The organism is Candidatus Zixiibacteriota bacterium, assembly GCA_040756055.1.
Classification (GTDB): domain Bacteria; phylum Zixibacteria; class MSB-5A5; order GN15; family FEB-12.
Genome location: JBFLZR010000006.1, coordinates 57672 through 115342, shown reverse-complemented (window position 1 = coordinate 115342; position 57671 = coordinate 57672). Strand labels below are relative to the sequence as shown.

Here is a 57671-nt window from a genome sequence, read left to right as displayed (position 1 = left end):
GTCGATTTCGTCTTTGATATTCCCCATGCACCTTTCGCGATTGCCCACATAGTTCCAGCAGCGGTACAGGTCACCGAGCGGGTCAACGACAAATGAATTGACAATTTGGGCCATGCAGCAGACGGGTGTGGGCGACGGTATTTTTTGAATCATAAAGCCATTCGCCAGAAGCAGACGATAATAATCAGTCTCGACCGCCGAGAAATTCGTATTGTCGTAGCAGGCTTCGGCGATATTGGCGCAGACTTCGGTTGACGCTTCCAGGTGTCCGAAATTGATCGGCACTCGCTCATGTAATCCGGCCTGCTTGAGTTCCGTCAAGAGCTGTTGAATGGTTTGAGCTGAAAAGCTCTTGTCAATATTGACCCGGATAGAAATTCCCAGACGGGTCATGGCGTATTTCAAATTTTCGATAATCGTGGAAAAACTGTCTTTGCCGTTTTTCAGGGGCCGTTTCGTGTTGTGTTGTTCGGCGGGGCCATCGAGAGTTACCTGTCCGCCGACCACTTTCAACTCGCGAAGACGATCGACTGTCTGCGGGGTCAACAGATAACCGTTTGTCACAATTGAGGCAGTGTAGTGGAACTGGTACTCCTTGCTGAATTCGATAAATCGCGACGACAGGTCTTCTATGATATCCATGGCCAGAAGCGGTTCTCCGCCGTACCAGGTCACACTGAGACTCCCAAGTGCCTTGGCCCGTTTCTTAACAAACTCCACCAGGCTTTCCACTATTTCCGGCTGCATGCGGCCACTCTTGTTCTGCTCATAGCAATATTCACAGGCCATGTTACACGCCATCGTGGGGGCTATGACAAGACCGAGCTCAGAGATATTGTAGCGACCTATATTGTGTTCAAATTTTATCGCGGCCAGTTCGTCATAATCATCCGGGCAAACGAACTTGCCGTATTCCAGTTGCTTGAGTAATTTCCGCTCCTCATCACTGAGGTCTTCGAGACCATTCTCGAACTTATCGAGCAAGCTTTCGTAGACCTCGTAATTTTCGGGGGTCATTAGCGCCACGGCTCCGGAACGGGCGTTGTAGGCTATGTAATACTCTTCGCTGAATCGCTGAAAGTGGTTATAAAGGGATTTCTTAGGCATTTTTAGTTTCTATTAGTTTGGCTGAAAATTATGGGGCGCGTATGGCGCGCCCCATAAACGGAGGCCGGCATTCGCCGACATCCGACATCGTTATCCGGGGCAACCGTCCGCTTCAAAACCAAGCAAGACAGGTTACCTGTAGTTTAATCATCACTCCGGCGGAAGAATCGGATCGATACCGTAGAGCGGAATATATTTCGGGCTGCAAACCGGCGGTTCATAGCTCGGGCACTTCTTGCCAACCATGGTCGGGTCGATTAAAAAGATCATCAAATCACCTCCTTAAGATCGTTTGGGATTCCCATTCATCTCTCTGCGAACAAACAGAAAAATATGTAAAAACAGCCATTACCTATGTGGTATGTACTCTGATGATACGGGTTAGTTTGACGCTTACTATCTGCTGCTCATCCAAGCTCTTAGCCTGGCGAAGTGAGGCGCCAGAAACGGCTAAGTTCTTTTCCCTCTTGTGCTAATGTCCTCCCTGGCGGTACCGGGAGGACTTAACAATAAGATAACTTTTTTGTCCTTTTTGTCAAGGATAATAATGTCCGCCATTCGCGCCGGATTACATCTCCGGCTGCATTTCCATTGGGTCTACTTTTTCGTAGTCCGCCGGAATGTCATATGTCCCCGCCGGAGCATCTTTCTGCTCCCACTCAAGGACTTCCAGCGTACTGCGAATAACGGCCCCCATCATATTCGCTTCGGTCACGCTCTCCACGGTCACCCCGTGAATCTTGAGCATTTCCTGCCGCATTTTTTCGAACCCCGGCATCAAAGCCATAGCGCCGTTGGCTGCGTTCTGGAACATCTCGAAATCCAGGTCTATGTCGTCAGTGGCCCAAACGTCGGTGGTGGTCGTCCCCATAGGCATTTTCATCACAACAACATACTTCTTCGCATCCCAGTCTTTGATTTTCTTTGTTTCATCGGTTGGGGTAACCGTAACTTCCATCGAAGCCATCATCGCTTGAGCCATCCCCTTCATCATTTCGGCCTCTTCGTCGGCCCCTTCACCTTCTTCGGAAGGCATCATCTCTTCCATAGCCTTACCGATATCGGCCGACATCTCGGAATAGGCCTTTTTGTTGTGATCTACAAAGTAGAGCATGTTATCGGTGGCATCATAAATGACCCACTGTTTGCCGGGCGATTGCATGGATGAGCGGGTATCACCGATCCAGACAACGGTAGTGTCAGACCGACCCGGTTGGTTCTGCCCCATAATCGAGACAGGGTCTGTGATGGTAACCTGTTTGATATACTGATCAGCCACAACCGGCGCAGCTGCAGTGAATACGACGATTGTCAGCACAACGGTGCCGAGCCATTGAATCCGTCTGCTAAGCATAGCACTCCTCCTTGTGTGATTAGAACTGCTGGAATTATCATTGATGTCTGTCCAGTTGTCAACGAAAAGCCTGAGGACGGCTAACTGCTTGAAATATATCGAGAAGAATGGAATTGACTGTAAACCTTCAAGGCCGTATCATCGTATACGACAATTGATACCGAAGCAAATGCCTCCATTGGCTCCAACTATATGAGGAAAATCATGAAAAGACTGTTCGCCGTTTGTTACACAATAGCGCTATTAATTAGCGGTCTGGTTTCCGTGTCCGCTAAAGAGTTCGAGAGCGCCGCCCAAACTCGCGTCGGATATTACCGTCAGCCGGCCATTCACAACGAGACTATCGTCTTCGTGGCCGAAGGCGATCTGTGGAAGGTCGGTGCCGAGGGCGGAGTGGCACAGCGCCTGACCACGCATCCGGGGCTGGAAACCCAACCGTCGATATCGCCGGACGGTCGGATGGTGGCATTCGCGGGGAGGTACGAAGGCGTGAATGATGTGTTCGTGATGCCTCTGGCAGGGGGACTTCCTGCCCGTCTGACCTATTTCGGCCGACGGGCCGAGGTCGCCGGCTGGTCACCATCGGGAAAGGTCCTGTGCGTGACCCTCAACTACTCGACCCTGCCCAACCGACAGTTGATAGAAGTAGACATCGCGACTCGGCAGCATGAGCTTATTCCCCTGAGTCAAGCGGCTCAGGGTTGTTACGATGACAGCGAGCAGACACTTTATTTTACGCGGTTACCGTTTCAGGGAAGTTATGTTAAGCGCTACAAAGGCGGCACGGCTCAGAATCTCTGGAAGTTTTCCGCGGACCAGCCGGAAGCTATTGCGCTGACAGCCGATTACCCGGGAACGAGCGCCAATCCCATGTGGTATGAGGGAAGGTTATATTTTCTCAGTGACCGCGACGGCACCATGAACATCTGGTCCATGGATAGCAGCGGCGGTGGCCTCAAACAGCACACGCAACACGTCGGCTGGGACATACAATCGGCCTCCTTGTCCAATGGCAGAGTAGTCTATCAATTGGGAGCGGACATTCACCGGTATACGATTGCCGATGGTATTGACCGCAAGCTGGACATAACGCTGGCATCCGACTTTGACCAGATGCGCGAAAGGTGGATTGATGAACCTCTGGATTATCTGACAGCGGCTCACCTTTCCCCTGACGGCGAGCACGTTGTAATGACCGCCAGAGGTGCCGTCTTCGTGGTACCCCGCAAGGCAGGAAGACTGGTCGAGGCCACTCACGAGAGCAGCATCCGCTATCGCAGCGCCAGATTTATGCCGGATGGCAAAACTGTTGTGGCGTTAAATGACGCCTCGGGCGAGCTCGAGTTCTGGAGTATGGCCGCCAACGGGTTGGGGGCGCCGAAGCAAATAACAAGCGACGGCACGGTGTTCAGATTCGACGGTATCCCGTCGCCTGACGGAAAACTCCTCGCCTTCGACGATAAGGCTCAGAAACTGTGGATTCATGATATCGAGCGCGGGGCAACAATTCTTGTGGACAGCTCCATCACCGCGGAATATTCAGGTATCGTGTGGTCGCCCGACAGCCGCTATCTCGCTTTTGTCAAAGGCGCGCATAATTTCCTCGGACAGATTTTTGTTTACGATATAGAAGGAAAAAAAACGATCCCCGTGACCACGGATCGTTTCCTCGACCACGACCCGGCCTGGAGTCCCGACGGCAAGTGGCTTTACTTCCTGTCGGATCGAGACTTCAACACGATTGTCGCCAATGTCTGGGACCTCAACCAGCCCTTCCCGCTGATCGATCAGATGACGAAGATCTATATGCTGCCTCTAACAAAAGGACTTCGCTCACCGTTTGAGGCGGATAACGAGCTAACGCCGAAACAAACCGAACCGGAAGCCGACAAAGGCAGGTCAGATTCGGCGGGGGGAGTCACGATAGACTTCGATGGGATTCTCGAGCGTGTGATGGAGACGCCCGTACCCGCCGGGAATTACTCGAGCCTGCAGGTAAACGACGAGCAACTCTACTGGCTTTCATGGGATAATACATCGCGCGGCAAACGCCGCCTGAATACTATCGAGATGAAAAACGATAATGCCGAAGTCAAAACGCTGGCGGAAGATGTCGGCGCGTTCGAGCTATCCGCAGACGGCAAGCGGATGTTGATCCGCAAAGACAAAAATCTCTACGTAACCTCCTCACAGGGGACATCCAATCTCGACCTGGGCAAATCGAAGCTGGACTTGTCGGATTGGGCATTTTCGATTAATCCGGCCCACGAATGGCGACAGATGTTCACGGATGCCTGGCGCATGGAACGTGATTACTTCTATGACCCCGGCATGCACGGTGTGGACTGGGCTAAGATGCATGACAAATACCTTCCGCTGGTCAGCCGCATTACCGATCGCTGGGAACTCAGTGACCTTCTGGGGCAAATGGTCGGCGAAATATCGGCCCTACACACTTATGTCTGGGACGGCGATGTGAGAACGGGACCCGATGATATCGCTGCGTCATTTCTGGGAGCAGTAACGACTCGCAGCGAGGCGGCCGGCGGTTTCAAGGTGGATTACATTTATCGTAGCGACCCGCAGCAGCCGGAGTTTCTATCGCCACTTGCCCACCCCAACGTCGGTGTTTCCATTGGCGATGTCATAACGAAGGTCAACGGTGTGCCGACCATGTCGTTTACGTGTCTGGAGGAACCTCTTCGCAGGATGGCCGGCAAACAGGTATTGTTGACGGTCGTGACGCCTCAATCGCGACAGGAACGTAATGTTATCGTGGAGCCAATATCCGTTGACGAGGCCCGTGGCCTGCGCTACCGCGACTGGGAATACACGAGGCGGCTTGAAGTAGAAGACATGAGCTACAATGAAATTGGCTATGTCCACCTGCGCGAGACGGCGACGAGCGACTATGGTCAGTGGGTTCGCGATTTCTACCCGGTTTTCAATCGCAAGGGGCTAATTATAGACATGAGGCACAATTACGGCGGTCAGATCGACAGCTGGATTATCACCACCTTACTCAGAAAATCATGGGCCTACTGGCAGTCGAGGATTGGGGTCCCTTACTCAAATATGCAGCTTGCGTTCAACGGCCACATTGCGGTGCTATGTAACGAGTGGACATCGTCGGATGGAGAGTTGTTTTTGGAAGGTATCCGGCGATTTGGGCTGGGCAAAATTATCGGCACGCGTACGTGGGGGGGCGAGATATGGCTGTCATATAATAACCTGCTGGTCGACAAAGGAATCGCTTCGGCTGCCGAGTCCGGCGTTTACGGACCGGAAGGTGAGTGGCTCATCGAGGGATACGGGGTTGAACCGGATATCGTGGTAGACAACCTGCCGCACGCCACTTTTGAGGGCGAGGATGCTCAACTGAAAGCGGCAATTGAGTACTTAACCGAGCAGATTCGGTTGAATCCGGTAGAGGTCCCTCAGGCGCCGCCGTATCCCGATAAATCCTTTGATGCGGGCCAATAGATGAGATGATTTAGACTGCCTTGATCAGGGCTCCAACGCCGGCGACTATCAGAACCACGATAAGCAATGGGACCGCCAGAACGGTAAGGGCGGTCACCAGACCGACGATTACACCGAAAAAACCCATTATGAGCCCAAAGACCGCTCCGATGACACCGACTACGAGTCCGACAAGACCGCCAACGAGCCCCACCAGCACTCCGATGCCCTCAAGGCCGGCGCACAAAAGCACCACGAACACGATTCCTGACAAGAGAATGATTTTTCCCACAGTGATTTCACCCTTTAAATTCAGGCCGGTTAATGGTAAAAGTGCCATTTCCTTTTACGGTAACACAGGGCAATTGTTGCCTTTCAATCACCCAAATATATACCCGCGTTTAACCGCGATATTCGTCGGAAAAATACTTTGTCAAAGTGCGTCGAAAACGCTCGTTCGAGGTGTGGCGAACGGTGACTATGGGAAATTCGGGCCGGGGACATAAAGTCCGCCCCCCTGCTGGCGCTTCGCGAGCAAAAAGGCTTACCAGGATCGCCCTCGCCCCGGGTCAAAAACGCATGAACCATCTACATGGTGAAATACCTGTCGCCTCTGAGTATCGACTGGATAATCCGGAGGGATTTTTCTGTCGGCGATCGCATTATATCGGACGCGTTAAATGTTTCCCTGATTTCCTGACGACGCCCGCCCCTGGCTCCACCGACCATGCGCGCTTTCTTTTTGTGCATCAGGTTATAGCGGCGCTGGTACTCTCTGGCCCTGTCCTTGTTGGCCTCATAGTATCTTCTCAAGTAAGCTCGGCGAGCTTCGCTGGTCTTGTGGACCGGCTGCACGTCCCCTATGGGACCTCTTGGTTGCGGTGGAGGATCGGCGTGAACGCCGATAGTCAAGTGAAGCTGATTCATGGTATCCTCTCTTCTCTTGGGTGCCCTGGTCGTGCGCGACACCAGGTCGATCACGACAAGCAAGCCACATTTGGTAACCGATGCTCTCTGCTGACCGTCCCGATTGCGGACGGACCAGTTTTTCTTTAGCTTACAGTATTAGCGAACTCCTATCGATGTTCGACGACAGGTATCCATCTCTGCCTTCATCCATAACACTGCCTGAGTCGCAGGGCTTTGTTTGGTCGCCCATTTTAATTCCTAAGGGCGCGGTCGTGATGTCTTCAGTTACTGCGCCGTCTTTGCCTGACACTCCGCTGGAACCGTAATCGTGAGCGCTCTGGTAAAGCTGGGTTTTGAGGATTTCACCCAGAATTTCCACTGACCTCATTTTGGCGGTCATTTTGTCACGTTGCAGGGTCAGGTCTTCATCGAGACAACTGATCTTTTCGGCAAGCTGCATCACTTGAGGCAGGACGTTGTCGAGCTTGGAAATGTACGCGCTCATCACAGCCATCCGCTCAAGCACTACTTTGATCTCGTGAAAACTTATCACGGTTGTTCTCCTACCCTTGCGTTTTGCTGTCTGTTCCTCCACAGCAGTTCTCATGACAACCTGCCCCCGAATGTCATCAGTGAGGTACTACCGAGTTGCGTTGTTCCATCCCCTGAAGGACCTGCGACCGGGTGACCTCCTTTCCGTAATTGTCGCGCAGGCGAATTTAGGGTGAAGTTTTATCCGCCCGCTTCGTGGCGGACAGACAAAAGAATTGACAACCCGCCCGCCATTTTGGAGCGCGAAACGGGATTGACGACGAGATCGGGCGGACCTGGTCCTCCTACCATGTGGACGCAGCCTCCCGACCGCGGTAGTTTGCGGTGTAAGATATTTGGGCGTCGTTGGGTTGACAGCCATCCGAGTGCTCTTCCTTTCGCCCGGCAAGGCGCCATGTGTGGCGCCAAGGTTGATCTAATCTCTCTGTCGAAGGTTCTTCCGCACTCAGACGACGGAACTGAAAAGTCCGCGCTCCGTCGCGATTCAGTGGAAGAAAGATGAGGCCAAGGAGAAAATGGAAGCAACCATCTATAGTATTGTGTGGAGGTGACCGACTGTGGAAGTAGTCCGGTAATTGCTGATGACATCCGGCGCCTTAACCGGCAACCGGTGACAGCCATTAATAATCACTATGTACTGTGACGTCAATTTGACCGGCCGGTATATTTGCGTCTATTTGGAATCGATTGTTTATGTGCGGGTTGCGCAGGGAAAAAACCGCGACTATTTCGCCCAAAAGATTTGACCAAACGCTTTTTTGACAACTCGAATCTCATAATATTTCACCGCGCAACGCGTTACGGCCAATATGGGGCTACATGGACTTGATTTGTCATCTATAGTCTCGTAAATATCGGCTTGAAACGTTCGAGGGTGTTGTCCTGCAGAAAAAGAAGCGGCGCAGGTGGTGATTGTTACACCTGCGCCGCATAGAGGGGAGGCATGTGTAGCCGGGAGTAGAAAAATTTTTGGGCACCGGACAGGATCTGACAGAGACTTGCTTTAAGGGCTGCGATGATGATGCGCGGTGTCCATCCAGAAGCAGACTCACTTTCGTTCCGCACATCCTACCGGTGCATCATTTTGTGTGGTGCCCGGTAATATCCACACAAAGCAGGCTGAATTTCTTCGTTGTGCTCCCGAGTACCCCCTGTGTGTTATCGCGACCGGATAACGGCCGGTCAGATTTTTAAGCGAGGCACAGATCCGAGGCTGAGCCTCGCTGCTTACCAGACTACTTCCATGTCGTCAGCCAGCCTGTCATCCTGAGCAGTGACTCAGCACCTTGGCAACGGTTGACATCATAACTTCCACAACCCCAACATACAGGATAAATCTTATCCGTCAATGCGGGGAAACTACGTATTTATTGCGTATGAGGCGGAGATTAGTGCGACTGCAGATAAGTACTCAGGTTAATCCCTTTACTGGTTATGCCCAGCTTACGACGAATCTGCTCACGGTGCTTGTGCACTGTCAGAAGCGAGAGATTCAGTCTTTCGGATATTTCCTTCGATGAGTGATTCGACCTGATCATGTCGCAGATTTCAAACTCGCGGGGGGTGAGGGTGGAATAGCGGTTACGGAAATCATCGATATCTTTGGCCAGGATGGCTGTCAACTGGCTTTCGAGGGCCTCGATGTCAGCCGCCCTCTCGATTCCCAGCAGTATTTTTGCTCTGGTCAAGATCGGGCTGATGGCTCTTTCGACATCGCTACAGATGGTTTGCTTGTAGTCCTTTCGCTCGGTTTCCAGATGATCGAGAATCTCCTTAAGAGCGATATTTTTCTGGGTGAGGGCTTCGCGTTCTGTCCTGAGCAGATCCGTGGCCTGTCTTAGTTTTTCCTCGGTGCGCTTATGTTCCGTAATATTGGTGATGACGGCAAACGAACCGACAATGTTTCCAACGGCGTCTTTTACCAGTTCGGGTGAAACAATAGTCGTGACCTTTCTCCCATCGCGCCTTGTGAATTCGAGCTCATATGGTTGACGACCGCCCAACTGCCGCTGTTGAAGCTGCTCTTCCATAATGAGCCTGTTCTCCCGGTCAAGAAAGACGGATAGCCCTCGCCCGATAATCTCATCGCGCGAATAACCGAGCATCTCGCACATCTTGTTGTTGGCAAATGTGATATTATTGTCATTATCGCGTATCATCAGACCCTCGTTCATCGTTTCCAGCAGACTGCGGTGGTGTTCCTCGCTCTCGCGCAAAGCCTCTTCAGAAAGCTTGCGTTCAATGGCGATAGTGATGTGCCTGGAAACGAAGGTCATCAGATCCATATCGCTCTCTTTGTAGAGAGTGGGATCGGCATAGCTCTGGACCGCTACCACACCGATAGTGCCTCGCTGCGTTACCAGAGGCACGCCGAGCCATATCTGCGAAGGCTGACCGACCACGTCAACCTCCCCCCTCGCTCGCAACTCTCGGTCGGTATTCTCGTCCGCCAGAAGGGGGCGCCCCGTGCGGCGGACATAATCGGTAAGTGTCTTCTTGAGTTGCTCCGGATGGAGATCGGCCCGAGAGTGATACTGGTCCACCAGGTAAGGGAAAGTGTACTGGTCATGTTCGCCATCATATAGAGCCACATAAAAGTTGGTCGTGTCTATCAGTCCTCCGAGAATCTGATGAATAATGCTGAGAAGCTCCTCCAGACTTTGCGAGTTGAGGGTGGCTTCGGAAATTGCGAAGAGGGCCGCCTGCACCTGCTCCATGTGGCGACGGTCGGTAATATCCGAACCGGAACTGAGAGTGCCTCTGGGGTTACCCGACTCGTCATACAGAACGGTGTCATGCCAGGCTATAATGCGCTCATCGCCATTCCGCACGAGCACAGGTGTTTCCCGGTAATCATGCCCGTTAGTGCTGCCTTTATCCATCAAGCCGCAGAATGCAATCCGGGTAGACTCGCGCCATTGAAAAGGTATAAAGCGGTCGAACCAGTTTGCGCCGAGAATTTCGGTTTCATCATAGCCAAGAATCTGGCTTCCCTTTTTGTTGATTAGAATAACTTTCTGGTTTTTGTCGATGGCGAGCAGGACGGTTCCGGCAACATCGAGATACCGTTGTGCCCGGTCTCTTTCGCGACGAAGGGCTTGCTCGGCCAATTTGCGGTCGGTTATGTCGCGGTTACTGGCACGACGACCAAGATACTCACCCTCGGACGAGAAAACCGCCTGGCACACATGGTTTATCCACCGTTCGGCGCCGTCTTTGGTTATGATTCGAAAGTCCACTGAGGTTGCTTTACCGTCAGTCGTATCGGCGAGTAAATGTCGGCCGCGAATAGCGCGATCATCGGGGTGCACTATCTTCGCAAGCAAATCCGGGTCCCGGCGGAAGTCATCAGGCTTGTATCCGGTGGTTGCTTCACATGAAGGCGAGATATACATCAACTGACCATCCGCCCCCAGCCAGTATTCCCAGTCATAAGTAAAGTCAGCTATCGTACGAAAACGCTGCTCGCTCTCGCGCAGGGCAGCCTCGGCACGCGTGCGGTCGGTTACATCCCGCACGATGGTGACGACCCTGGTTATTTGATTATCCTCGATAATGGGTATCTTGCGAGTTTCGGTGGTTACAAACTCGCCATAAAGGGCGTTCGTTTCTTCAGTAACGAGAGTCTTTCCGGTTGCGAAGACTGTCTCATATTGCGAGCGCACATCTTCACCAAGAAACGTGAACAGTTCAAAGATGGATTTCCCGACAGCATCTTCGGCGAGCCTGAATCGCTTGCACCACTGAGAAAAGGTCTTGTTTATTAACGTGATCTTCAGCGAACGGTCCACCACATGTATCATGTCAGCCATGGAATCAATGGTCGACCTGTAGAGATCCTGTGAGGCCCTCAGAGCCCGTTCGGATTTCTTGCGCTGCGTGATGTCACGCGCCACAACCTGAACAGCAGGTTGCCCGTTGTAAACCATAGCGGCAGCCGCCGCCTCGATATCTACGGTTTCACCGTCAAGCCGGACAATTCTTTGCTCAACAAAGGAGGTCGGTTTTTTATCCCGATTGAGTTGTGCAAGTCGGCCTTCGACCAGCCGGTGATATACGGGATGTATGAAGTCTAAAACCGGTTTGCCCACCAGGTCATTCTCCCCGGCCGCGCCGAATAAGCGTACCGCCGCTGCATTGGCAAATAGGATCTTACCATCGGCATGTACGCAAATGGCGTCAGGAGAAACCGCCGCAAGTTCTCTGAAACCATCCTCATATTCTGAGAATCGTCGGCGGTCAGTCGTAAGATCAGCAGTCCTTTGAGCAAAACCGCTGGCCTCGGGGACAGACGAACCGGATTCCTGCACAGGCTTAGTCAAAACGCTACCCTCCCCTTTCTCAGCCAAGAACGCTACACTTTCTCTCAGGAGCGTAATCACACACAGCTTCTGCTCGCCGGCTTCAATTTGTCCAAAATACGCCTGGGCGGAAAAGTCAGAACGATCTCTGGTGCGCCCTCTGACCGCTATCGACGAACTATTACCACCGCAACTGCCGGATGGACCCATCGAGTCAGGAATAACGGATGACGCCGTGCGGAGCAGGCAATCAACCGCTTTTTCGGTAACATCCGCGGAGGAAAATCCAAAAAGTCGCTCCCCCGCCTCATTGAGACATTCTACAGTGGAATAGGTGTTGTCGGTAACTAAGACTGGATCGGTGATGCTGTCGATTATTCGTCGCGTTCGTTCGGCGCCACGCAACCGATTGAACCGACTTCGCTGACTGCTGGTGCTGGCGGTTTTCTTCAGCAGCTTCAGCTTCTTTGGCTCACTCATAGGAAACGGCCCGCTGTTGTGATTCGTCCTGGTTGTATCCGAAGTCCCTCAAAGAAACTCCGGTGCTTTTCTCCTGGCCACCCCTACCGCGCCCGGCCAATCCGGGTGATGTTAACCCTGCGGTTTTGAGAGACGACCGACCATGTTAACATTGTCCATCATAAAGTGCTGCAAAGCCAGATATGTTCCGACGCTTGGTCAAAAAGACAAGTACTCTGAGACCGAACCGGTCACTGATAAAATCCAACAGAGACGGCGACATCCTGTGCATTATCGCTAACTCTTGATATATAAAATATGCTGATAACGGATTACAAAGTCAACAAATAAAACCCTTTTGGTATGGCATATTCCACCGGTCAACGCTCGTCGGGACACAAAAAGCTAACGAACATAATAGCAATAGGTTATGCTGTATGGCCGGCGACAAATTGTCGGGAATGGCGCAGAAAACACTTGAACGTTCGGCACATAACCGGTATGTTCGGATAAATTTATTATTACCCATAGGACAGACCACGACTTCGCTTAATCATGGCAACCGAAGACCGCACTCAAGTTTCCCGGAAAGCAGGCAAAGATTCCTCGGATGACTTCCAGCCGCACATTGCTCCCTCCGAGAATATCGCCGAGTTCACCATAAAATCGATTGTAGTCGGGTCGATTTTCGGAATACTGTTCGGAGCCGCGAACGCCTATCTCGGATTGCTGGCCGGTATAACGGTCTCGACTTCCATACCGGTGGCGGTCATGACGGTTGGTTTCTTCAGACTTACCCGGAGGTTTTTCGGCAGGGCATCGGTACTGGAAAGCAACATATCCCAGACCGCCGGTTCAGCCAGCTCTTCGCTCGCCTCGGGGGTGATTTTCACCATACCGGCTCTGTTTCTCTGGGGATTGAACCCGAGCATATTCCAGATTGCCGGTCTGGCGGCCCTCGGCGGATTACTGGGCGTGCTGTTTATGATTCCGCTGAGACGGCTGCTGATCAAGCAAGAGCACGGCACCTTACCTTTTCCCGAAGGCACCGCCTGCGCAAAGGTTCTGGTGGCCGCCGACAAGGGCGGCGCGGGAGCGGCAAACGTGTTCTGGGGGCTGGGCATCGGGGTCATTTATAAACTTCTTATGGCGGTTCTTTATCTATGGAAAGACAAGGTCTATTTCTATCTGCCTCTTGTTAAGAAAGCGCAGATCGGCATCACCACCACCCCCGCTCTGCTTGCCGTGGGATATATTCTTGGCTACCGGGTGGCCTCTATCATGGTGGCTGGAAGTCTCATATCGTGGGCGGTGCTGATTCCATTGATGGCGCACGTGGGCGAGCATCTGTCGGTGCCCCTTTTCCCTGAAACGACGGCGCTGATCGGCGACATGAGCCCTTCGGAAATCTGGGATCGATACATTCGTTATGTCGGGGCAGGCGCGGTTGCGTTTGGAGGTATCATCACCATCATCAAATCCGCTCCCACCATGGTGCGTTCATTTAAGATCGGCGTTGACGAGATGAAGACGCGTATCGCCGGTCGAAAAGCTGCTTCCGGTAACGATAATTCCGACAAATCCGACAGAACCGACCGCGATCTCTCGCTGAAATATGTCGTCGGCGGGGTATTGCTCGTCACGGCTGCTCTGGTGTTGATTCCCAATGTTCTCGGTGACGCAGTCACAATCGACATAAGACTTGTGGCGGCGCCGGCGATCGCCCTGTTCGCGTTTCTGTTCGTCACGGTATCATCACGAATCGTAGGGCTGGTTGGCGTGTCGAGCAATCCGACCTCCGGCATGACCATTGTTACCCTACTGATTGTCAGCATGATTTTCGTTTATCTTGGATGGACCGACACAATCGGTAAGGTTACGGCCCTGACAGTCGGGACTGTTGTCTGTGTGGCCGCTTCAATCGCCGGAGATACTTCGCAGGATTTGAAAACCGGATTCTTGCTGGGAGCCACGCCGTACAAACAACAGATCGCCGAGTTGATTGGAGCTTCTTCTTCGGCACTGGCGGTAGCGGCATCGATCATAATTTTGAATGGCGCCTACAAGTTCGGTTCGCCGGAGCTTCCCGCCCCTCAAGCCACTCTCATGAAAACGATCATCGAGGGGGTCTTGCAGTCGGGGGTCCCCTGGGGACTCGTCCTGATCGGTGTCCTGCTGGGAGCAATTATCGAATTATGCTCCCTGCCTTCACTTCCCTTCGCGGTGGGACTGTACCTCCCGGTCACCACAATGACTCCAATATTCGTTGGCGGATGTATCAGGCACTTTATCGAGAAAAAACATCAATCTGACCCGGCCGAGCTCGACCGACGCCGTGAGAATGGCATTCTCTTCAGTTCCGGTTTGATTGGCGGCGAGGGGCTTCTGAGCGTTGGGGTTGCCCTGTATGTTTTTTACTACGGAGCGCCAAAAGGTTTTGCCATACCCTGGCCCGGGGTATGGGGTGAAATTGTCTCCCTGACAGCATTCGCGGCGCTTGGATACATGCTGGTTCGGAGAACGAGAACCGGATGATTGCCGTACCACGAAAATGAGGGGCTGTTGGATCGTACACAATCTATTTAATACCGTTTTTGAGAGGCGTAAATATGATCAAACGAAATAATGTCTCAGGTGCCTCAACCGCGGCGGCACTGGCAACGGCTGTCATTGTGATGACCGGCGTCTTCTTCACGGTGAGTCCGGCAGTCGCCGACGGCCTTACTCTTGAACAACTGGCGGCGCTCAGGTATGTCGACGAGATCGCGGTGTCCCCTGACGGAGAGATGTTCGCATACACATTGACGGTGCAGCGCAATCCGTTCGAAGAAAAGAATGGCTCCGCATGGAAAGAGCTGCATGTCGTGAGCACAAACGGCGGTTCCCGCCCGTTTGTGACCGGGAAGGTCAGGATCAGCCACATCGCCTTCACCCCGGACGGCAAATCGATATCTTATCTGGCCGAGCGCGGCGATGATACTGTTTCCGTGCTTTACCTCATCGCAGTGGATGGCGGCGAATCGGTAAAAATCAGTCAAAACCGTACCGATATCGATGAGTACTCCTGGGCTCCCGACAGCCACCGGCTGGCATTTCTGGCTGAGGATACCCTCCCGACGACGACCCTGGCGTTGGAAAAGAAAGGCTTCAATCAGGAAGTCTACGAAGAGGATGGGCGCGATGCAGCCGTCTGGATAACGGACGTTTCAGACTCGGCGGCGCCGCGAAGGCTGGACCTGCCCGGCAGCGCCTCAAACATCCGGTGGAGTCCCGACGGCAAGTATCTGGCCCTGGCCCTCGCACCGACACCGCTGATTGACGATGAGTATATGGCGCGAGAGGTGTGTTTTGTCGATGTCGCAGAAGGTACTATTTCACGCCGACTCAACAACCCTGGTAAGCTGGGCAAGATAGCATGGAGTCCCGATGCAACCAGGCTGGCTATTATCTCCGGCGCCGATATCAATGATCCGGACGAAGGCGAATTGCTGGTGGCTTCAGTCGACAACGATGATTTGAAACCCGTTATTACGAATTTCGACGGTCACGTTCGTGATATCGCCTGGCTCGATCAGAAGACGATACTGTATCGATCGGACGAGGGTGTGCACACTAAAATCGGAATGGTCGATGTAGCCACGCTCGAGCGAAAGGAAATTATACCGCCGGGTTCAACAGCTTTTACCGACATGATACTCTCGGCAGATCGCAGAACAGTGGCGGTAGTTGGAAGCGCCTACAATCATCCGTGGGAATTATTCCATTTTACGCTCAAGCAGAAAGAACCGATTCGTTTGACCGACAGTAATCCGTGGCTCTCGGAGGTGGCGTTCGCAAGACAGGAAGTTGTCGAATTTACCGCCCGCGACGGACTTCAACTTCAGGGAATTCTGATACACCCCCTGAACGAACAGCCAGGGAATAAATATCCGCTTATTCTTTCCGTGCACGGCGGCCCGGAAGCCAATGACCGCGACGAGTGGCTGACGTGGTATGCGTCGCCGGCTCAGGTTTTCGCCGCTCGCGGCTTCGCCGTGTTTCACCCGAATTACCGAGGGAGCACCGGCCGTGGCGTGGAGTTCTCAAAAATGGGACAGGCAGATTATGCTGGAGGTGAATTCAACGACCTGGTCGATGCCGTAGATTATCTCGTTGCAACGGGACTTATCGACTCAAGCAAGGTTGGAATTACGGGCAGATCCTACGGCGGCTTTGCCACAGCCTGGGCAGCCACCGCTCTCTCCGAACATTTCGCCGCGGCCGTCATGGGTGTCGGCGTCAGCGATCTCGTCTCCAAATTCGGCACGACCGACATACCAAATGAGATGTATCTTGTCCACGCCCGTCGCTGGCCCTGGGACTACTGGCAGTGGTACATGGAACGCAGCCCCATCTATCACGCGCAAAAGCACAAGACCCCGATATTGATAATGCACGGCGAAGATGACACCAGAGTACATCCGAGCCAGTCTATGGAACTATACCGCTACCTCAAGACTCTCAACCAGGCCCCCGTCAGACTTGTATTCTACAAGGACGAAGGGCACGGTACGCTGAAGGCGGCCGCCCGCTATGATACCGGGGCGAGGGTTCTCAGATGGATGGAACATTATTTGATGGGTCCCGGTGGAGATCCTCCGCCGTATCAGATAGATTACGGCCTGCTTGAGAAGACCGCGTCCAGTAGCACAGCGACTGAGCGTTAAATTATCTACATCAGACCGCAGAATACCGGTGCAGTGTCAAGATGCTATTGACACTGCGCCTTTTTTATTTACTCGAGTACAAAGACTGATAAATTTCCACGGTGGCGGCACCTGTGCGGACACCGTAATCGCATACAAATCAGCGCCTTAATTTCCTCCAAAGCTCCTCATTTTTGTGTCGCCAGGACTCACTATTAGGGCAATTCAGCCGATAATATATGAGAATTGGTATAGCTACCTTTATAAAAACATGATAAATCGACTCTGTATTTTCATAATATTCTTCGCGATTGCCATAACAGTCCGAGCGGAGAATTACTATGTATCGCCGACCGGCAGCGACGCAGCCGACGGTCAGTCGATAGAAACCGCCTGGGCCACGGTAGACAATGGTGAGAGCCTCGGGAAAATAAATCCGGGTGACACGGTATTTATTCTGCCGGGATATTACGCTCCAACATCAGCTATAGTTATCACCGTGTCGGGGACCTCGGATATGCCCATTGTCTATCAGGCGCTTGGACCTCAGCGGCCAACTTTCTACGGGGCAAATCAGCCGGGAACCCTGTTTGACATTGACGCCAGCTATATCGTGCTGAAAGGCGTTGAGATCCGCAATGTTCCACTGCGGGGAATCGACCTCGATGGTGATTACTGCACGATAACGGGGTGTTACATCCGAAATGTCGGCAACCACGGCATACTGGTCACCGGAGACCATAATGAGATTCTTTACAATATCGTTTCCTATCCGGCTGAATCCGGCATTCGCAATGAGGGGTTTGGCAACTACACTCACATCTACAACAACACTGTCTACCACACGGGAAGATACGGCATTGAGATCACCTCGACCGTAAACTCCGTTCGCATTTTCAATAATATCGTCGCATACAGCGGAACCGATGGAATTACGGCCCCAGCCGGTAATGTGTGTGGATTCAACAACGTTTGGGGAAGCGTAGAGGAGAATTATGGAAGCTCGGCAGTTGACTCAGCGGGAGGCATTGTAGAACTACCTGGCTTTGTGGATCCGCTCAACGGACGCTTTGATCTAAAACTGGGTTCCGCCGAGATTGACGCCGGCCTGGGCGTTGGCTACCCGTTCACCGGTTCAGCGCCTGAAATGGGCGCTATCGAGAAATTCAGGACCTTCTATGTTAGCCCCGAAGGAAATGACTATAACGACGGGTTAAGTCCCGAGCATGCCTGGAGAAGCATTGGTAACGGCGGTCCCGATCTCTATCCCGGAGACACAGTGTCTGTTATGAGCGGCGTATATGCTGACTCGGTATTAATTCTTTCGAGCGGGATGGCAGATGACATGATATCCTACGTTGGGGTCAGGGATTCTTCGTTTCTCGACGCCAGCGGGCATTACGCCGCGGTTCGCCTGGATGCGAATCATATCCGATGGTCCGCGATCAGCGTTGCCAACGCCTCCAGTTCGAACATGCGGTGCTCCGGCGACAGCAATCTCGTGGAATTTTGTCATTTCAGCAACGCCGGATTCTACGGCGCCTATATGTATGGCGATGATAATCGTTTTTTTGCCAATGTGGTCCGGGATAACCTTTACTACGGATTATTGCTGGGAGGGGGAGGCGAAGCGATCAATAACACCTTCTATCGCAATATCCAGCCATCGATACTGGTCTCGGGCGGCGATCCGCACACCATAGAAAATAACATATTCTATGCCTACAGCAATTCATCACTCGCTGTCGCGGCTACTCAAACCACCGTTCTCGACTTCTGTCTTTTCTATGGATACGATCAGCCAGTGTATGGAGAAGTAACTCTCGGATCGGGTTGCATTATGGCGGACCCGATGTTCTATGACGCCGACAATGACGACTTCCATTTGCTTTCCGCTTCTCCGGGAATCGATGCCGGCATCAACTCCGGTCTTCCATATGCCGGCGCCGCGCCGGATATCGGAGCGTACGAAACGGGTACGCCCACCCGGATGGCCATCACTTCGCTCTACCCGGTGCTCAGCGCCGATTCATCGTACCAGTTTGAAGTCGAAGGCACTGATTCCGCGGGTTATCCAACTCGCCTCGGCGACCTTATCTGGTCCGAGAGCTTCCCCAGCGGCAGCATAACCTCGACCGGTTTATTCACTCCCCAGTTGACATGCACCGGGCGCGTAATCGCTCGCACGCCTGATAACAAGCTCGCCGATACCACTGACTACATGGAGGTGGTACCCGGAATCCTCAAGTATCTCTCTGTCACGCCGCGGCGGGAGACAGTCTTTATCGATTCGACCCTGCAATTCTACGCTGATGGCACCGACGCCAAAGGTAATTTCGTTGATGATCTCGGAACCTTGAGCTGGGAAGTGCTCAACAACGTTGGAATAATCAGCGGTTCGGGACTATTTACGGGCAAAAGAGTCGGGCACGGATTCATTCGCGCTCGAAGCAATCTGGGGCCGCTCGACATCACCGACACAATCACTGTGTTGGCGGAAGATATGTCGCTGCGGATAGCCTCGATATCTATCCCTCCACGTGAACTGATTCCGGGCGACGCAACCGGACCGTTGCTCGCTTTCGAATTAACCAACTATTATCCATCCGATATCATAATAGACAGCCTCCGGCTGAGATCATCGGGGGATGATCCTGATGGCGCCACACAGGTCGAACTGGACAGCCAGATCGAGAACGTGCAACTCTACCTGGACCAGGATGGCCAATATAGCGTGATCGGTGAAGATGACAGTCTGTTGTCGGTGGCGACGGTTGTCGATGGATTCACCTTGCTGCACATAACCGGACTGGAGATTCCGGCGGGCGGCTCGATTCAGCTCTGCGCCTCGGCCATTTTGGACCAGACCAACCCCAAAGACGGCAACAAGATCGCCTTCGAGCTCGTCGACCCGGCCCACATTTATACGACACCGCATGCCGAGTCGGCCGGCGAGTTCCCGGTCGGCAACGACCAGTTGTTTCTCGTGAATAATTTTCCTCTCTCAAATGTCGTTGTAAACCCTCTTCCCAGTGTAAGCCTCTACGAAGGCCTCGGGCTGAAGGCGGTTCTCGACATGGACCTTCCCTCCAACGGCTACGATGAAGATCGCCTGGACAGCATCGTCGTGCGCAACACCGGCACTCTTGAAGACTCCGACGATATTATGGAGGTCTGGTTGTTCGCGGATGCCGGCGATAACGGATTTACCATGGATGACCTCTATCTCGGGCAGTTCACTTTCAGAACATACTACTGGAAATTGTCGGGAATCTCTCATAGGCTGCCGCCGGGGACAACCAGAATTTTTGCGGTAGTTAGAGTCATAAGCAGTCAGTTCGATGGGGGCACGCTTGACTTTGAAATTCCCACCGGCGGCATTCAGTACGAATCCGGAACGGATGGAGCGGATGACGGTCCGGTCAAGAACCCGAACTGGTTTCTGGTCATCCCGGCGAATCGCATAACCGCGGTGTCGATACCTACGCCATCGTCTTATGTTTATCCCGGCAGCGCCGACAACGCCGTGCTGACATTCGCTCTGTACAACGGTTACAGTTCCACGCGCGATTTACATTCTGTCCGTCTGACCAACCGCTCCAGGACAGCCTCCACGCTCGGCTACGCGGATGATGAACTGGGGCTCGTATCCCTTCACTTCGACGACGACTTCAATCGGGTGCTTGATGGCGACCCGGCCATCGCTTCGGGGTATTTTACCGACGGCACTCTGAGCCTGACGGGACTCGACCTGACTCTCCCCTCTCAGACTCTGACCTATTTCTTTGTAGCCGCGGATCTGCCGACTCTCGGCGCCATAGACTCCGATAGCCTCGCGGTCGCGGTGGAACAGCAATCCGACCTGGTGTTCGATTCGGAGGATGAAGTAAATTTGAACGGCACGCTCCCGCTGTTAAGCGGCGGCTATAAAATCATTAACGGCTCGGTGCAGGCTCAATACAGTCGCCTGCGGCTCACCAGCACCACGGTGTCGCCTGAAGACACCTCGATCACCATCCTGGCGTTCCGCCCCGCTTATAACGGCGATCAGACAGATGTGCTCGAGTCCGTTACACTGACGAATATGGGCGACGCCGACACTTCGGATTTCACCGACCTCGAATTATGGGCCGACGCTAATGGTGATAACCAGTGGCAATATACTGACACTCAGTTGGGGCAGTTTGACTTTGACGATGGCTTGTGGACAGTCGATGGCCTGAGTCACCCGACAAGTGCCTCAATGCCGCTTTTGTTTGTGACAGCAGACGTAACAGCGACGCCGACGCCGGACGTTTATTTCCGCTCCCGGATCCCTGTCAACGGATGTCAGTTTTCATCGGATAACGATGGTCCGCTGGATTTCCCTATCAGCGCCGAGGCAACTTTCACGGTATCGGCTTCGGCTCTGCGGGTATCGGCCGAGCCGCTGAATACCACGTATTCGGTAGGTCAAACCATTGAAGTCAAAGCAAAGGTATCCAACCTGCGCGCTACGCCAATCGCCGATGTTTATTGCCAGTTCGTAGCATCGGCCAACCCGGCCGACAGCGAGTTGGTCGGCCCGGTCACGCTCGACGCCGGACAATCGATGGAATTCACACATCCTTACTTACCTGCCGGACCGGAAGTCACATCATGGCAGATTCGATCATTCTCCACCAGTGAGGGCGATTCGTCGGGTGTTGTTACGACTGAAACAGTGACCATACAGGCGGTGCCGGTCGACGTGCTTGTCGAGATGATTAACTCGGCTCCAACAGCCGTCAGTCGCGGACAATCGAATGTATTTCCCTTGAGTCTTCGTTACACACATCCGGATTCGAGCCCCACGACAGCGTCCATAAGAGTTGACAGCCTGAGACTTACCGTTCTGGACGGCAACAACCAACCACAGCCGGCCAGCGCGGCCTTCTCCAGGATAATTTTGGCGTCGGATTACACCAGCCTCGTAGTATGTGAAGACGTGCCCTCCGACCCATCGGTTCTTCTGACATTCTCACAGCCGGTTACGATCGCTCCCGATCAGGAGCGTCTTTTCTCTCTGCGGGTAGATATTGATATTGATGCAACGGCTACTGATTTCGTGATATCTATCGAAAATGCCGCCGCGGTGAGTGTGGCTGACGATAACACCCTTCTGGCGGTGACACTTGATCCGTCAATTTCATTCCCACTGCGGACGGCTCCCTGCAGAATCGATGACCCATCACAGTACCTGGCGGTATCGGATTCAACACTGCTCGAGGGCACGGTCAACTACGGGCAGGAGGATGTTAACATCCTACAGGTTGGCATGCGCCATCCCGGTGAGACCGGCAGTTCGCAGGTTCAGTTAATAAGCTTGACCATGCAGCTCGTGGATGAATCGGATTTGCCAATCGCCGCAGAGGACCTGATTACCAGTGTCAGCATCCTGCGTCAGCAGACCGTGATCGGGTATCTGAGCAGTTTTCAATCCGGTCAATCACTGCTGACCGTGGACTTCACCGCCCCTCCTACCCTCAGTGCCGGGGAATACGATACGCTCGTCATCCGCGCAAACATGAAAGATTATTCCACCCACGACTTTTTCGGGCTGCGGATCAACGACAGTACCGCGTTTGAGGTTCGTGACCTGAGTTCCGGGTCAATAGTTTCGGCGATTTCGGACCCGATCCTGGCCGCATCGAATGTCTTCCCCATGCACACCGGCTACACCGGCATGAGACACCCGGCCCTGCCGCCGGAAATCTGTTTGATCTCTTTGGCGCCCGAGACAGCCGTTGGCGGAGCCGCCGAAGTGGAGTTGATTGGCGTGACGGTCCGTTACGACGCCACCGATGAATACTCGCCGCTCACTATAGATGATTTACGAATCACCGTTCTGGACAGTCTCGGCGCCCCCCTGAACCCGCGTGATCTCTTCGACCAGATTGGAATAGCAGTGGATGGCGGTGATATACAATATCAGACATTTATAGAACTGGACGGCGGCTTTACGGTTTTCAATCTCGACAATGACCTGCTGATCAGCCCCGGGGACACCGTCTCCGTCGTCATGATCGCGGATATCGAGAGCGGTACTCCTGTCGATCATTTTAGATTGAACCTCTCCGGAGAATCCGGTCTTTGTCTGCGCGATGCTACCGACACAACCCGGACGCCCGGATTCACCCTCAGCCCCGAATGCGCCCAGGAACTTCCCTTGCTCACGACCACAACGCGGGTTTTCCTGCCGGCTGGCAGACCATCACTGGCTTCGACGGAACATCCCGTGCTCCTCGCCTATCCCGGACAATGCGCAGTTACTGTCGCTGATATGGATCTCGGCTATGCCAGCGTAACGCTGCAGGGAGACATTCTGCTCCATGGACTTTCCGGCAAAGTGATAACGAAAAACCGTCAAGGCATATATGATATCGAAGCGTCAGACGTTTTCTCCGCAATCAGGCTCGCCGTCAACGGAGACACTCTGACAGGCGCATGTGAGATGACAGAAGGTGGATTTGCGATCAGCCTCGAGAGTCCCCGGATCATACAGCGGGGCGACGCCTTTGCATTGTCGTTGGTCTGCGACATAAACGAAAACGCGGCCACCGGTAACTACATGCTTCAGTTTGAAGATTCGACTTTCTGCGATATGATCGATCGCAACCTGCTTACACAGGTATCTCCCGTGCTGGCCGACGGTTCCTATCCGATTCTGTCGACGGAATTGTCGATAACCTCGGTGAATCTTGGTGAGTCATTCACCAACTTCCCCAACCCCTTCAATCCGGCCGACGGCGAGGTGACGACAATTGGCTATGTTCTCGCGGAGCACGCGTATGTCGATATCGAGTTATTCACGATCACCGGAGAACTTGTATCGCGGCTGATCGAAAACTCGTATCGCGAGGCCGGAGCGCATCGCAGCGACACCTGGGATGGCGCCAACGACAAGAACTTGAACGTCTTGCCCGGAACCTACTTCTGCCGCATAACGGCCAGGTACACCTCGGGCAGACAGGAAAGCTTCACCAGAAAGATTGCGGTGGTAAGGTGATGAAGAGATTGTTACTGACAACAATGTTTCTGCTGATGGCAGGGAATGTCATGGCTGATGGCGATGGCGGCACCGAGTCGCCATTCGCGCTGGGAGCCGGCGCGCGTGACCTGGCTCTCGGAGGGACAGCTCTTGCCGACGGCGACGCCACCACTGCGCCGTACTGGAATGCGTCCAGACTGGCCGAGGCCGAATTTCTGTCCCTTACGGCTTTCCACACTCGCTTGTTTGTCTCCGACGTAACCTACCAGTACTTTGGTCTGGTCGTGCCGACAATGGACTTCGGAGGTTTCGGACTCGGAGTATTCCGACTCGGTGTCGACGATATCGAGAGGCGCGACGAGACCAATCTTCTTCTGGACACGTTCGATGACAACCGTCTGGGCCTTTACCTTGCCTATGCCAGAAATATTTCGGGCTACAATGCGGGCGTGGCCGTGAGTCTGGAGACGCACTCGCTCGACACCTACAGCGCCACTTCATCACCCGGCCTCGATATATCAATCGGCCGCCGGTTCGCGCTGGATTACGGCAGTCTCTCGGGACTCTCTTTCAATCTCGTCGGGCGCAACCTCATAAAACCGTCGATCGAACTCGCCAACGAAAGTGTCACCTACCCGCGCAGTTTCGATTTCAGTCTGGCTACGAAGCTGCTTCCCGGAGCAGCGTGGGATCACAGTCTGAGTCTATCATCATCTCTTTCTATGGTCGAGGCTCTCGATGCTACAATTGCCATGGGGCTGGAATACAATTTGCGCGATATGTTGTTCCTCCGCGGCGGTTACCGCGACGACAGGCTTTCGTTCGGTGTCGGGTTGGCCTATAGTTTTGTCAATTTCGACTACGCCCTCGTGGACCGCGATATGGGGACTCTCCACATGTTCAATCTGACAACCTCGTTCGGAAAATCCGTAGCGGAAAAACGGCAGATCAAAGCAATGGAGAGAGAAAGAGAATTCAATCAATTGATGACCGAGCGGCTGAGTTCCCAGAATCAGGAAATGATCGCCGATCTAACCAAGCAGGGCAATGATCTGCTGGCAGTCGGCGATTACCGGCAAGCCGCGGAGTATTTCGACCGGGCGCTTTTCATGATGAAGGGCAATGGTGTGGACACAACCGATATGTATACCCTCGCCGTCGAGACGCATGCCAGAGCCGATGAACTCGATCGGAGAATTCTGTTCGAGCAGTCGCTCGATTCCGCCATGGCCCGGTTCGAAAGCGAAGACTATCTGGCGGCCAAGTATCTGGCGAATCAGGCTCTGACCGTGATCGAGGACAGCCCCGAAGCGTTGGCGCTGTTGAATCGCGCCGATTCGGCTATCGCACAGACTCGTTCCCGCGAGCAGGTCATAGAGCAGCAATTGCTGTTGATAGACTCTCTGATCGCCTATGGAGAGATTGACCTGGCGTTGTCCAATATCGCGCCGCTCGTAGAGATGGCCCCGGACGACCGCAGTGTCAGACTGGCGGACAAAAAAGTGAGATTTGAAGCGCTCCGGCGCGACGCTACGACGGCTTATGAACGATCCAACCTGTCGGTCGCGCTGACCCGTGTCGAAGCCGCCTTGAAACTGTTCCCGGACCACCAGTGGTGCCTCGACATGAGAAACCGTATCACGCGCCAGATGACAAAGACTCAGACTCTCCCACGAGTGGTGCAAACATCCGGCCCTCAGCCATTAAGCGATCGTCAGCGGCGTGACGTGGAACGTGATTACCAGGACGGCCAGTCGCTGTTTGCCGGCGGCAATCTCAGTCAGGCGATTCAGAAATGGGAAACGGTCTACACGCTGGCTCCCGAGTACAAGTCAGTTAGAGACTATCTGGTCAAGGCCTACAAGTTCATGGGCGTTGAACTCTATGGGCAGGATAAACTGCGCGACGCTATCACCGTGTGGCAAAGAGCGGCGGTGCTCAGCCCCGATGACGCTGAAATCCGCCAGTATATCGAGCGAACCCAGAGCGAAATCGAAAAACTCATGGAACTCTCTTATGAAAACCGATAGTAACGACAACCTCGCTAAAGAGTGGCCCCAGGCCAGGCAATACCGACGTTCCATTCGTCTGGAGTTCTCTCTGTACATCTCGGCGATCGTGCTGATTTTGATGGCGGTCACCGGGTGGGTTATAACAGATAAATACGTTTCCACCATTAACGCTGAAGTCGTCGACAAACTTGTGGTGCAGGCGCGTTCCTATTCAGGCCCCGCCGGCAAGCTCATCATTTCCGCCAACGGACCCGACGCCCTGCTTCTCAATAATATCTGTAAGAAGCTGGCGACCGATAACCCCGAAATTTACTGGGCGGGAATCACTGATAAGAACGGGACTTTCCTCGCCCATACCGATTTCAGGCAGGTCATAGCCTCGACCCGGATAAACGATATCGGTTACGGCGAACACAATGAGCGCATGGGAGACGGTGAGAGTTTCAGCCATCGTGGCGATACGATTTATATCTCCGTACCGATTTGGGAGAACAGCGTGCAAGTTGGCGGGCTCGCCCTGGCATCATCGACCAGACACATCACCGAGGCGAGAAGGGAATCGATTACCACCGTCGTAACCATAACGGTCGTCATGATCCTGATGGGACTGCCGGTCACGCTGATGGTCCTCCATCGGAAACTCCGTCCCATCAGCATCATTACCGACAATCTGAAAAACATCAAATTCGATAACATCGCGATAGACATCCCTCTTCATTCCAAGAACGAATTCGGCTACCTTGCCGAAACCATGCGCGTCATGGGCGCCAAACTCAATCAGGCCCAGAAGGATTTGATAGAAAGAGAGAGGATCGCTCGTGAGCTTGAAATTGCCCGGGAAATTCAAAAGAGTATTTTGCCCGAGGGCTTTCCGTCCGGCAAGTCCTTTGAGATAGCCGGCGTCTACCGAAGCGCCCGTGAAGTCGGCGGGGATTATTACGACTTCATCGAGTTCGACAATAATCGCCTCGGGGTGGTGGTCGCTGATGTATCCGGGAAATCGTTGCCGGGAATGCTGGTGATGCTTCTGACCCGCGACATTATTAAGAAAGTCGCCCGACACCCCCAACGCCCCTCGCAGATTCTATCCGAAGTCAACCGCGAACTTGCCGCGAACATTAAAAAGGGCATGTTCGTAACCATGTTTTTCGGAATTCTCGACCAGGCAACCGGCTGTTTTACCTTTGCTTCAGCGGGTCATAACCCTCTGCTCTGGTATGATTCTGTGCAGGGCGAGTGTAAGTTGATAAAGACCAAAGGATTTCCGCTGGGTATGACATCTGCCGCGCAGTTCAGCGCCCGGATTGAAGACGGCGAAATAAGGCTGTCAGAATCCGACTGGATAATTCAGTACACCGACGGCATCAATGAGGCCCGCAACAATCGTTCCGAGGAGTTCGGCATGGAACGCTTCATGCATGCGGTGACAAGATATAATTCGTTGCAGCCAAAGGACTTAGTCTCCAAAACCATCGTGGACATTGAGTCTTTTGCGGCCGGAAGTGAACAATCCGACGACATAACATTAATAGCTCTCAAATGGAGCGGTGATTTTGTCGATAACAAACATAAGGCACAAATGAAAGTGAATTCATGTGTTAGCCAGGGCTGAACTAAAAAATAGGATTGAAGTTCCGGAGAACCTTTCAGCTGATTCAGTAAATGAATTCGAGAGGGGGCTGAAGCAACTTCTTTCAACCGGACCCCAAGCCATTGAGTTCGACTGTTCGAATCTCAAGATGGTGACGTCCAGCCACGTCAACCTGCTGTGGTCAGCCCGGGAACAGTGCTGTCTCGCCGGCGTGAGCTTTCAGTTTACCCGAATGTCCGCCGGCCTCGTGAGGATTCTCCACGTCCTCGACCTTTACAGCCTTTTCACGGGCCGCGAAGCCGAGGTGCAAAAACCCGGGAAACAGACCGGTCGCTTGAAAGTCGGAGGCGGCCCTACCGAATTCACGAGGAGCCTTAAGGCTGACACGGATAATATTGCCGCCACAGTGCGGGAGTTTCGCTCGTTTCTTGATAAGACCGCAATTGACGAACTTTCGATAGTTGAATTGACCACTATCGCCTATGAAGCTCTCACCAATGTGCGGCTGCACGGAGAACTCGATCCCCATCAGATGATCGAATTCAAGGTAACATCGGGCGCAGAGAAGATTTGTATGGTTATTGAAGACAGCGGTAAGCCTTTTAACCCGCTCGGCGACAATCGTCCCTACCGGTCAGGCGAGGCCATCCGCAGCCGGCAAAGTCGCGGATACGGGCTGGTCATGATACGCAGGATGACCGATGCCCTCACCTATGAACGCGCCGATGGACGTAACATACTGGCATTGGAGAAACACTGGAATTAACTATGGATCACAATATCACTCAAAATGTACTCAGTGACGATACCATAGTCATAAATCCGGGCAGCGTTCTGGACAACAACAACGCTCACCACATGGTGGATATTATCTCCAGGGCGCAGTCGATGGGATATCATTTTATCATGATAGATATGTCACAGCTCCAGTTCATTTCCTCTGCCGGAGTCGGCTCCATCCTGGGCGCTGTGGAAACATCGAGAGAAAACGGCGGCGATATTGTGTTGTGTAACGTATCAGAAAGCGTCCTGCACATACTCCGCGTGCTGGACCTGACGGATTTTCTGACGATTCGCGACGATATCGACCACGCGGTGGAAACCAGAGGATAAATAATTGGCTCACCGGGCAGTGACATCATCAGAAGCAAAGGCGGATATTCTCGGTAGCGACGACCAGTTGGCTATCGACAAGCAGATACTTGCGCTCGACGCCCTCTCAAAACTGGCCAAGCAGTTCTCCAACAAACCAGATTTCGACCAGCTGAATGAATTGCTGATTCTGACAGTCTCGGGGCAGTTCGCGGTCCCGAACGCCTGCGCCCTGATTCGTCAACCCGGCTCTCAAAGCCCTATTCCACTGTTTTTCGGTACGGGCAGATACCGCAACGACAGGCTCCTTCTTTCGCAGGAACTGACCACCGATCACAGCAAATATTTTCTCGAAAACAGGACGCCCTCTCATATTGTCAACCTGACGCAGGACGCTCGGACGGCCAAGCTGGGCTTCGTATTGTCCGAGTGTAACGCCCGCATTATAGCACCGCTGCTGCACAATGATAATCTCATCGGAATACTCGGGCTGGGCGACAAAGTAACCGGCAAGTCATTCGAATCGAGTGATCTCGAGCTATTATCCACGCTGGTCAACGCCATTACGCCCTTTTTGGCAAGCTCGTTTCTTTTTTCCGAAATAAGCGGACTGAACACCTGGTATGTAGACATCCTCAACAGTATCGAACAGGGTGTGTTCATATTCGACAACAACAACCTGCTCAAACAGGTCAATCGGACCGGGTTTAACATCCTGAAGCAATTCCGGCCGAACCTGATACACATCGAAACGGTTCACATGCTTCCAATCGAAGTCGTCTTCCCTGACTCCGTTTATGGCAACTGGGCCAAACGGTTTATCAAGTCGCGCAATAACCCGCAAAGCGGGCTGCTGGAGAACATGGTCGCGGCCTCGGGCGATAGCGAGCGAATTTACAACGTTCACATAAGCCGTATCACCGGAAGCTCAGTTCTCGAAACCGATCTGATTATTACGCTCGACGATGTTACCGGTCAAAAGCAAAGCGAACACCGTCTGTTCGAACTGCAGAAATTCGCCGACCAGGGCGTCATGGCGTCATCGATATCCCATGAATTGAACAATTTCCTCGGACTCATTCTCGGCGGCGTCGAGGTAACCCAGATTTCTCTCGGCAAAGGTGATATAGAAAAGGTCACCGCCAACCTCGAGAAGCTTAAAACCAGCGTCAATAAAATGGAGAGGTATACATCGGGTCTGATGGACTACACCAAACTCGATACCCGCAAACGTAAGTCAAACCTCAATATTGTTATTTCCGATGTTCTCTCCTACGTTGCGGCGCAGAAACGGTTCAAGAGAACTCGGGTGTTATCTGATCTGGATTCGAAACTTCCGGAATTCGAGATGGATGCCGACCAGATGTCGCAACTGCTTTTGAATTTGCTTAACAATGCCGCGGATGCCATCAACGAAACGAACGCTACCTCGGGCGAAATAGTGGTACGGACAATGCTCCACTCCGGCAGCGCGATTCTGGTAATCTCCGATAATGGGGCCGGTATAAAACCTGAAGTCAAACAGAAGCTTTTCAGGGCCCACATGACCACGAAAGAGAACGGCCACGGTTACGGCCTGGTCACGTGTGCCAAAATTATCGACAATCATTCGGGTGAGGTGCAGATCGACTCCGAGCCCGGCAATGGCACAACTTTCACTTTCAGATTTCCCATATCGTAATAAGCCCCCCTCCCCCGCCTGTATCCGGAACGTCAGCAGTTTCTATGATTTACCGTAACCGGGTCCCCTGAGAACGCGTGCCGGTAGCGTAAGTATGGCTTTCAGCAGGTCGAGAAGGCTTTCCACGGTAATGCCTATCAATCTGAACGGCAGTGACAACAACCACAATAGCGGATAGGCTATCAGCGCAAACAATGCCAGCGGCCAGCATATCACCAGAAGTATCAGCCACAGCAGGAATTTTATCATCGCGCACCTCCTTTATTTCAATCTACCGTTTAAGTTACGCTTTGTCAGGTTCTTTGTTACAGGTCGATCGCGGCCCCAAGAAATCGGATGCCTGAGTAAGTTTTTACCGCCGAATTAAATCGGTCCGGCAGCAGTGGCAACTTCGCAAAACCCGACAATTAATCCTTTTCCGTATCGCGTTTGTCGTATAAACATATACGAATAAATTTGGCTGCATATCAGGAGAGGTAAATGCATAAAAGAGCCATAAGCCGCAACCGCAAATTGATCGCTTTCTTGCTAATGTCAGGTATAGTTGCACTCACCCTTGCGTGCAAATCGCAAGAGTTGAGGAGCGTTTGGGTTGATAAGGGTATAACTGTCGATGGTAAAATCGACGACTGGAGCGGACTGCCCACAACCTATTTTGAAGATCAGTCAGCGGTGGTCGGCCTTTGTAACGGGGCTGACAACCTGTACATCCAACTCCGCACCCGCGACCCCAAGTACGCCGGACTGATCAAGAGAACCGGCCTGACGATTTACGTCGATAACGAGGGATCAAAGAACAAAGACTTTTACGTAAAATTCTATGCCGGACCAAAAATGACCGATATGCGCGGTCCGATGGGCGCCCCAGAAGAACAGAACGGTGACGATCAGAGACCTCAGATGAGGGAGCGGTTTGGCGGCCCCCCCGATGGCGAGCAGCCCGATAGACTGCTGTGTTATGTCAAGGACCGCATCGCTGAAATGTCCATCTCACCGCTGGGTGACCAGGGTCCAAAAGCTGTCTATGACACCAGTATGGGATTCTACTGCTACGAGTTCGCCATTCCTCTTGGGGAGAGCATCGTGAGGCATTACGGAATTGACAGTCAGCCGGGTCGCACAATTTCGATCGGCGCTGTCTGGGGTGAAGTGAATTTCGACGATGCTCGAAAGCAGATTGCCGATCGTACTGAAGGTATGCCCGGCGGTGGTATGCCTCCCGATGACGGTATGCCGGGTGGGGGATTCCCCGGTGACAGGCCCGGGGGCATGGGTGGCGGCCCCCCCGGTGGGCGGAACATGCCGCAGAAACAGGAAATCTGGTTTAAGACGACACTGGCACCGGTACCCGGCAACACGGCTATTTCTGAATAACTTACCGTATACCGAACAAATGACAGCACTCCTTCTCACAAAAAAAGCTCCCGTCATACGGCGGGAGCTTCTCAATCTATAAAACATCCAATCAAGCTGACTTATTTCAAAAGCACCATCTTTTTGGTAAGTGACTGCTGCCCCGCTTCCAGACGATACAGATAGATACCACTGGCGCATTCGCTACCGTTCCACATCACCGTGTGCTCACCGGCAACCATGTCGGCATCGACCACCGTCGAGATCTTCTGACCTGTGATGTTGAACACCTCCAACTTTACGTGACCGGCTTGCGGCAGATAGAAACTTAACCGGGTCGCGGGATTAAACGGATTCGGAGCGGCGTTCACCCGAAGCTCTGTCTGCGAAACAGTCGTCGTCGGCGCCTGCAGTTTGCCGGTGCCTTCTTCTTCCAGCCCGAGATACATCACCGATGGATCAATCGGGTTGAAAGCCATAGCATCGATTCCGTCAAGCGCGTCAGTGTGAGCGGCCGTCAGTTCGTCGTCTCTCAGATTATACTTGAACAGATCGGTACCATAATCATATATGTATGATCCATACACGAAGTACACTGCGTCATCAACCGGGTGCACGGCCATTGGCGGCTGGTTGGTGAGAATGACGTTTCGCTCGATACCGTTCTGGTCTAAGGCAACATCGAGCTGACGCACCGCTGTCTGGAAAGTGGCTCCGCCGTCGCCCGAGACAAGAATGTCGCGGTATCCGGCGCCCATCGTCTCCAGATTGGCCCGCGCCCACACCCGCTGCGGGTTTGATGGCGAGTACAAGAATTCGAAGACAATGTCTATATCGATCTTGTCGAACGGTTCAACCGTGGACCAGGTCTGCCCGGCATCGGTCGACCGCCACGCGCCGATACTGGCGCAGAGAGCGTTGTCCCAGTTCTGAGGGTCGAACGCAAAATCATAGAATATCCCGTTGCCGGTATTGGCCGGTTCGCCCAGCAAGGCAAAACTGGCGCCGCCGTCGAACGACTCATAAATCTGGCAATCCATGCTGCCGAAACGAATATGCATGGCGTCTTCCGGATCCACCGCCAGTCCGTACACCTTGTTCGGAGCTGTCAGGGTATAGACCGCCTGTCCCTCGATGCGATAGAACGTATCACGGCCGCGCGAATAACCATAGGCTTTCCCACCGGGAGCCGCTTTGAGCAATAACAGTTCGTTAACCCCAAGCAAGGTGACCTCTTTCCAGCTGCAGCCGGCGTCGTCGGAGCGAAGTATGGAGGTTCCCTGGGAGGTCATGCTCGATGCGAGCAGGACATTGGCCTCATCGAGAGCGACCAGCCCATAGGTATACACGATTCCCCTCAGAAGCGATGTTGTCGCCATCGTGACGCCATCGTCGGTAGTGTAGGTCACGGCCGGCGTGCCGCTTATTCGAGTGCAGGTTGGGACAATCCACTCATCGCCCGGGTCGACCGGACCCTTTTTCCATTGGTATCCTTCGCCATCGGCGAAAGCCATTACGGCCAGGCAGGCGATTAAAGCCAAAGCGATTAACACGGTACTGATTTTCATAATGTGCTCCTTTTGCATCAGTCGATCAAAGAATGCGGTAGTTCATTGTTTATTCAACGGTGACATTTTAAGTGCCAGACCACTTGGCGGTTTGGTAAGGCGAGTATAGATGTAAATATAACGCTGTATCTGAATCCGTCAACGGGAAACCAACTTTCAATCGAGGCATCTCTGCCGAGAGGAAGAAGATATGGGACAACCTGCAATAAAAAGCTGGGAGACAGGGATTCGAACCCCGATTCTACGGTCCAGAGCCGCATGTCCTACCGTTGGACGATCTCCCAGTAAAGACTATATATCAAAGGGCCAGTGGCCCGAAACAGCCCCGAATATACAAAACAATGACCCTTTGTCAAGTAATGAATATATCGAAAGCAGTAAGAATTTTCTTCATTGTCGGCAGGCCAACTATCAGTCGATTCGTGGTTTACCGGCAAAGCCACGCCAAATGAACGCCTCCCCCTCCACGGTCACGATCGCCCGACGACTTCGGACCCGGTTGCGCAAACTCCGGCTCTCCCCTCGCCTCAAACTGACCTTCTCAACATCATAATCCGTACCGGTCCAGCTCAAGATGATTCTTTGTGAGAGCGGTATCACCGACACCGTATCCCCGACAGCATTTCGAAAAATCGCGCCACCGTCTTTAACAAAACGCAGTTCTCCTCTCGCACTGAGTATGCGAATCTTCCCCCCACTTTTTACCCAGTCAGTGACTTTCGAAGATGTCAGGAGCATCAGGTTGCCGATGAAATGGTCCATATCCCCGACACCGGGCATCACGATATCTATGTTTCGCGCTTTGTGCTCGATGCAGTACTCGACGGCCAGTTGACTGTCGGTTTTGTCTTTTCTGACGGGAAATTTGATAACTCTGGTCTGGGGCGATAATTTCTTGGGAAGGCCTGCAACCGAATCGAAGTCCCCCATCAAGACATCGGGCCTGAGACCCGCTCTTTTGAAAAAGCTGTAGCCGCCATCAACCGCGATCCTGACTTTGGAATGGCAGAGACGCTTATAAAAGCCGAGATGACCTGCGCGGTAGGTACCACGAACGAAAAGAATACAGTTCCTCATCAGACAACCGCCCCGGCGACAATTCTGGCGGCTCCCAGCAAAGCAGTCTTTTCATCGATGATCAGACTAACGGGAACATTGCTCAGGAGCGACTCCATCTTGCCCTTTTTCGCGAATCGTTCCATAAACCGGCCCTTGTCAAGGGCGGTCATAATCTGCGGCGCTATCGGCCCACCCAGGTAAATGCCGCCGAGGGTCATGCCTTTCAGAGCCAGATTGCCCGCCTCCGAAGCACAGCAATCGACAAACATGTCGAGCGCTTTCTCGGCAATACTGTCCTCACCAGCCAGGGCCTTTTCGATAAGCTTGGCTTCTTCGTGTTTCGCTTTCTTGTACCAATCAGCCTTCGTGGCGCGCTCCGTCGCCAGCATGAATTCATAGATGTGCCCCAGCCCGGGCAGACTGATTATGTCCTCCGCCTCGACATACCCCTGGTTGCTGTAAACATATTCCCACAGCTCGGTCTCGAGCTGATTACCGGGCGAGAAATCGACGTGGCCGCCCTCCGACGCGTACGGGCAATATTTCCCGCCATCCCAGAACACCAGCGCTTCCCCAAGCCCCACACCGGGGGCGAGCAGACCAATATTGCCGTTCTTGACTTTCTTGCCCTGATTGATCACGATGAACTTATCATCATCGAGTTCAAACAGCCCGTGCGCGGTCGCGACAAGATCGTTCATGATCCTGACTTCTTTGAAATCATATTCTTTGGCGATGCCCCGACCGGTGATTTTCCAGGGGATATTTGTCGCGGTAACTTTGTTATCGATAACCGGACCGGCGACACCGAAACAGGCGATATCGCGGTCGGCTTTGTACTTTCTTAGATAGAGGCTGAGGATAGAATCGAAATTGGTGAAGTCGGCGTTGGTGAAGCTTCGATGGTTCACCAGATGTGGCCGTCCACCATGGACAGCCACTCTGGCAAGATCGGTCGTAACAGCTGTTATATAGCCCGCTATCATTCCAAAAGCGTTTCTATCCTGGCGGCAATAGAGCCGGCATCGATGCCGAGCATCTTGTACAGTTCGGACGGCTTCCCCGATGCTCCATAGCGGCTCACGCCAAGCTTTGTAAGTTTCGTGCGAAGACCCGCTTCGAACATCGCGGCGCCAATCGCCGTGCCGAGCCCGGTCTTCACATTGTGGTCCTCGACAACAACCACATTCTCGTATCCCGCCAACTCTTTGAGGTCATCGGGATGCAAATCACTCCAGTCAGATACGGAATATAACGCAACCGTGCGACCCTTTTCTTTTGCCATCTTCCAGGCATCCAGCGCCGCGAACAGCATGTTGCCGGCCGCGACCAACGCCAGCTTCTGACCGGAGCGAATTTTATCCATCCGGCCGTATCTATACTCGTAGCCACCGCCGAAGAACGGCTTGCCGGATTCATCGGTAACAATGGGTATGACCGACCGTCCCATGATCACGGCAAAATTGCCGGAATTCGCCAGCACATGACGTACCACTCTATCGGTCTGGTTCGGATCGGCCGGGGTGATGACTCTCCATCCGTATGTTGAATTCAACAGTCCGAAATAGTCTATACACTGGTGGGTCATACCATCTTCGCCCACGTTGATTCCGCAGTGAGTGCAAAACAACTTCACGTTGGCATGGTTGATGTCGTTCAGGCGAGCCTGATTATATGTTTCGTCGACACCGAACACGCCAAAATCCGCCCAAACGCCGATAGCCGATTCAGCCGAAAGCGATCCCGTCGTGGTGGCCACGCTATGTTCGGTGATGCCAAACTGGAAGAAGTTGTGGGGGTATTTTTTGGCGAAACCATTGGTTTTTACTGACGACGCGAGGTCACAATCGAACACACCCATAACGAAATTATCACGGCCCATGTTGGCATCGGCCACCGACACCAGCGCCGTACCGAAGGCGCTGCGGTTGTCGACCTTTGCGTCGGGTGCATACGTGGTCGGCTCACCGGTTGCGACCTTCGGGTATTCGGGGCGCTTCAGCGGCTGGCGTCCGATTACACCGGCGGCGCGCTTCTGACGATACTTCTCCAGATCGTTCTCAAGCCCGAGGTCTTTAAGGGCCTCGTCGAGACGATCCTCCTTGACCGGCGCGCCGTGGAACCCGGCGTCGTTTTCCATAAACGACACTCCCTTGCCCATCACCGTATGCGCCAGGATCATCATCGGCGCTCCTTCGTTACGCCTCGCGTCATAAAGAGCATCGTAAATCTGGTTTAAGTCATGTCCGTTTATTTCGACCACCTGCCAACCGTCGGCTTTCCACTCATCGGTAATATTTTGCGGCATGATATCATCGATACCGCCGGAAATCTGGAGACGATTGTAATCGATCAGAACTGTCAGTTTCGACAGCTTGTATTTTACGGCGATACGGCGTGATTCGGAAATCTGCCCCTTCTGCTGCTCTCCATCGCCCATCACCACATAGGTGTGAAAGTCTCTTCCCGACAGACGGCCATAGATAGCTTTGCCGATCCCGACCGACAGCCCCTGGCCCAGATTACCCGTTCCCCATTCGACGCCGGGGACGGAGCGTTCGACATGTCCTTCGAATGGAGAGCCGGCCTGACGGAATCCCGCGATGGCATCATCAATATCGAAAAAACCGGCTGACGCGAGAGCGCTGTACACGCCGGGGGAAGTATGTCCGTGGGAAATTATTATTCGGTCACGATCGTCACGGCCGGGATTTTTGGGGTCGACCTTAGCCAGATGATAAAGCACCATGTACATCTCGATTGATGACATGGAACCGCCGGGGTGGCCGGAGGCCGCCAGAGTTGTCATCTTTAAAATATTGCCGCGTGCTATACGGGCCATCTCGGTCAGTTTTTCAAACCAGTCCTCAGAGAGCCCCTTTTGTGTAAAGCCCCGCCATGAGTCAAACATTACAGCGTCTTCCTTCGCAACTTTTTCTGTCATGACCTGTTTATCTTTCCTTGTACGGATTACAAATATGAAAACAAACTACTTTCCTGATCGCAAATCGCGCCGCGTCAGAGCGCCTGAACCATTTTTGTCAGGGCTTCCCTCTCGGCACTTCTGAAAAAAGCCGAACCCATCACCAGAATATCGGCCCCCGCCTCGACCACACGCTTCGCGTTACCGGCGTCAACCCCGCCATCGACCGAGATTACGGTTTTGAGTCCGTTGGCATCGATATGCTCCCTGGCCGCTCTCACGGTATCGAGAGCCGACTCGATAAAAGCCTGCCCACCGAATCCCGGAAAAACCGACATCACCAAAAGCAAATCGAAATGCTCCAGATAGGGCAAAACCCTGTCAGCAGAGGCATCGGGATTTATCGACAATCCCGCCTCGACCCCAAGGGCTCTAATCTGGCGGGCATATTCTGCTGGTTCGGGATGGACTTCAATGTGAAATGTAATCGCATCGGCGCCCGCCTTAACGAAAGCATCGAAATATTTCTCCGGCTCTGATAGCATCAGGTGCACGTCGAGATATCTGTCGGTGATTTTATCGATAGTCTTTACGATGGCGGGTCCGAACGAGATATTGGGGACAAAGTGCCCGTCCATGATATCCAGATGCAGCCAATCCACGCCGCAGCGGTCGGCGTCGCGAATTTCATCCCCCAGTTTCGCGAAGTCGGCGCCGAGAACCGATGGTGCTATTTTGGCCATGCGCTAAATTATGAACTTTGAAGCCGAATGGCAACCCCCGCAGCCAAAAAAGTGGCTCGCCCCGTACGAGTTTTTTTAAGTCTGACGGGACTGTTTGCCATTTGCGAGGACAATTCGGGCGTTACGCTGTAAACCGTCGAGTTTCGGCCTGGTGAGCGGCGTTCCGGCAGTAAGTTCGAGAAACTGTTCGCGCGTCTCAAGGGCGAGAACACGGGCGGCATCCAAAAACTCCCCCACCCCCTTATCAGACCTGAATTCGGCATGAGCGGTCAATCTGGCCCTCTTATTGTAGGGGCAGACATCCTGACAAATATCGCACCCGAACAACCAGTCTCCCATTTTGCGCTGGAGGTCTTCGTCGATCGACGACGGCCGTTCGATTGTCAGGTAAGAAATACACTTGCTGGAATCCACTATCCCCTCCTCCAGAATTGCCCCGGTCGGGCAAGCGTCAATACACAGCCGGCAGGCGCCGCATTGCCCGTGTCTGACCGCAGTCGGATCGTCCGGTTCAAGCTCCAGGGTCGTCACTATCTCAGCCAAAAATACCCACGAACCATACTCGCGATTGATCAGCATCGTGTTTTTCCCTATAAACCCCAGCCCGGCTTTGGCCGCATACGCCCTTTCCATAAACGGACCATAGTCAACCCACCACTTGAAATCGTGTTTTGTGTCGGCCTCAAGGCGCTGCTTCAGCTTGTAAATCAGGTGCTCCGTCTTCTTCGTAAAGACTTTGTGATAATCTCTCCCTCGCGCATATCGCGACACCCTGCCAAACCCATCCGGCATCGTGGGGCTGTTTTCGACGTAGTAGTTCAGGCCGAGCATTATAACGGACCGCAGGCCCCCACCCAGATTCGATGGATCGGTTCTGCGCTCGGTGTTCTGAGCCAGCCACTCCATCTCAGCGTGATAACCCTTATCCAGCCACTGAAAAAGGCGTTCTTTCGCCGGCGTAATGACATCGACCGTGGCTATCCCGCACAAGTCGAAGCCGCAAGCGGCCGCAAGCTCTTTGATCGATTGACTGTTTAACGCCACGGTTCATATATAAGCGCAATCGCCGGGTCAAACCAACACATTTTCCATCAAGCTACGCCCAGTCTCCTGACGGACCGAATACTCTACGCCACAGTAAAATTTTCTGCCCTTAAATTGGCGGGAGAATGGTCGCTTTTCGGGCGAAAGTTGCCGGAAAACAGGGAAAATACGATTGACAAAAGGGGCTGTGAGACTTAATTTTGTGTCTTGTTTTCTAAAAACCAAAAAGGTTTAATTGTGACTTTGTTTTATTCAACATTTTGTGAAAGAATTCTCAAGCCATTGAGGGTCCGACACTTGACTTTTGACGCGAAAAACAATACTAATCCAGTAGTGTATAGCTCTCCGACCACCTGGGGAAAGGAGATCAAATGAGCACCGGAGCGTATGTTCTGGTCAAATTTGACGACCGAAACAAACTGCTTCCCGCTGTTGAATCTATCGGCGGCATAAAACAGATCCAAAGTTGGGATGCCGTTGATGGTCATTTCAATCTGGTTTTGAAGCTGAATTCAAACGATCCTGAAGCGATTGAACAAATCCGCAAATTGGATGGGTGCACCCGTCTTTCCTTGTGCGAGTTCAAGTCCGATGCCAACGGCGAGACCGAACTGGCGCCGGAATTATCATACAGCTACGTGTTTATCGAGACAGAACGCTTCCAGCAACAGACCGTGCAGAGCCTTCTTGAAAAAAACGAAGCCGTTCAAAAGTGCACTCCCGTCACCGGCGCCTGTGACCTGGTGGCTCTGGTCAAAGGCGAGACTTTTGATAAGATTGATCGCATAGTAAACCATGGTATTCGGCCGCTCGACGGTATTCTTCGTCTCAAGCAAGACCGCATCATCTTTCTGGATAGAATGTAGGAGATCCCCTGATGGCTCAGCGAACTACAGATAACCTCAAGAACTTCAATGTCGATTTATGGAAGTACGATGGTCAGGCGGGGGCGTTGATTCCCCTTTTGCAATCGGCGCAGGACACCTATGGATATATCTCCGAAAAGGCCATTGACTATATCAGCCACATCACCGGCATCCCATCGGCCGACATCTACGGTGTGGTGACGTTTTACGCGCAGTTTCGCACCAAACCTCTCGGCAAATACGTTATAAAGGTCTGCAACGGCACGGCCTGCCACGTTAATGGCGCCAAAACCATAACTGACACGATTAACGATGAGTTGAACATAGATTACGATGAGACTTCGGACGATGGTTCTTTCTCCCTTCTTTCTGTTGCCTGTATCGGCTGCTGCTCGCTCGCGCCGGTGATTGTCATCAACGATGAGACCTATGGCCGTCTTACGCCGGCCAAGCTGCGCAAGATCCTTCGGACGTACAAAAATAAAGCGAAAAAAGAAACCCCCGGCGAGGATGAGTAAGGACATACTATGAAAACGGTTAAAATCGGACTGGGGACCTGTGGAATATCGGCCGGCGGCGAGAAGGTTTACAGGGCCTTTCAGGATGAACTGAAGGAACATCCCGATGCCTTCACTCTTCAGGAGACCGGCTGCATCGGCATGTGTTATCGCGAAGTACTGGTTGAAATATCCAACGGCAACGGCACCTCGCACATGTATGGCGAAGTAACTCCCGAGAGAGTCGGACAGATTGTACAGGATGATATCATCGGCGGCTCTACTATCGACGAGTGGCTGGTCAGCGGCGAAGGTCGCGAAATCGGGTTCTTTGACCGGCAAGAGCGCATAGTCCTGAGAAATTGCGGTGTCATCGATCCGGGTTCAATAGATGAATATATCGCCCGTGGGGGCTACGAGGCGGCTCGCAAGGCGCTCACGAAAATGTCGCCCGAGGCTATAATTGCTGAGATCGAAAAATCCGGACTCCGCGGACGCGGCGGCGGTGGATTCCCCACCGGCACGAAATGGAAATTCACCCGCGGCGCCAAAGGCACAAAGAAATACATCATCTGTAATGCCGACGAAGGCGACCCGGGCGCATTTATGGACCGTTCGGTTCTGGAAGGCGACCCCAGCTCGGTTTTGGAAGGCATGATAATCGCCGGCTACGCTATCGGAGCCGACGAAGCCTACATCTACTGCCGCGCTGAGTATCCCAAAGCTATCGCCCGCTTGCGCCTGGCCATTGCCCAGGCCAAAAAGAAAGGATTCCTCGGCGACAACATCTTCGGCACCGATTACACCTTCAACATAAAGATCAAAGAAGGTGCCGGAGCGTTTGTGTGCGGTGAGGAGACAGCGCTCATCGCTTCTATCGAAGGCAAACGCGGTATGCCCCGCTTCCGTCCCCCCTTCCCGGCCCAGTCCGGTCTGTGGGGCAAGCCTACCAACATTAACAACGTCGAGACATTCGCCAACGTACCGTGGATCATACTTAACGGCGGAGATGCTTATGCCGCCTACGGCACGGCCGACAGCAAGGGCACTAAAGTCTTCGCCATGGCCGGCAAGGTCAAACGCACCGGGCTGGTCGAAGTGCCCATGGGCGTCACCATCAACCAGATCATCTTCGATATCTGCGGCGGCATCATAAACGACAAGAAATTCAAGGCGGTCCAGATGGGCGGACCGTCGGGCGGATGTATCCCCGCCGAAATGTGCGATATCCAAATCGACTACCAGCAAATCAACAAGACCGGCGCTATCATGGGTTCCGGCGGTCTGGTGGTCATGGATGAAACCACCTGTATGGTCGATGTCGCCAAGTTCTTCCTTACCTTCACCCAGGCCGAATCCTGCGGCAAGTGTACCTTCTGCCGTATAGGCACCAAACGCATGCTCGAGATACTCGAAAGAATCACGGCCGGCGAAGGTACGATGGAAGACCTGGATAACCTCGATGAGCTTTCCGATCAAATCAAGTCGGCATCGCTATGCGGGCTCGGTCAGACCGCTCCCAACCCGGTGCTCACGACTCTGAAATATTTCCGCTCGGAATATGAGGCCCACATTCGCGACAAGAAATGCCCGGCCCACGTATGTTCTTCGCTGTTAACATATACCATTAACGACAACTGTACCGGCTGTACCGTCTGCGCCACCGCCTGCCCCACGGAAGCGATATTCGGAGAAAGAAAGAGACTCCACATGATTGACCAGAATAAGTGTATCAAGTGTGGCAAATGCTTCACGGTCTGCCGGTTCGATGCCGTGGTTAAGGATTGAGGTGAAACATGGTTAAACTTACTATCAACGGAAAAGAAATCACGGCGTCACCCGATCAAACCATCCTGAAAGTCTGCCGTGAACAGAACATAGACAACATCCCGACCCTCTGCTATGACGACAAACTCCATCCGTTCGGCTCATGCTTTTTGTGTGTGGTCGAGCTTGAAGGTCAGAGCAGACTCTTCCCCGCCTGCGCCACTAAAGTCGCCGAGGGGATGAAAATACGGACCCGATCGGAAAAGGTTCTACGCGCACGCAAAACCTGTCTGGAACTTCTGGTCTCCGACCACTATGCCGACTGCTTCGGCCCCTGCCGCCTGAATTGCCCGGCCGATGTCGATATCCAGGGTTACATGTCGCTAATCAACCTGGGCAAATTCAAAGAAGCTGTGGCGTTGATTAAAGAAAAAAACCCGCTTCCGTCAGTCTGCGGGCGTGTCTGCACTCGAAAGTGCGAGATAAACTGCCGCCGCGCTCTGGTTGACGCCCCCGTCGGGATCGACTTCCTTAAGAGATATGCCGCCGACCAGGATATGATCGGCGAAATGTGGCGCCCCGAAACCAAACCGGATAATGGACAGTCTGTCGCTATTATCGGCGCCGGCCCGGCCGGCCTGACGGCTGCCTACTATCTCATTCTCGAAGGGTACCGTCCGGTCATTTACGAGTCACTGCCGAATCCGGGTGGTATGCTTCGCTATGGCATCCCCGAATACCGTTTGCCGAAGGCTGTCCTCGACAAAGAGATCGACTGGATCACGTCGCTGGGGGCAGAACTGCACACCAACAAGACTCTCGGCAAAGACTTTACCATCGACGACCTCTTCAAACAGGGCTTCAAGGCGATCTTTGTCGGTCTCGGCGCACAGGTCGGAAAACCGATGCGCGTTGAGAACGAAGAGGTCGAGGGTGTCCTCTCCGGCGTGGAATTCCTTCGCCAGGTGGAGATGAAAACCAACCCGGATATCAAGGGCCGCGTTGTGGTGGTCGGTGGCGGCAACACCGCTATCGACGCCGCTCGCACATCGTTGCGCCTTGGGGCCGACGAGGTGGTTCTCCTCTATCGCCGCACCCGCAAAGAGATGCCCGCTAACGAAATGGAAATCGTCGCCGCTGAAGAAGAGGGCGTCAAGATGGAATTTCTCGCCGCGCCGGTAAAGGTGAACACGGCCGATGGTCGCATGGTGTCCATGGATTGTATCCGCATGGAATTGGGCGCCCCCGATGAATCCGGCCGCCGTCGCCCGGTGGTAATCGACGGTTCCGAGTACACAATCGAAGCTGATTGGATTATATCGGCTATCGGGCAGGAACCTGACCTCGATAGCGTTAGCGCCGACCAGAAGATTCAACTCACCAAGTGGAAAACAATTATCGCTAAAGACGGCACTTTCGACACCGACCGCCCCGGCGTGTTCGCCGGTGGTGATGTTGTCACCGGACCGGCCGATGCTATCGATGCTATCGCGGCGGGCCGCAAAGCCGCCTACGCCATTGACAAATACATTCGTGAAAATGTTATCACTCCGATCGGCAAACGGTTCGAGAGCCGCCGCGACAACTTCCACAAGATGACGGCTCAGGACCTTCCCGATATCGGCACCAGCCAGCGCCTCCATATGCCCGAACTGACAGTTGATCAGCGCATCAGGACGTTCGATGAAGTCGAAACCGGCTTCACCCAAGAAATGGCTATGACCGAGTCGCTCCGATGTGCCGAGTGCGGCTGTGATGTTGCTCTCTCGTGCCAACTCCAGGACTATTGCTCTGAGTACGGCGTGGATCAAACGAGGTTCGTTGGAGCATACAGCAAGTACAAAGTCGATACCCGGCACCCGTTTATTAAGATCGACTCCAACAAGTGTATCCGGTGCGGCCGTTGCGTATCGACTTGCAGTGAAATACTCAACGTTTCGGCGCTGGGCTTCGTGAATCGCGGCTTCAAAACCATTGTCAAACCGGCTCTCGAAAAAGCCCTGCACGAGACCAACTGCGTCTCTTGCGGCAATTGTATCGATGTCTGCCCGACCGGCGCATTGAACGAAAAGATGCCGTTCCGCCGCGTCGGACCATGGAAGATGGAAACAACCTACAATATCTGCAACTACTGCTCGGTGGGTTGTAACATCACCATCAATCACAAAACACCCGACTTGTTCTTCGTCACCGGCGCGCCGCCCGATGCCTCGCCCAATCACGGCGAGTTGTGCGTCAAGGGACGCTTCGGGTACGGGCACTATCTCGACGGGAGCCGTCTGACCAAACCGATGGTCAAGAAAGGCGATAAACTCGTCGAGGTGACCTGGGAAGAAGCTTTTGACGCCGTTACCAAAGGTTTCAAAAAAGTGTTCGAGGACAACGATCGCGACCAGACGCTCGTCGCGGCATCGCCGAAATTGACCAACGAAGAATTGTATCTGGCAGGTATGCTCGCGCGCGCGGCAATCGGGACTAATAACACGACATCTTTTCACAAGATGACGACCGATCCCGCCAGCCACGCGCTCGACGACATGCTTGGCTACACTGCCGCCACGGTGAACGGCGATGAAGCCGCTAACGCTGACATGTATCTCTTCCTCGGCGGCAACCCGACCAGCGAGAACCCGGTGCTCGGATGGAAACTCAAGCGGAGAATCAAAAGAGGTATTCCCTCGGTGGTCATCAATTCCGGCGAAATCGACCTCGCTGATTACGCCACTGTCTGGGCAGACCCGCGCCGTGGTACCTCGACCATATTGTTGAACGCCGTAATGGCGCGTCTCATTGAGAACGGCAAGGTCAATGAGAACTTCATCAAAAATCGTACAGCCAATTTCGAACAGATTAGGCAAGAATTGGCTAAGACAGATGTCGACGAAGCTGCCTCCGTCTGCGGCGTGGCTGTTGAGACTATCGACGCGGTAGCCAATCTGCTCGCTGATCCATCAAAGAAGCTCGTCGCCTACTACAACCTCGACAGCCGCATCGACCGCTCCAACAATGAGCTTAAGGCCCTGATTACTCTTCTGCTGATGCTCGGTAAGGTGGGTGTTGAAGGCTCCGGGTTGGTTCTGACCAGCAGTCAGTGCAACTATACCGGCATGCAGATGGTCGGTTTTGACCGGCACCTGCTTCCCGGCGGCGTAAGCGCGTCGAACGAAAAGGCCCTGAAAGATGTCGGCGCTCTGTGGCAAACCGACCTGGCCAAGACCATGAAAGAGTCCGGCGCGAATCTCTCCAAAAAGATGCGCGAAGACAAGATTCGCGCTGCCATCATTCTTGGGGAGAATCCGGCCAAGGATGCCGAGTTTAACGCCTTTGTCGATAAACTCGATTTCCTCGTGGTGGCTGATCTGTTCAAAACCGAAACCGTTCAGATGGCCGATGTTTTCCTTCCACTCTCCTCTTATCTGGAGAACCGGGGACACCTTACCAACTGGGCGGGGCTTAAACAGCACACCAACCCGATTGGCGCGCCAATGACCGGCAAAACAAACATCGACCTGTTCAAAACACTGCTGAATTGCCTCGGCTATAAGCGGGCGATCAACGGTTTCGATGAACTGGTCAGCGAGATCGCTTTCCTGGAAAAGAAATTCGGGATCACGGTGCCGATAAGCGCCTCATTCCCGACTTCGGACGGAAAAGCGCATTTCACTCTCTACTCGGCGGAAGTCTCGACAACATCGGCAGACTTCACCAGAGTGATCGAAATTGACTCGCGCATCGCCGACCGAACGAAACTGATCAACGTTTAGACGACAGTACGATTCAGACTACCAGGGCCGCATTCTCCGAATGCGGCCTTTTCATTTTAGAGCTTATCCGCCAACAACTTAACAGAGGCCGAATAATCCTTCTTTTGACACATCCGCCATGAAACTTCCTCATCCATAAACTCGTTTATACTAATGGATTAAGTGGACGAATGGCCGCCAAAATACCCCTTGAGTTTTAAATTTAAACTGTTATCTTGGCGCAGAAAATCTTCAGGCATATATATAAATTCGTCCTGATTTGCTCTTAAAATAAAGGAGATACCAATGAACAACGTTAGCACCATCAATAAAACCGGACTCGGATTATCACAGATACCCGACAACCAGATCATCAATTTTGAGAGCACTTTTGGCGCCCATCACTATGGCCGTTTGGGGCTGGTCGTCAGAAAAGCCGAAGGTGCCTGGCTGTATGGCCTCGATGACATGAAACACCTCGACTGTCTGGCAGCCTATTCCGCCGCCAACCAGGGTCACCATCATCCGAAAATCGTAGGAGCCGTGATAGATGCCCTGCAGGGCAAATATGGTTCGGTGATCTCCAATGTCGTGTATACCGACGCTCTTGGATTGTTTTTGAAGAAGGCCGCCCAGCTCGTTCCGCAGCTCGGACCACGCTTCGGCGATAACGGCAACAAGGTTCTGCCCAAAAACGGTGGCGTGGAATCTGTTGAAACCGCTGTCAAGATGGCCCGCTATTACGGCTACAAAGCCAAGGGGATCCCGGATGGCAAACAGGAAGTAATCGTTTTCAGCCGTAATTTCCACGGCCGCATGATAACGACGATTTCCTTCTCCCCCACCCCGAAATACAAAGAAGGTTTCGGACCGCTCACTCCCGGGTTCAAGATGGTTGACTATGGCGACCTCGAAGGCGTCAAAAAGGCTATCACTCCCAACACCTGCGGTATTCTGGTTGAGCCGATGCAGGGTGAAGGCGGCATGTATCCGGCCCCGAAAGGCTTTTTGAAAGGTCTCCGCGAACTGGCCGACCAGCACGACCTGCTTTTAATGTTCGATGAAATTCAAGTCGGTCTGGGACGCACCGGAAAGATGTTCTGCTTCGAACACGAGAATGTAATCCCCGATGGCGTCATTCTCGGCAAAGCTATCTCTGGCGGTCTGGTTCCGCTGTCGATTTTCGTCACCAACACCAAGCTGATGGATATGGCATTCCAACCGGGCAAGGACGGCTCCACCTACGGTGGTTACCCGCTCGCCTGCGTGGCCGGTATCGCGGCTATCGACGTGATTGTCGAAGAAAAGCTGGTAGAAAACTCGAACGCCATGGGCGCGATTCTCAAAGAGCGTATTCTTGACATAGCTTCTCGCTCACCGCACGTAAAGGAAGTCCGTGGCACCGGGCTGTTCATCGGTATCGAGGTCAAGAACGGCGATGCTATGGTATTCTGCCGCAAGCTGCTTGAAATCGGCGTTCTGGCCAACGACAGTTACGGCCATACTATTCGTATGTCGCCACCGCTGATAATCACGGAAAAGGAAATTGACTACCTGACCGAACGACTCGAAAAGGTACTGGTCGGCTGATTTGGCACCAAGGCAGTAATATAAAAGGCGACCCATTCGGGTCGCCTTCTTTTGTAAATGAGGATGAACTCTACTTAATCAAATAGGTCAGACTCACTCCATAGCTGTAATCAACTATGTCCGATAGACCTTCCTCAAGTGGTATCTGAACTTGAATCCCCGGCTTCAGGCTGCCAGTGTTGAGATTAGCGGCGAATCGGGCATGATGAACGGTGCGTTCGCCAAGATCCAGATCGTCCTCAGAAACAATGATTCTGCCGGACGCACCTATGCCGAATTTGAGCGTCTGTACTGGGAACCAAACGGCGATATTGTAATCTCCAAACAACTCCGAATCACCATCGCCGGGGAACATATAGGCGCCATTGACATTCGCCTCGAACTCAGCCACACCATCGCTCAGAGCCTTACTCCAGCCAACACCCATTATGACCGTTGTCAAGTCCGGCATAAACGCCTCAAATCTGTCGTACAGGGTCCACATACCCACATAGGACGCTACATATTTATCGTCGGAGGCCAACGGCAGACGGACGCCGACACGGGCAATAAAAGACTCCTTAGGATTAATTGGCCCTATCTCGAATTCACCACCTATATACGGGTTCGCAAGAAGCGTCTCATCCCAGTCAGATCCATCCACATCCGCATTGGAAATGGGTAAGTCAACCATCAAGGCAATTCTCTCATTCGCTTTTATCCGGCCAGAAAGCAACCAGACGGAAGTCAAGAGTTCGACTCCTTCCCAATCCTCGAACTTCGGCTTAAACACTTCCAGTGAGACGCTTGTGCCTTCACCCGGATACATCCAATAGTTCTGCGCGACAACCGGCTGTACCAGGAACATGATACCCACCAGCGTACACACCAAAAGAAATGTGCCCCTACCACGCATGATCATCCCTCTCTCCTTTCATTTATCAGTCGGCTATTATGTATGGACGAAGACGTCCCATTAAGATGCTGCGTCAAAGACTGTCGAACCCGGCTAGAGTATGCCCCAAAACAAAACGGGGGACAACAAAAATAGTCAGTAGCTGACTCTCTTCTTGCGCACCGACCCTACGTAAATCGCAATGAGCGTCACCGCGGCACCCAACACCTGAAGCGGCTCCAGATGCTCAGCAAAGAACAACACCCCCCACACGGTCGCGAGTACCGGCTGGAGCAAAAGTATGAGCGAACTTTGCGCGGCGCGAAGCTTTGGAAGAGTGGTCGATATCACATACCAGCCCACAGCCTGCGCCACCAGCGCGAGTGAAAACAAGATAAGAATTGAAAAAGGATCCGGCGGGACCCAGGGATCCGACTCTATCAGCATCGATACGCCACAGAATATTGCCGTGAACATCGATACCCACGCCATCACCGTAAGAAAACTCGGGCAGTCCTTGCGATGACCGGTTTTCTTCAGCGTCACGATATATCCGCCATAAACCACGCCGGTGAGCAGACCGAAAGTGACGCCATTGAGATAAGTCGTGCTGAATTCGACTTCACTTCCAATACCTATCAGTAAAACCACCCCCACAAAGGCAGCGACAGCCGCGATTACGAAGATGACACTGAGCCTTTCCTTAAAGAGCAGGAATCCCAGAACCGACACCACAAAGACTTGGGTATTGGCCAGAATAGTGGCGATTCCCGCCCCGGAATAGATTATCGAGCGGTGCCAGAAGAACAGGTCCAGAAAGAATATAAATCCGGCCAGCGCCGCAAACCCCACCATCGGCGCCGACATCCGGGGAGAATAACCTTTCAGGAAGACCCACGTGAAAAGAATGGCGGAGCCGAAGAGCGCCCGCCAAAAGCCTATTGCTGTCGGCCCGAGAACGTCGCGCCCCAGCAGCTTCACGAAAATGGCCGCAAAGCTGACACAGAGAGCGCCAAAGGCCAGAGCCAGAAGCGCCCTTATCGCCGGACTTTCTTCGGTCGTGTCCATAGAAAACTAATATTCCTGCCAGTGATAGTCAGCCGATACTATCAGCGCGACCAGTGTCCACGAAAGCACCAGCGATGTTCCCCCGTAGCTCACGAACGGAAGCGGAAGGCCGGTGACAGGCATGAAACCAAGGGTCATGCCGATGTTTATGAAGAACTGGAACAGGAATATCGAGGCGGCGCCCATCACCAGTAGCGATGAGAACTTCGAGCGACAACGCGTTGCTATCCGAATTGCCCTGTAAAAGATAAAACTGAACAGCAACAGCACCAGCATAGATCCCCACAGGCCGAACTCTTCGCCGAGCACCGAGAAGATAAAATCCGTGTGCGGCTCCGGGACAAAATCAAGTCTCGTCTGCGAGCCGTTCAAAAAGCCTTTCCCGAAAATTCCCCCCGAGCCAATGGCAATCTTCGACTGAATAATCTGATACCCTGCCCCTCGCGGATCCAGCCCGGGATCGAGGAAAGTGAGAATGCGGAGTTTCTGATAGTCGGCCAGACGATCCCAGATGAATGGCGTCACAGCGCCGAAAGCCAGATTGGCGACGACGACAGCCACGCCGAAAATAAATCCCGGCCTGAAAACAAGAATGAACACGATCAGGACGATGATATAAATGGACCACGCCAACCAGTGGGACGCCGCCACCAGAGAAGCCAGCGGAGACAAAATCAAAATCATGTATGCCGGCGAGAGCCCTGACCAGAACCACATGCCGAAGAGAATCACGAAGAATACCAGGGATGTCCCCAAATCCGGCTGCTTGAGAATCAAGGCGGCGGGAACCAAAGTCGCCAGAGCGGAAATAGCGAGCCGTCGCTTGCTGATTATCGACAACTTGGTGTATGCGAAAAAGCGGGCCAGCAGGAAGATCAAGGCGACCTTGGCGAAATCCGAAGGAGCAAAATTGATTGGCCCAAACGAGAACCATCTCGCGGCTCCCATCCTGGCCGACCCCACCACCAGCACGAGAGCCAGCAGAACCAGCGACACTCCATAAAGTAGCGGCGCGGTGAAATCGAAAATGCGCAGAGGCAAATGAATTGCCACCGCGAATACAACCAGAGCGATCCCCAGCCAGAGGGCTTGGCGAAGGTAGTAGTGCTGCTGGTAAGTCGAATCGGCATAATACTGAGCCGACATAATCAGCAGTATCCCAATCACGGACAAGGCCAGCGCCACCCCTATCAGTTTCCAGTCGAGTGACCTGTAATTCAGTGTCATGGCGTCACCTCCCGACTGACAGCGGCAATAGGCTCAATGCTGTGATACTTTTCCATGTATTTCCGTATAATCTGGCCAACCAGCGGAGCGGCCACATCGGAGCCGTGACCCGCGTTCTCGACTATAGCACACACAACAATCTCAGGCGCCTCCAGCGGCGCGACCCCGACAAACCAGGAGTGGTCGTCACCATGAGGGTTCTGCGCGGTACCGGTTTTGCCGCCGACGGTATAGAACCTGTTTTTCAGCCTTCGCGACGTTCCCCTTTCTCCCTGTACCACCAGCCGCAGCCCCTCAAACAGCGCCTCCTTTGTTCTCTCATGGAAAGGCAACTTGAAGGACATCCGCGGGGAGATGTTCATATCCGCGCCTGACCGATGCATAACTCTCTTGACCAGATGAGGCTGATACACGATACCATCGTTGGCGAGGCCACAGAAAAACTGCGCCAGCTGCAGTGGAGTGACCAGAAGTTCGCCTTGTCCGATGGCATTGTTCAAAACGAGCGTGCGCGTCCATTTGTTGACGCCGTAATTTTTGTCGTACCAGGCGCTGTTTGGATTCAGGCCGGGATCTTCATTGGGCAGATCAATACCTGTCAGATGTCCGAATCCACAGCCATCGTAGTATTCGCTGAGCTTGTCCACTCCGAGCTTCAACCCCAGCTGGTAGAAATAAACATCGCACGATTGCTCCAGCGCGTGCGTGACGGTCAGCGCCCCGTGACCGCCCGGATCCCAACACCTGAAAAACCTGTTGCCGAACTGCATTCCTCCGAAACATGGTTTGAAAGTGGCATTCTCGGTTATAAGACCCTCTTGGAGGCCCGCTCCGGCGGCTACGAATTTCACTGTCGAACCCGGCGGATACAGGCCTTTCAGCGGACGGTTCAACAAGGGATGAGTCGAATCATTGCTGATCTCCAGCCATAAACTCTCAGGAATCACCGATGAAAAAATATTGGCATCATAGCCGGGATACGAAGTCATGGCCAGGAGTTCACCGCTGCGAGGATCCATAGCCACGATGGCTCCACAACAGAAAGTATCCAGCGCCTCGGCGCAGGCACGTTGAAGATCGTTATCGATCGTGAGCATCAGGTTGGAGCCGGGAATCGCCGGAACCGGTCGGCGCTCACCATAGGAGCCAAGTATGTGTCCCGAGGCGGTAACCTCGATATAAGCCGTTCCTTCGCGCCCGCGCAAAACCTTGTCGTATTGTTTTTCCAGACCCTTCTTGCCAATAATGCTCCCCAGACGGTACCCCACGCCCCCGGACCTTTTCAACTCATCTTCCGACACCTCGCCCACATAGCCCGTTATCACTTCCGCCCCCAGTTCGCTGTTATACTGACGTACCTGTTCCATTTGGTAGGTCACGCCGGGGAAGCGGCTGCTCTGCTCTTCCAGTACAGCCACGGCCTCGAACGGGATATCCCTCTTGACCGGCGTGGGCTGATACCGACTGACCATGTTCTTCTGAATCCGGGCGCGTATCTGGGCGGTATCCAGCCCGAGCAACTCCGCCAGGTTGGGAAGGGTCTTGCCCGGCACTTCTTCGGCCGGCACAACCGAGATCGTGTACGACGGACGGTTGTCGATAACGATTCGCCCATCACGATCGGTTACCAGTCCCCGCCGGGGGATTATCGGCACCACCCGGATGCGGTTATTCTCAGACTGAAGAACCAGTTCGCTGTGCTCGAATATCTGGAGTTTCACCACTCCACTGAAAAGAATCAGAAAGATGATCAGCACTATCGCGTAACCGATCCTCTCTCTCCCGCCAAGAGACAGCTTGAATCGTTCCATGCAGCCTAAAAAATCGCTTTAAACTTCCGAATTGTTATCTTTTCCTCTTTGAACAAAAAGAATACCCACGCGATCACCGTGGTATAGATCGCTCCGGTAAGGGCATGAGTCCATAGCAGTAAAAAGAAGCCGTCGGCTTTGATGACAGCGAGAGCGAAAATGTTTTGAATAAACACACCAACGAACACAATCAGCAACCGCGAGTACACGGATTCAAGATTCATTTTTGTCCGCATGTTATACGCCACGACTCCCAACGCGGCCATAAAAAGACAATGCCACCCCAGCGAACCGACCAGGCTGGAATAAGTGACCAGGCCGACAAAAAATCCAAACCAGCCGACCTCAATCTCCTGCTTATACAGCGCCACCGCGATCACCAGTAGGGCGGATAGATTTATGGTAACACCGAATACCGAAGTCACATCGGCTAAGAACACCTGGTGCATCGCCACCAGCCAAAAATACAGCAGATAAGGAATCAGTCCGATCATGGCACGATTTCCCGCAATAAGAACAGCTCATCAATCGAATAGAAGTTCACCGCCGGATAAACCTTTACCTCGCAGAAAGGCTCCTGGTCCGGACGTAACACCTGCGCGATCGTACCGACCACCAGCCCCGGAGGATACACTCCGCCGAGCCCGGAAGACAGCACCGTATCTCCCTCCGCGATAGTCCCCTGAATAGGGAAATTGTCGAGAATCATCCCTTCCGATAGGGTGTACTTGATTATCCCCATCTCGCGGCTGGATGCCATCCTGGCGGCGACCCGATTTGAAGGATCGGTCAGAAGTTGCACCGTAGCATAATCCGGAGCTACCGAACTCACCCTGCCTATCAGGCCTTGTTGATTTATAACCGGCTGATCAACATAGATGGAATCGTGTTCGCCGAGATTGATCACCGCCGACATCGGCAGGGGCGCCCCGGTAATAGATAGCACTTCGGCTGGGAGCAGCCTGTATCCGGGCGGCGGCTCGAAACCCAGCACCGATCGCAGACGCTCGTTTTCTCGATTAGCTTCCTCGTACATGGCAATCGTGACCGATGCCTGCGTCAAGGCCTCGCGCAACTCACGGTTCTTTTCCGCAACCGAACTCAGCTGGGTTATGTGATTCTTTATTTCCGCGAAAGGGGAGTAAAAAACGGCGAAGACTACCTGGTCAGCGACCGGATTGACAACAGAGGACGCTACCATGAGGATAACCGAAAGTGCCGCGATGATTATGAAATGGATATTTCGCCAGTTGCGGGCGAAAAGATTGGTTATCCGGCTCATTTCTTAATGGCGTCCTTGCCCTCTTGAGCGATCAGTCAACGTTATCCATCAGCGCGAGGACATCCCCCGGCGACGACGCTTCCATCAGCTTCTGACGATTCTTCTCGGATTTCATCAGATACGACAGACGGGCCATCACGTTCAGATGCGCGCCTATGGCGTCTTCAGGAGCGGCAATCAGGAAAAACAAATGCACCGGCTTGTGGTCCATCGCGTCAAAATCGACGCCTTTGATACTGCGACCAAACGCAATCACGATTCCCTTCACCGCTCTCGTCTTGGCATGCGGAAAAGCTACCCCGTACCCGACGCCGGTCGTCACCAGATTCTCGCGATCGACTACATCCTTTAGCAACTGCTCGGCGTCCTTTATCATATTGGAATTTGAAACCAGATCAACCAGTTCCTGGATGATGCCGGCTTTATCGGTAGCTTTCAGATTGAAAACAACAAGACTCTCGTCACAGAATTTTGATAATTTCAATTTCGCAACCTTCTATTTTTGTAGTTTCTCTGCCTCATCGATCAGCATCACCGGAACATCATTCACCACCCGGTAAGCCAGACTGCACTGATGACACACCAATTTATTATTCTGCGCGTCATAAGCCAGCTTGCTCTTGCAAGACGGGCACACCAGCTTGTCCAAAAAATTATCGGATAATGCCATTATATTTTCTCTCTTACTCCGTGAACTCGCCCATCCGACGGTACTTGGCGATACGTTCGGACAGAAGATCCTCGGTCGTCTTGGCCATAAGCTCCCGGAGGTTCACCAGAATTCTCTCTTTGACAGTCGCGGCCGCCTCTTTGGGGTTGTTGTGAGCCCCACTGGCCGGCTCGCTGATCACTTCATCGATTATGCCGAGATCCACCAGGTCGTCCGAGGTAACCTTGAGCGCTTCGGCAGCTTCTTGAGCCTTCGCCCGGTCACGCCACAGAATAGCCGCACAGCCTTCCGGCGATATCACGGAATACCAGGCGTACTCCATCATCAATACACGGTCCCCAACCCCGATACCCAGCGCGCCACCGGAAGCTCCCTCGCCGATAATCACGATCACGATCGGAACGGTCAGACGCGACATCTCCCGTATGTTGCGGGCGATAGCCTCGGCCTGCCCGCGCTCTTCCGCACCGATGCCGGGGAACGCGCCCGGTGTGTCCACGAGAACAATGATCGGCACGTTAAATTTCTCGGCCAGTTTGAAAAGACGGAGCGCTTTGCGATAGCCCTCGGGGTGAGCCATGCCAAAATTGCGGTATAGCTTCTCCTTCGTATCGCGTCCCTTCTGTTGACCGACAAACATTACCGGCTGGTCATCAATGTAGGCAAACCCGCCCACCATGGCCTTATCATCGGCATAGTAGCGATCACCGTGGAGTTCAATAAAATCTCGACTGATCATTCTGATATAATCAAGGGTATAGGGACGCTTGGGGTGGCGGGAGAGCTGGACTTTCTGCCATCGGGTCAGGCCGGAGTAGATTTCCTGGCGAAGCTTGGCGAGCTTGCGCTCCATCGAGGTAATCTCGCCGCTGAGTTCTATATCCTCCCCAACAGAAAAATCCTTCATGTCGGAGATTTTCTTTTCAAGTTCGACTATCGGTCGCTCGAAATCCAGGAATGTTCGTTCATCCATAAAAAACCGTGACCCGTGTCAATCCCTCAGGTTTCATCTCTGCGCCCATTTAGCCTTTTGCGCGGAGAAAATTTGGTTAATAAGATAAAGAATACCACGAAAATTACAACCATAAAAAGAACCAAAAACCCGAAGACTATCAGGCGGTTGCCATAGAACATGGCCAGCGCGAACAGCCCGTAAATCACTGCCAGCAAATAGAATGTGATAACCACCTGGGGGCGCGAAAACCCCATCCTCGACAGGTAATGAAACAGGTGACGCCGGTCGGCTTGCATAATGTTCTTACCACGGATAGATCGCCTGACCATCGACGAAAGCATCTCCATGAGCGGCACCCCCAAAGCCAGCAATGGCACATACAAAGCCGTTGCCGTGAAAGACTTTAACGGCACCGCCAGGGAAAAAACGGCGAAATAAAAACCCAATTGTTGTGAACCGCAATCACCCAAAAAGATTTTTGCGGGGTAGTAATTGTAGTACAAGAACAAACTCAAAAAACCTACCAGCACCAGTATGAAAACCAACACCGCGCCGACCTGGTATAACTGGCCTATGGCCACCAGATACAAAGCACCAATCAAAGACACCCCCGCCGCCAAACCATCAAGACCATCTATCAGGTTGATAGCGTTGGTCAGGACAACCACCCACAAAACCGTTATTACGATCGAAAAAGAGCCAATATCCACCGACCTGAACGGGATAGACAGAAATTCGACCTTCAACCCGCCGAGGTACAAAAGCAGCGCCGCCGCCACCTGTGCAGCAAGTTTGGTCCAGGCCGAAAGCGGTCTCAAGTCATCCGACAGGCCAACCAGTAATATCAGAAGAGCGCCGAGAAATATGTAAAGAATCGAACCCGACAACTCAGAGTACAGATCAGAAAACGCGAGATAGCTGACCGCAACCGTGATCCAGGTGGAAACAAACAGAGCCACCCCTCCAAGGATAGGGGTGGGTTTCGTGTGGCGCTTGTGCTGCCCGGGAAGGTCGAGCAGGTTGTATTTATGCCCTATTCGAATAACCTGGGGAACCACCACAAAGCTGGCAACAAAACTTACGACAACGGCGACCAAAAGCGGAAAAACCGGCACAGCTCACTCTCTGCTTTGACCCTCTGACCCGGAGATCAGCGATGTCAGGATAAAATTAGCACTCAGAACAACGGGCAAGATAAACAACGAAAACCCGTTGGGGAAATGTTTAATGAAATATTTCCAGACCGACAGGTGGTGATGCCAGCGCCGTCTGAAATTACCCTCATCGCTGCCTTTTCCCCACAGGTGCACACCGCCCGCCTCCGGAACAAAGTAATTACGATAGCCGCCGCGGTTTAATCGCAGACAAAGATCGGTGTCTTCCATATACAGAAAGAAACGTTCATCGAACCCACCGAGAGACAAAAACAGCTCCCGCTCGACCATCATAAGCGTGCCCGCCACCGACGGCACTTCGGTCACTTGCGAAAAATCATCGAGAGTATAACCACGCGTTTCGCCAAATAACCGGGAAAAGGCCGATCCCCGGGAAAAAATGACATTTTGCCAGGTCGGGAAATTGCGACAGGTGGGCTGGAAGCTACCGTCAGGGAAACGCATCCTCCCCGCTACCGCTCCGACCTGCTCTCGTGCCGCAAATACCCCCAGCATTTCCGTAATAGCGGGAGAGTCAATCTCAAGATCTGGATTGTGAAACAGAAGATAATCCCCCACTGCCACTTTTGCTCCCTGATTACAGGCCCGCGCGAAACCGGCGTTTGTGTCGTTTTCGAGAACGCGCGCCTCAGGAAATATTTCGCGGACAATTTCAACGGAATCATCGTGTGAATCATTGTCCACAACGATTAACTCGGACGGAATCTCAGCCATCCCGCGTTTTAAGGCGGTCAGGCTAAAACTCAGGGCCGGACAGGAGTTGTGGGTGACGATGATAACCGATATTGTCTTATGACTTACTTGTGACAAGGCCTGCTAGTTCAGCTTTCCGAAAATTGACTTGATTCTAAGCCACCACACCATCCAGATCGCTTCACGCATTATCTTTTTTGACATCTTCGACGCCCCGGCTACACGATCGACAAAGATGATCGGGATTTCGTGAATCTTGAATCCCTTCTTCCAGGCCCGCATCGACATCTCAATCTGGAATGAATATCCCGACGCGTGCACTTTATCGAGATCGATAGCCTCCAGTACCTCGCGACGGAAACACTTGTACCCGCCGGTGGCGTCTCTCACCGGCAATCCCGTAACGAAACGCGAGTACATGTTGGCAAAATATGATAAAAGCAGCCGTGACATGGGCCAGTTAATCACGTTAACCCCGGATATATACCGCGAACCAAGCACGAGATCGTAGCGTTGAATCTCCCGCAGGAAATCTCTGATATACTCAGG

Annotated in this window: 41 protein-coding genes and 1 tRNA gene (2 of these 42 cut by a window edge); 15 read left to right on the top strand and 27 right to left on the bottom strand. The window is 53.1% G+C overall.

Going from position 1 to position 57671, the window contains the following annotated elements:
• The 3 genes from AB1483_11995 to AB1483_11985 form a co-directional block, all read right to left on the bottom strand.
• Positions 1-1107 carry the 5' portion of an SPASM domain-containing protein gene (locus AB1483_11995; protein MEW6413171.1) on the bottom strand. The gene continues 237 nt to the left of window position 1, outside the view, so 1107 of the gene's 1344 nt are visible here — the first part of the coding sequence; it begins with the start codon at positions 1105-1107; its stop codon lies off the left edge, out of view.
• A 150-nt stretch (positions 1108-1257) separates the two neighbouring features.
• Positions 1258-1380: a hypothetical protein gene (locus tag AB1483_11990; GenBank protein MEW6413170.1), complete on the bottom strand. Its 123-nt coding sequence runs from the start codon at positions 1378-1380 to the stop codon at positions 1258-1260.
• A 295-nt stretch (positions 1381-1675) separates the two neighbouring features.
• Positions 1676-2461 (bottom strand): hypothetical protein, encoded by a 786-nt coding sequence (locus AB1483_11985; GenBank protein ID MEW6413169.1) that lies wholly within the window; start codon positions 2459-2461, stop codon positions 1676-1678.
• Between the two features lie 204 nt (positions 2462-2665).
• Between AB1483_11985 and AB1483_11980 the strand changes: the two genes are divergently transcribed.
• The gene (locus tag AB1483_11980; protein MEW6413168.1) at positions 2666-5944 is read left to right on the top strand and encodes a S41 family peptidase; all 3279 of its coding nucleotides are present in this window, start codon (positions 2666-2668) and stop codon (positions 5942-5944) included.
• Positions 5945-5954: 10 nt separating this feature from the next.
• On the opposite strand, the gene AB1483_11975 is transcribed toward AB1483_11980, so the two are convergent.
• The 4 genes from AB1483_11975 to AB1483_11960 all read right to left on the bottom strand — a co-directional run bounded on the left by AB1483_11975 (position 5955) and on the right by AB1483_11960 (position 12165).
• Positions 5955-6215, bottom strand: a complete 261-nt coding sequence (locus AB1483_11975; GenBank protein MEW6413167.1) for a hypothetical protein — start codon at positions 6213-6215, stop codon at positions 5955-5957.
• A 296-nt stretch (positions 6216-6511) separates the two neighbouring features.
• Positions 6512-6850, bottom strand: coding sequence for a hypothetical protein (locus tag AB1483_11970; GenBank protein MEW6413166.1), 339 nt, complete (start codon positions 6848-6850; stop codon positions 6512-6514).
• A gap of 130 nt (positions 6851-6980) precedes the next feature.
• The gene (locus AB1483_11965; protein ID MEW6413165.1) at positions 6981-7439 is read right to left on the bottom strand and encodes a hypothetical protein; all 459 of its coding nucleotides are present in this window, start codon (positions 7437-7439) and stop codon (positions 6981-6983) included.
• A gap of 1333 nt (positions 7440-8772) precedes the next feature.
• Positions 8773-12165, bottom strand: a complete 3393-nt coding sequence (locus AB1483_11960; GenBank protein ID MEW6413164.1) for a PAS domain S-box protein — start codon at positions 12163-12165, stop codon at positions 8773-8775.
• Between the two features lie 534 nt (positions 12166-12699).
• Here AB1483_11960 and AB1483_11955 point away from each other — a divergent pair.
• The 8 genes from AB1483_11955 (at position 12700) to AB1483_11920 (ending at position 30214) form a co-directional block, all read left to right on the top strand.
• On the top strand, positions 12700-14679 hold the full coding sequence (locus AB1483_11955; protein ID MEW6413163.1) for an oligopeptide transporter, OPT family: 1980 nt from the start codon (positions 12700-12702) through the stop codon (positions 14677-14679).
• Between the two features lie 74 nt (positions 14680-14753).
• Entirely contained in the window at positions 14754-16850 is a 2097-nt protein-coding gene (locus AB1483_11950) for a S9 family peptidase (GenBank protein ID MEW6413162.1), read from the top strand.
• A gap of 250 nt (positions 16851-17100) precedes the next feature.
• Positions 17101-23856, top strand: a complete 6756-nt coding sequence (locus tag AB1483_11945) for a right-handed parallel beta-helix repeat-containing protein (protein ID MEW6413161.1) — start codon at positions 17101-17103, stop codon at positions 23854-23856.
• Positions 23856-25868, top strand: a complete 2013-nt coding sequence (locus tag AB1483_11940; GenBank protein MEW6413160.1) for a tetratricopeptide repeat protein — start codon at positions 23856-23858, stop codon at positions 25866-25868. The genes AB1483_11945 and AB1483_11940 overlap by 1 nt, the downstream gene beginning before the upstream one ends.
• Complete coding sequence (locus AB1483_11935) at positions 25855-27462, top strand: PP2C family protein-serine/threonine phosphatase (GenBank protein ID MEW6413159.1); 1608 nt, start codon at positions 25855-25857, stop codon at positions 27460-27462. Before AB1483_11940 ends, AB1483_11935 begins: the two co-directional genes overlap by 14 nt.
• The gene (locus tag AB1483_11930) at positions 27446-28207 is read left to right on the top strand and encodes an ATP-binding protein (GenBank protein MEW6413158.1); all 762 of its coding nucleotides are present in this window, start codon (positions 27446-27448) and stop codon (positions 28205-28207) included. The genes AB1483_11935 and AB1483_11930 overlap by 17 nt, the downstream gene beginning before the upstream one ends.
• 2 nt (positions 28208-28209) lie before the next feature.
• Complete coding sequence (locus AB1483_11925; protein ID MEW6413157.1) at positions 28210-28554, top strand: STAS domain-containing protein; 345 nt, start codon at positions 28210-28212, stop codon at positions 28552-28554.
• A 4-nt stretch (positions 28555-28558) separates the two neighbouring features.
• On the top strand, positions 28559-30214 hold the full coding sequence (locus AB1483_11920) for an ATP-binding protein (protein MEW6413156.1): 1656 nt from the start codon (positions 28559-28561) through the stop codon (positions 30212-30214).
• A 42-nt stretch (positions 30215-30256) separates the two neighbouring features.
• On the opposite strand, the gene AB1483_11915 is transcribed toward AB1483_11920, so the two are convergent.
• A complete protein-coding gene (locus AB1483_11915; GenBank protein ID MEW6413155.1) occupies positions 30257-30463 on the bottom strand; it encodes a hypothetical protein in 207 nt (68 codons plus the stop codon).
• 231 nt (positions 30464-30694) lie between these two features.
• Here AB1483_11915 and AB1483_11910 point away from each other — a divergent pair, with 231 nt between their 5' ends.
• Positions 30695-31588 carry a hypothetical protein gene (locus AB1483_11910; protein MEW6413154.1) on the top strand — a complete coding sequence of 298 codons (894 nt, stop codon included), beginning with the start codon at positions 30695-30697 and terminating at the stop codon, positions 31586-31588.
• Positions 31589-31689: 101 nt separating this feature from the next.
• On the opposite strand, the gene AB1483_11905 is transcribed toward AB1483_11910, so the two are convergent.
• The 7 genes from AB1483_11905 to queG all read right to left on the bottom strand — a co-directional run bounded on the left by AB1483_11905 (position 31690) and on the right by queG (position 38904).
• A complete protein-coding gene (locus tag AB1483_11905) occupies positions 31690-33135 on the bottom strand; it encodes a T9SS type A sorting domain-containing protein (protein MEW6413153.1) in 1446 nt (481 codons plus the stop codon).
• A 213-nt stretch (positions 33136-33348) separates the two neighbouring features.
• Positions 33349-33419 (bottom strand) — tRNA-Gln (locus tag AB1483_11900).
• A gap of 127 nt (positions 33420-33546) precedes the next feature.
• The gene (locus AB1483_11895) at positions 33547-34212 is read right to left on the bottom strand and encodes a thiamine diphosphokinase (protein MEW6413152.1); all 666 of its coding nucleotides are present in this window, start codon (positions 34210-34212) and stop codon (positions 33547-33549) included.
• Positions 34212-35180: a glucokinase gene (gene glk, locus AB1483_11890; GenBank protein MEW6413151.1), complete on the bottom strand. Its 969-nt coding sequence runs from the start codon at positions 35178-35180 to the stop codon at positions 34212-34214. Before glk ends, AB1483_11895 begins: the two co-directional genes overlap by 1 nt.
• Entirely contained in the window at positions 35177-37138 is a 1962-nt protein-coding gene (locus tag AB1483_11885; protein ID MEW6413150.1) for a transketolase, read from the bottom strand. The genes glk and AB1483_11885 overlap by 4 nt, the downstream gene beginning before the upstream one ends.
• A gap of 74 nt (positions 37139-37212) precedes the next feature.
• Positions 37213-37860 (bottom strand): ribulose-phosphate 3-epimerase, encoded by a 648-nt coding sequence (gene rpe / locus AB1483_11880; GenBank protein MEW6413149.1) that lies wholly within the window; start codon positions 37858-37860, stop codon positions 37213-37215.
• Positions 37861-37935: 75 nt separating this feature from the next.
• Positions 37936-38904 carry a tRNA epoxyqueuosine(34) reductase QueG gene (queG, locus tag AB1483_11875; protein ID MEW6413148.1) on the bottom strand — a complete coding sequence of 323 codons (969 nt, stop codon included), beginning with the start codon at positions 38902-38904 and terminating at the stop codon, positions 37936-37938.
• 371 nt (positions 38905-39275) lie between these two features.
• Between queG and AB1483_11870 the strand changes: the two genes are divergently transcribed.
• The 5 genes from AB1483_11870 to rocD all read left to right on the top strand — a co-directional run bounded on the left by AB1483_11870 (position 39276) and on the right by rocD (position 47367).
• Complete coding sequence (locus AB1483_11870) at positions 39276-39770, top strand: Lrp/AsnC ligand binding domain-containing protein (GenBank protein MEW6413147.1); 495 nt, start codon at positions 39276-39278, stop codon at positions 39768-39770.
• Between the two features lie 11 nt (positions 39771-39781).
• A complete protein-coding gene (nuoE, locus tag AB1483_11865; GenBank protein ID MEW6413146.1) occupies positions 39782-40288 on the top strand; it encodes an NADH-quinone oxidoreductase subunit NuoE in 507 nt (168 codons plus the stop codon).
• A 9-nt stretch (positions 40289-40297) separates the two neighbouring features.
• Positions 40298-42055: an NADH-quinone oxidoreductase subunit NuoF gene (gene nuoF / locus AB1483_11860; protein ID MEW6413145.1), complete on the top strand. Its 1758-nt coding sequence runs from the start codon at positions 40298-40300 to the stop codon at positions 42053-42055.
• 8 nt (positions 42056-42063) lie between these two features.
• Complete coding sequence (locus AB1483_11855; protein ID MEW6413144.1) at positions 42064-45798, top strand: molybdopterin-dependent oxidoreductase; 3735 nt, start codon at positions 42064-42066, stop codon at positions 45796-45798.
• Positions 45799-46083: 285 nt separating this feature from the next.
• On the top strand, positions 46084-47367 hold the full coding sequence (gene rocD, locus AB1483_11850) for an ornithine--oxo-acid transaminase (protein ID MEW6413143.1): 1284 nt from the start codon (positions 46084-46086) through the stop codon (positions 47365-47367).
• 70 nt (positions 47368-47437) lie between these two features.
• Here rocD and AB1483_11845 read toward each other — a convergent pair whose 3' ends face one another.
• The 12 genes from AB1483_11845 to AB1483_11790 form a co-directional block, all read right to left on the bottom strand.
• On the bottom strand, positions 47438-48262 hold the full coding sequence (locus tag AB1483_11845) for a hypothetical protein (protein ID MEW6413142.1): 825 nt from the start codon (positions 48260-48262) through the stop codon (positions 47438-47440).
• Between the two features lie 135 nt (positions 48263-48397).
• Complete coding sequence (locus tag AB1483_11840; protein MEW6413141.1) at positions 48398-49309, bottom strand: DMT family transporter; 912 nt, start codon at positions 49307-49309, stop codon at positions 48398-48400.
• A 6-nt stretch (positions 49310-49315) separates the two neighbouring features.
• Positions 49316-50536: a rod shape-determining protein RodA gene (gene rodA, locus AB1483_11835; GenBank protein ID MEW6413140.1), complete on the bottom strand. Its 1221-nt coding sequence runs from the start codon at positions 50534-50536 to the stop codon at positions 49316-49318.
• Entirely contained in the window at positions 50533-52347 is a 1815-nt protein-coding gene (gene mrdA / locus AB1483_11830) for a penicillin-binding protein 2 (protein MEW6413139.1), read from the bottom strand. Before mrdA ends, rodA begins: the two co-directional genes overlap by 4 nt.
• A 5-nt stretch (positions 52348-52352) precedes the next feature.
• Positions 52353-52841, bottom strand: coding sequence for a hypothetical protein (locus AB1483_11825; protein MEW6413138.1), 489 nt, complete (start codon positions 52839-52841; stop codon positions 52353-52355).
• Positions 52838-53629, bottom strand: coding sequence for a rod shape-determining protein MreC (gene mreC, locus AB1483_11820; GenBank protein ID MEW6413137.1), 792 nt, complete (start codon positions 53627-53629; stop codon positions 52838-52840). The genes AB1483_11825 and mreC overlap by 4 nt, the downstream gene beginning before the upstream one ends.
• A 31-nt stretch (positions 53630-53660) precedes the next feature.
• Entirely contained in the window at positions 53661-54113 is a 453-nt protein-coding gene (locus AB1483_11815; GenBank protein MEW6413136.1) for a PTS sugar transporter subunit IIA, read from the bottom strand.
• A 12-nt stretch (positions 54114-54125) separates the two neighbouring features.
• A complete protein-coding gene (locus tag AB1483_11810) occupies positions 54126-54299 on the bottom strand; it encodes a Trm112 family protein (GenBank protein ID MEW6413135.1) in 174 nt (57 codons plus the stop codon).
• A gap of 13 nt (positions 54300-54312) precedes the next feature.
• The gene (locus tag AB1483_11805; protein ID MEW6413134.1) at positions 54313-55272 is read right to left on the bottom strand and encodes an acetyl-CoA carboxylase carboxyltransferase subunit alpha; all 960 of its coding nucleotides are present in this window, start codon (positions 55270-55272) and stop codon (positions 54313-54315) included.
• A gap of 26 nt (positions 55273-55298) precedes the next feature.
• Positions 55299-56369 (bottom strand): MraY family glycosyltransferase, encoded by a 1071-nt coding sequence (locus tag AB1483_11800; protein MEW6413133.1) that lies wholly within the window; start codon positions 56367-56369, stop codon positions 55299-55301.
• A 3-nt stretch (positions 56370-56372) separates the two neighbouring features.
• Positions 56373-57239, bottom strand: coding sequence for a glycosyltransferase family 2 protein (locus AB1483_11795; protein ID MEW6413132.1), 867 nt, complete (start codon positions 57237-57239; stop codon positions 56373-56375).
• Positions 57240-57245: 6 nt separating this feature from the next.
• Positions 57246-57671, bottom strand: partial view of a polyprenol monophosphomannose synthase gene (locus AB1483_11790; GenBank protein ID MEW6413131.1) — the 3' portion only. 300 nt of this gene lie beyond the right edge of the window; the window shows 426 of its 726 coding nt (coding positions 301-726); its start codon lies beyond the right edge, outside the window — the gene reads right to left on this strand; its stop codon occupies positions 57246-57248.

Bases quoted from the DNA above. Each gene is read 5' to 3' on its own strand.
- AB1483_11985 (MEW6413169.1), bottom strand. From the start codon at position 2,461: ATGCTTAGCAGACGGATTCAATGGCTCGGCACCGTTGTGCTGACAATC.
- AB1483_11980 (MEW6413168.1), top strand. From the start codon at position 2,666: ATGAAAAGACTGTTCGCCGTTTGTTACACAATAGCGCTATTAATTAGC.
- AB1483_11970 (MEW6413166.1), bottom strand. From the start codon at position 6,850: ATGAATCAGCTTCACTTGACTATCGGCGTTCACGCCGATCCTCCACCG.
- AB1483_11965 (MEW6413165.1), bottom strand. From the start codon at position 7,439: ATGAGAACTGCTGTGGAGGAACAGACAGCAAAACGCAAGGGTAGGAGA.
- AB1483_11960 (MEW6413164.1), bottom strand. From the start codon at position 12,165: ATGAGTGAGCCAAAGAAGCTGAAGCTGCTGAAGAAAACCGCCAGCACC.
- AB1483_11955 (MEW6413163.1), top strand. From the start codon at position 12,700: ATGGCAACCGAAGACCGCACTCAAGTTTCCCGGAAAGCAGGCAAAGAT.
- AB1483_11950 (MEW6413162.1), top strand. From the start codon at position 14,754: ATGATCAAACGAAATAATGTCTCAGGTGCCTCAACCGCGGCGGCACTG.
- AB1483_11945 (MEW6413161.1), top strand. From the start codon at position 17,101: ATGATAAATCGACTCTGTATTTTCATAATATTCTTCGCGATTGCCATA.
- AB1483_11940 (MEW6413160.1), top strand. From the start codon at position 23,856: ATGAAGAGATTGTTACTGACAACAATGTTTCTGCTGATGGCAGGGAAT.
- AB1483_11935 (MEW6413159.1), top strand. From the start codon at position 25,855: ATGAAAACCGATAGTAACGACAACCTCGCTAAAGAGTGGCCCCAGGCC.
- AB1483_11925 (MEW6413157.1), top strand. From the start codon at position 28,210: ATGGATCACAATATCACTCAAAATGTACTCAGTGACGATACCATAGTC.
- AB1483_11915 (MEW6413155.1), bottom strand. From the start codon at position 30,463: ATGATAAAATTCCTGCTGTGGCTGATACTTCTGGTGATATGCTGGCCG.
- AB1483_11910 (MEW6413154.1), top strand. From the start codon at position 30,695: ATGCATAAAAGAGCCATAAGCCGCAACCGCAAATTGATCGCTTTCTTG.
- AB1483_11905 (MEW6413153.1), bottom strand. From the start codon at position 33,135: ATGAAAATCAGTACCGTGTTAATCGCTTTGGCTTTAATCGCCTGCCTG.
- AB1483_11895 (MEW6413152.1), bottom strand. From the start codon at position 34,212: ATGAGGAACTGTATTCTTTTCGTTCGTGGTACCTACCGCGCAGGTCAT.
- glk (MEW6413151.1), bottom strand. From the start codon at position 35,180: ATGATAGCGGGCTATATAACAGCTGTTACGACCGATCTTGCCAGAGTG.
- AB1483_11885 (MEW6413150.1), bottom strand. From the start codon at position 37,138: ATGACAGAAAAAGTTGCGAAGGAAGACGCTGTAATGTTTGACTCATGG.
- rpe (MEW6413149.1), bottom strand. From the start codon at position 37,860: ATGGCCAAAATAGCACCATCGGTTCTCGGCGCCGACTTCGCGAAACTG.
- AB1483_11870 (MEW6413147.1), top strand. From the start codon at position 39,276: ATGAGCACCGGAGCGTATGTTCTGGTCAAATTTGACGACCGAAACAAA.
- nuoE (MEW6413146.1), top strand. From the start codon at position 39,782: ATGGCTCAGCGAACTACAGATAACCTCAAGAACTTCAATGTCGATTTA.
- nuoF (MEW6413145.1), top strand. From the start codon at position 40,298: ATGAAAACGGTTAAAATCGGACTGGGGACCTGTGGAATATCGGCCGGC.
- AB1483_11855 (MEW6413144.1), top strand. From the start codon at position 42,064: ATGGTTAAACTTACTATCAACGGAAAAGAAATCACGGCGTCACCCGAT.
- rocD (MEW6413143.1), top strand. From the start codon at position 46,084: ATGAACAACGTTAGCACCATCAATAAAACCGGACTCGGATTATCACAG.
- AB1483_11845 (MEW6413142.1), bottom strand. From the start codon at position 48,262: ATGCGTGGTAGGGGCACATTTCTTTTGGTGTGTACGCTGGTGGGTATC.
- AB1483_11840 (MEW6413141.1), bottom strand. From the start codon at position 49,309: ATGGACACGACCGAAGAAAGTCCGGCGATAAGGGCGCTTCTGGCTCTG.
- rodA (MEW6413140.1), bottom strand. From the start codon at position 50,536: ATGACACTGAATTACAGGTCACTCGACTGGAAACTGATAGGGGTGGCG.
- mrdA (MEW6413139.1), bottom strand. From the start codon at position 52,347: ATGGAACGATTCAAGCTGTCTCTTGGCGGGAGAGAGAGGATCGGTTAC.
- AB1483_11825 (MEW6413138.1), bottom strand. From the start codon at position 52,841: ATGATCGGACTGATTCCTTATCTGCTGTATTTTTGGCTGGTGGCGATG.
- mreC (MEW6413137.1), bottom strand. From the start codon at position 53,629: ATGAGCCGGATAACCAATCTTTTCGCCCGCAACTGGCGAAATATCCAT.
- AB1483_11810 (MEW6413135.1), bottom strand. From the start codon at position 54,299: ATGGCATTATCCGATAATTTTTTGGACAAGCTGGTGTGCCCGTCTTGC.
- AB1483_11805 (MEW6413134.1), bottom strand. From the start codon at position 55,272: ATGGATGAACGAACATTCCTGGATTTCGAGCGACCGATAGTCGAACTT.